Source organism: Shewanella phaeophyticola, from assembly GCF_025398315.1.
Lineage (GTDB): Bacteria > Pseudomonadota > Gammaproteobacteria > Enterobacterales > Shewanellaceae > Shewanella > Shewanella phaeophyticola.
The window spans coordinates 1,960,828-2,018,498 of sequence record NZ_JAODOQ010000001.1; the positions used below are offsets into that span (position 1 = coordinate 1,960,828).

49 protein-coding genes and 5 pseudogenes (2 of these 54 only partly in view) are annotated in these 57,671 nt (G+C 40.1%); 25 read left to right on the top strand and 29 right to left on the bottom strand.

What is annotated here, in order from left to right:
* From ttcA to ccoN, 11 genes and pseudogenes are all read right to left on the bottom strand, one after another.
* Positions 1 to 60, bottom strand: the beginning of a protein-coding gene (gene ttcA, locus N4T56_RS09130) for a tRNA 2-thiocytidine(32) synthetase TtcA (protein WP_261733000.1). It extends 837 nt beyond the left edge of the window; 60 of the gene's 897 nt are visible here — the first part of the coding sequence; the start codon lies at positions 58 to 60; the stop codon falls past the left edge of the window.
* Positions 61 to 196: 136 nt separating this feature from the next.
* Positions 197 to 1,126: a universal stress protein UspE gene (gene uspE / locus N4T56_RS09135; RefSeq protein WP_261733001.1), complete on the bottom strand. Its 930-nt coding sequence runs from the start codon at positions 1,124 to 1,126 to the stop codon at positions 197 to 199.
* A 107-nt stretch (positions 1,127 to 1,233) separates the two neighbouring features.
* Complete coding sequence (gene etrA / locus N4T56_RS09140; protein ID WP_261733002.1) at positions 1,234 to 1,986, bottom strand: electron transport transcriptional regulator EtrA; 753 nt, start codon at positions 1,984 to 1,986, stop codon at positions 1,234 to 1,236.
* A 55-nt stretch (positions 1,987 to 2,041) separates the two neighbouring features.
* Positions 2,042 to 2,731, bottom strand: coding sequence for a sulfite exporter TauE/SafE family protein (locus N4T56_RS09145; protein WP_261733003.1), 690 nt, complete (start codon positions 2,729 to 2,731; stop codon positions 2,042 to 2,044).
* 5 nt (positions 2,732 to 2,736) lie between these two features.
* Positions 2,737 to 2,925 (bottom strand): cbb3-type cytochrome oxidase assembly protein CcoS, encoded by a 189-nt coding sequence (ccoS, locus tag N4T56_RS09150; protein WP_238103747.1) that lies wholly within the window; start codon positions 2,923 to 2,925, stop codon positions 2,737 to 2,739.
* On the bottom strand, positions 2,922 to 5,315 hold the full coding sequence (locus N4T56_RS09155; protein WP_261733004.1) for a heavy metal translocating P-type ATPase: 2,394 nt from the start codon (positions 5,313 to 5,315) through the stop codon (positions 2,922 to 2,924). Before N4T56_RS09155 ends, ccoS begins: the two co-directional genes overlap by 4 nt.
* A gap of 3 nt (positions 5,316 to 5,318) precedes the next feature.
* A pseudogene (locus N4T56_RS09160) lies at positions 5,319 to 5,797 on the bottom strand (FixH family protein).
* 113 nt (positions 5,798 to 5,910) lie between these two features.
* Positions 5,911 to 6,881 (bottom strand): annotated as a pseudogene (gene ccoP, locus N4T56_RS09165) (cytochrome-c oxidase, cbb3-type subunit III).
* Positions 6,882 to 6,886: 5 nt separating this feature from the next.
* Complete coding sequence (locus tag N4T56_RS09170) at positions 6,887 to 7,063, bottom strand: cbb3-type cytochrome oxidase subunit 3 (RefSeq protein ID WP_188921498.1); 177 nt, start codon at positions 7,061 to 7,063, stop codon at positions 6,887 to 6,889.
* A gap of 9 nt (positions 7,064 to 7,072) precedes the next feature.
* Positions 7,073 to 7,700 (bottom strand): annotated as a pseudogene (gene ccoO, locus N4T56_RS09175) (cytochrome-c oxidase, cbb3-type subunit II).
* 12 nt (positions 7,701 to 7,712) lie between these two features.
* Positions 7,713 to 9,143: pseudogene (gene ccoN, locus N4T56_RS09180) on the bottom strand (cytochrome-c oxidase, cbb3-type subunit I).
* Positions 9,144 to 9,412: 269 nt separating this feature from the next.
* Between ccoN and N4T56_RS09185 the strand changes: the two are divergent.
* From N4T56_RS09185 to N4T56_RS09245, 13 genes are all read left to right on the top strand, one after another.
* Entirely contained in the window at positions 9,413 to 9,865 is a 453-nt protein-coding gene (locus tag N4T56_RS09185; RefSeq protein ID WP_261733005.1) for a hypothetical protein, read from the top strand.
* Positions 9,866 to 10,561: 696 nt separating this feature from the next.
* A complete protein-coding gene (locus N4T56_RS09190) occupies positions 10,562 to 11,860 on the top strand; it encodes a tyrosine-type recombinase/integrase (protein ID WP_261733006.1) in 1,299 nt (432 codons plus the stop codon).
* Positions 11,861 to 12,831: 971 nt separating this feature from the next.
* On the top strand, positions 12,832 to 13,311 hold the full coding sequence (locus N4T56_RS09195) for a TonB-dependent receptor plug domain-containing protein (RefSeq protein WP_261733007.1): 480 nt from the start codon (positions 12,832 to 12,834) through the stop codon (positions 13,309 to 13,311).
* Positions 13,274 to 14,869, top strand: coding sequence for a TonB-dependent receptor (locus tag N4T56_RS09200; protein ID WP_261733008.1), 1,596 nt, complete (start codon positions 13,274 to 13,276; stop codon positions 14,867 to 14,869). The genes N4T56_RS09195 and N4T56_RS09200 overlap by 38 nt, the downstream gene beginning before the upstream one ends.
* Positions 14,870 to 14,878: 9 nt before the next feature.
* Entirely contained in the window at positions 14,879 to 15,877 is a 999-nt protein-coding gene (locus tag N4T56_RS09205) for an ABC transporter substrate-binding protein (RefSeq protein WP_261733009.1), read from the top strand.
* Positions 15,868 to 16,914 (top strand): FecCD family ABC transporter permease, encoded by a 1,047-nt coding sequence (locus N4T56_RS09210; RefSeq protein WP_261733010.1) that lies wholly within the window; start codon positions 15,868 to 15,870, stop codon positions 16,912 to 16,914. The genes N4T56_RS09205 and N4T56_RS09210 overlap by 10 nt, the downstream gene beginning before the upstream one ends.
* Positions 16,914 to 18,104 carry an ATP-binding cassette domain-containing protein gene (locus N4T56_RS09215; protein WP_261733011.1) on the top strand — a complete coding sequence of 397 codons (1,191 nt, stop codon included), beginning with the start codon at positions 16,914 to 16,916 and terminating at the stop codon, positions 18,102 to 18,104. Before N4T56_RS09210 ends, N4T56_RS09215 begins: the two co-directional genes overlap by 1 nt.
* Before the next feature lie 216 nt (positions 18,105 to 18,320).
* The gene (locus N4T56_RS09220; protein ID WP_261733012.1) at positions 18,321 to 18,959 is read left to right on the top strand and encodes a hypothetical protein; all 639 of its coding nucleotides are present in this window, start codon (positions 18,321 to 18,323) and stop codon (positions 18,957 to 18,959) included.
* Positions 18,956 to 19,777: a hypothetical protein gene (locus N4T56_RS09225; protein ID WP_261733013.1), complete on the top strand. Its 822-nt coding sequence runs from the start codon at positions 18,956 to 18,958 to the stop codon at positions 19,775 to 19,777. The genes N4T56_RS09220 and N4T56_RS09225 overlap by 4 nt, the downstream gene beginning before the upstream one ends.
* A complete protein-coding gene (locus tag N4T56_RS09230) occupies positions 19,774 to 20,577 on the top strand; it encodes a DUF3450 domain-containing protein (RefSeq protein ID WP_261733014.1) in 804 nt (267 codons plus the stop codon). The genes N4T56_RS09225 and N4T56_RS09230 overlap by 4 nt, the downstream gene beginning before the upstream one ends.
* On the top strand, positions 20,577 to 22,016 hold the full coding sequence (locus N4T56_RS09235) for a MotA/TolQ/ExbB proton channel family protein (RefSeq protein WP_261733015.1): 1,440 nt from the start codon (positions 20,577 to 20,579) through the stop codon (positions 22,014 to 22,016). The genes N4T56_RS09230 and N4T56_RS09235 overlap by 1 nt, the downstream gene beginning before the upstream one ends.
* Positions 22,003 to 22,524, top strand: a complete 522-nt coding sequence (locus N4T56_RS09240) for a MotA/TolQ/ExbB proton channel family protein (protein ID WP_261733016.1) — start codon at positions 22,003 to 22,005, stop codon at positions 22,522 to 22,524. The genes N4T56_RS09235 and N4T56_RS09240 overlap by 14 nt, the downstream gene beginning before the upstream one ends.
* On the top strand, positions 22,514 to 22,915 hold the full coding sequence (locus N4T56_RS09245; protein ID WP_261733017.1) for an ExbD/TolR family protein: 402 nt from the start codon (positions 22,514 to 22,516) through the stop codon (positions 22,913 to 22,915). Before N4T56_RS09240 ends, N4T56_RS09245 begins: the two co-directional genes overlap by 11 nt.
* Before the next feature lie 103 nt (positions 22,916 to 23,018).
* On the opposite strand, the gene N4T56_RS09250 is transcribed toward N4T56_RS09245, so the two are convergent.
* Positions 23,019 to 23,240, bottom strand: coding sequence for a hypothetical protein (locus N4T56_RS09250; protein ID WP_261733018.1), 222 nt, complete (start codon positions 23,238 to 23,240; stop codon positions 23,019 to 23,021).
* A gap of 23 nt (positions 23,241 to 23,263) precedes the next feature.
* On the opposite strand from N4T56_RS09250, the gene N4T56_RS09255 reads away from it, so the two are divergent.
* On the top strand, positions 23,264 to 23,557 hold the full coding sequence (locus N4T56_RS09255) for an energy transducer TonB (RefSeq protein ID WP_261733019.1): 294 nt from the start codon (positions 23,264 to 23,266) through the stop codon (positions 23,555 to 23,557).
* Between the two features lie 6 nt (positions 23,558 to 23,563).
* Positions 23,564 to 24,763: a tetratricopeptide repeat protein gene (locus N4T56_RS09260; protein WP_261733020.1), complete on the top strand. Its 1,200-nt coding sequence runs from the start codon at positions 23,564 to 23,566 to the stop codon at positions 24,761 to 24,763.
* An 86-nt stretch (positions 24,764 to 24,849) separates the two neighbouring features.
* On the opposite strand, the gene N4T56_RS09265 is transcribed toward N4T56_RS09260, so the two are convergent.
* From N4T56_RS09265 to N4T56_RS09300, 8 genes are all read right to left on the bottom strand, one after another.
* Positions 24,850 to 26,949: a two-component system response regulator gene (locus N4T56_RS09265; RefSeq protein ID WP_261733021.1), complete on the bottom strand. Its 2,100-nt coding sequence runs from the start codon at positions 26,947 to 26,949 to the stop codon at positions 24,850 to 24,852.
* Positions 26,949 to 29,246, bottom strand: a complete 2,298-nt coding sequence (locus tag N4T56_RS09270; RefSeq protein ID WP_261733022.1) for an ATP-binding protein — start codon at positions 29,244 to 29,246, stop codon at positions 26,949 to 26,951. The genes N4T56_RS09265 and N4T56_RS09270 overlap by 1 nt, the downstream gene beginning before the upstream one ends.
* 44 nt (positions 29,247 to 29,290) lie before the next feature.
* On the bottom strand, positions 29,291 to 29,782 hold the full coding sequence (locus tag N4T56_RS09275; protein WP_261733023.1) for a YfiR family protein: 492 nt from the start codon (positions 29,780 to 29,782) through the stop codon (positions 29,291 to 29,293).
* Between the two features lie 50 nt (positions 29,783 to 29,832).
* Entirely contained in the window at positions 29,833 to 31,458 is a 1,626-nt protein-coding gene (locus N4T56_RS09280; protein WP_261733024.1) for a TonB-dependent receptor plug domain-containing protein, read from the bottom strand.
* Positions 31,406 to 31,870: a TonB-dependent receptor plug domain-containing protein gene (locus tag N4T56_RS09285; RefSeq protein WP_261733025.1), complete on the bottom strand. Its 465-nt coding sequence runs from the start codon at positions 31,868 to 31,870 to the stop codon at positions 31,406 to 31,408. The genes N4T56_RS09280 and N4T56_RS09285 overlap by 53 nt, the downstream gene beginning before the upstream one ends.
* Positions 31,871 to 32,113: 243 nt before the next feature.
* The gene (locus N4T56_RS09290) at positions 32,114 to 33,547 is read right to left on the bottom strand and encodes a LysM peptidoglycan-binding domain-containing protein (protein ID WP_261733026.1); all 1,434 of its coding nucleotides are present in this window, start codon (positions 33,545 to 33,547) and stop codon (positions 32,114 to 32,116) included.
* 138 nt (positions 33,548 to 33,685) lie between these two features.
* Positions 33,686 to 34,210 (bottom strand): MATE family efflux transporter, encoded by a 525-nt coding sequence (locus N4T56_RS09295; RefSeq protein WP_261733027.1) that lies wholly within the window; start codon positions 34,208 to 34,210, stop codon positions 33,686 to 33,688.
* Positions 34,138 to 35,049, bottom strand: a complete 912-nt coding sequence (locus N4T56_RS09300) for an MATE family efflux transporter (RefSeq protein WP_261733028.1) — start codon at positions 35,047 to 35,049, stop codon at positions 34,138 to 34,140. Before N4T56_RS09300 ends, N4T56_RS09295 begins: the two co-directional genes overlap by 73 nt.
* A 591-nt stretch (positions 35,050 to 35,640) precedes the next feature.
* On the opposite strand from N4T56_RS09300, the pseudogene N4T56_RS09305 reads away from it, so the two are divergent.
* The 3 genes and pseudogenes from N4T56_RS09305 to N4T56_RS09320 all read left to right on the top strand — a co-directional run bounded on the left by N4T56_RS09305 (position 35,641) and on the right by N4T56_RS09320 (position 39,105).
* A pseudogene (locus N4T56_RS09305) lies at positions 35,641 to 36,354 on the top strand (FadR/GntR family transcriptional regulator).
* 172 nt (positions 36,355 to 36,526) lie between these two features.
* On the top strand, positions 36,527 to 38,392 hold the full coding sequence (locus tag N4T56_RS09315; protein WP_261733030.1) for a putative nucleotidyltransferase substrate binding domain-containing protein: 1,866 nt from the start codon (positions 36,527 to 36,529) through the stop codon (positions 38,390 to 38,392).
* Positions 38,392 to 39,105, top strand: a complete 714-nt coding sequence (locus tag N4T56_RS09320; protein WP_261733031.1) for a 3'-5' exonuclease — start codon at positions 38,392 to 38,394, stop codon at positions 39,103 to 39,105. Before N4T56_RS09315 ends, N4T56_RS09320 begins: the two co-directional genes overlap by 1 nt.
* 146 nt (positions 39,106 to 39,251) lie before the next feature.
* On the opposite strand, the gene N4T56_RS09325 is transcribed toward N4T56_RS09320, so the two are convergent.
* The 5 genes from N4T56_RS09325 to N4T56_RS09345 all read right to left on the bottom strand — a co-directional run bounded on the left by N4T56_RS09325 (position 39,252) and on the right by N4T56_RS09345 (position 44,573).
* Positions 39,252 to 39,641 (bottom strand): hypothetical protein, encoded by a 390-nt coding sequence (locus N4T56_RS09325; protein ID WP_261733032.1) that lies wholly within the window; start codon positions 39,639 to 39,641, stop codon positions 39,252 to 39,254.
* A 40-nt stretch (positions 39,642 to 39,681) separates the two neighbouring features.
* A complete protein-coding gene (locus N4T56_RS09330; protein ID WP_261733033.1) occupies positions 39,682 to 40,080 on the bottom strand; it encodes a DUF1801 domain-containing protein in 399 nt (132 codons plus the stop codon).
* Positions 40,081 to 40,265: 185 nt separating this feature from the next.
* A complete protein-coding gene (locus N4T56_RS09335) occupies positions 40,266 to 42,416 on the bottom strand; it encodes a heparinase II/III domain-containing protein (RefSeq protein ID WP_261733034.1) in 2,151 nt (716 codons plus the stop codon).
* Positions 42,417 to 42,418: 2 nt separating this feature from the next.
* Positions 42,419 to 44,074 (bottom strand): heparinase II/III-family protein, encoded by a 1,656-nt coding sequence (locus N4T56_RS09340; protein ID WP_261733035.1) that lies wholly within the window; start codon positions 44,072 to 44,074, stop codon positions 42,419 to 42,421.
* Positions 43,998 to 44,573 carry an alginate lyase family protein gene (locus N4T56_RS09345; protein WP_261733036.1) on the bottom strand — a complete coding sequence of 192 codons (576 nt, stop codon included), beginning with the start codon at positions 44,571 to 44,573 and terminating at the stop codon, positions 43,998 to 44,000. Before N4T56_RS09345 ends, N4T56_RS09340 begins: the two co-directional genes overlap by 77 nt.
* A 305-nt stretch (positions 44,574 to 44,878) precedes the next feature.
* On the opposite strand from N4T56_RS09345, the gene N4T56_RS09350 reads away from it, so the two are divergent.
* The 5 genes from N4T56_RS09350 (at position 44,879) to N4T56_RS09370 (ending at position 48,675) form a co-directional block, all read left to right on the top strand.
* Positions 44,879 to 45,214 (top strand): cupin domain-containing protein, encoded by a 336-nt coding sequence (locus tag N4T56_RS09350; protein WP_261733037.1) that lies wholly within the window; start codon positions 44,879 to 44,881, stop codon positions 45,212 to 45,214.
* 26 nt (positions 45,215 to 45,240) lie between these two features.
* The gene (locus tag N4T56_RS09355; protein ID WP_261733038.1) at positions 45,241 to 46,173 is read left to right on the top strand and encodes a 2-dehydro-3-deoxygluconokinase; all 933 of its coding nucleotides are present in this window, start codon (positions 45,241 to 45,243) and stop codon (positions 46,171 to 46,173) included.
* 15 nt (positions 46,174 to 46,188) lie between these two features.
* A complete protein-coding gene (locus N4T56_RS09360; protein ID WP_261733039.1) occupies positions 46,189 to 46,815 on the top strand; it encodes a bifunctional 4-hydroxy-2-oxoglutarate aldolase/2-dehydro-3-deoxy-phosphogluconate aldolase in 627 nt (208 codons plus the stop codon).
* An 86-nt stretch (positions 46,816 to 46,901) separates the two neighbouring features.
* On the top strand, positions 46,902 to 47,765 hold the full coding sequence (locus N4T56_RS09365) for a sodium:solute symporter family transporter (RefSeq protein ID WP_261733040.1): 864 nt from the start codon (positions 46,902 to 46,904) through the stop codon (positions 47,763 to 47,765).
* A complete protein-coding gene (locus N4T56_RS09370; protein ID WP_261733041.1) occupies positions 47,758 to 48,675 on the top strand; it encodes a sodium:solute symporter family transporter in 918 nt (305 codons plus the stop codon). The genes N4T56_RS09365 and N4T56_RS09370 overlap by 8 nt, the downstream gene beginning before the upstream one ends.
* Positions 48,676 to 48,748: 73 nt before the next feature.
* Here N4T56_RS09370 and nrfD read toward each other — a convergent pair whose 3' ends face one another.
* From nrfD to N4T56_RS09390, 4 genes are all read right to left on the bottom strand, one after another.
* Positions 48,749 to 49,696: an NrfD/PsrC family molybdoenzyme membrane anchor subunit gene (nrfD, locus tag N4T56_RS09375; RefSeq protein ID WP_261733042.1), complete on the bottom strand. Its 948-nt coding sequence runs from the start codon at positions 49,694 to 49,696 to the stop codon at positions 48,749 to 48,751.
* Positions 49,693 to 50,265, bottom strand: a complete 573-nt coding sequence (locus tag N4T56_RS09380; protein ID WP_261733043.1) for a 4Fe-4S dicluster domain-containing protein — start codon at positions 50,263 to 50,265, stop codon at positions 49,693 to 49,695. Before N4T56_RS09380 ends, nrfD begins: the two co-directional genes overlap by 4 nt.
* 28 nt (positions 50,266 to 50,293) lie before the next feature.
* Entirely contained in the window at positions 50,294 to 52,576 is a 2,283-nt protein-coding gene (gene phsA, locus N4T56_RS09385; protein ID WP_261733044.1) for a thiosulfate reductase PhsA, read from the bottom strand.
* A gap of 198 nt (positions 52,577 to 52,774) precedes the next feature.
* A complete protein-coding gene (locus N4T56_RS09390) occupies positions 52,775 to 54,643 on the bottom strand; it encodes a sensor histidine kinase (protein WP_261733045.1) in 1,869 nt (622 codons plus the stop codon).
* Between the two features lie 161 nt (positions 54,644 to 54,804).
* Here N4T56_RS09390 and N4T56_RS09395 point away from each other — a divergent pair, with 161 nt between their 5' ends.
* Both N4T56_RS09395 and N4T56_RS09400 read left to right on the top strand, forming a co-directional pair.
* Positions 54,805 to 55,404 (top strand): response regulator transcription factor, encoded by a 600-nt coding sequence (locus tag N4T56_RS09395; RefSeq protein ID WP_261733046.1) that lies wholly within the window; start codon positions 54,805 to 54,807, stop codon positions 55,402 to 55,404.
* Positions 55,405 to 55,635: 231 nt separating this feature from the next.
* A protein-coding gene (locus N4T56_RS09400; protein ID WP_261733047.1) for a M13 family metallopeptidase crosses the window boundary here: on the top strand, positions 55,636 to 57,671 show its 5' portion. It continues 40 nt past the right edge of the window; only the first 2,036 of its 2,076 coding nucleotides appear in the window; the start codon lies at positions 55,636 to 55,638; its stop codon lies beyond the right edge, outside the window.

Genomic DNA, 57,671 nt, shown 5'->3' on the forward strand with positions numbered 1-57,671 from the left:
ATTGAAATCCGCAATCGCCGAACCCACTTCACGCCTTAAACGCTTTTGCAGTTTATTCATGCGAGTAATATTTTTTTAACGAGTGTTTCGACTTCAACGTCAGACATAAAAATGCGCCCAGTAACCAAGTGTTTCAGGGCGCGTATTATTCCAGTAATCGAGGGCAGGGTAAAGGGTTTACCTTACTCTATATCGACTATTCTTCTAAAGGTGATTTATATCCGTCAGGTTTAATCGCTAATAAGTCGCAATTAATACTATCGATGACATGTTCAGCCGTATTACCTATTAATGCAGCTGAAAATCCAGTGCGGCCGACAGTCCCAAGAATCACAAGCTCTGCGTCTAATTTACTGGCCAGCTCAGGAATAACATCTTCAGGTAAACCTTCTTCCACATGGCAATTCTCTAGCGGAATGTTATAAGCCTGAGCAAGATACTGCACGCGTTGCTCATGCTGCATTCTCACGGTATTGTTATAGATATTGGCATCAAAGTCAGGCAGTTCAATTGCTAAATTAACTGGCGTGCCAGGGTAACCATTAACGAGATGAACGTTAGCAGAGAACTTTTTCGCTAAATCGAGGGCATGAGAAATGATTTTGCCATTTAATGTTTGATGATCATCATCTTCGCTGACCACATTTACCGCACAAACAATTTTACCTGCTACCGGCCAATCATGTTCTTTAACCATTAATACTGGTACTGGCGATTTACGCATTAAATGCCAATCAGTAGGCGTGAATATTACGGCTTTAAGCTTGTCATGTTGATGAGTACTTTTAACGATTAAATCAAATTCGCCATTAATCGCAAAATTAATCACACTTTCAAAAGGACGGTTATGCCAAACCACTTCGGTGTTTATGGTGAGGTTTTTACTGCTAAACCCACTAATGGCACTCTCTAACCAAGCGATACGTTGATCAATAACCCCCTGGCGCATAGCTTCACGTTCTTGGCTAGACAGAATTGAAGTCATTTCATAAGAGAAATCGAAGATGGATAAAAATGCTGTGATTTCAGCATTACTTTTAGAGGCAAGTTCTACTGCACGTGCTAATGCAGGTTGATGATCAGTCGTTGGATTAATCACCACCAAAATCTTTTTATAATCCTTCATATAACCTCCAAAGCTGTTGAATTTATTTTATTTTATTTTATTTTAACTAAATATAGTATTACCGTTCCCTAATAAATAAACCATGAGGTAGATCATACAAATTAACTTTAAGTTGCGATACGAGAGCTGCCTGCCAATTGAGCAAGTGCGTTATGATCAACAATGCTGATGTACTTACCATTCACTTCAATTAACCCGCTTTTTTGAAAACGGCCCAGCAAACGGCTGATTGTTTCGACGGTAAGACCGAGATAGTTACCGATGTCGCCACGTGTCATGGTTAATCTAAATTCTTTGTTTGAAAAACCACGGCTGCCAAATCGCTTAGCAAGATTACTGATAAATGCAGCAAGACGTTCTTCCGCATTCTTTTTCGAAAGCAATAGAATCATCTCTTGATCGCTCATGATTTCACTGCTCATTAAGCGCATAATTTGTTGACGTAATTTGGGCATAGTACCGGCGAGGGTATCGAGAGTATCAAATGGGATTTCACATACCATTGATGTTTCGAGCGCTTGAGCAAAACTTTGATGCTGTTGAGCATGTATGCCATCAAACCCAATAACGTCGCCAGCAAGATGAAAACCAGTAATTTGTTCATCACCTTGCTCTGTAATGGTATAGCTTTTAATGATTCCTGAGCGGATTGCGTACAGTGATTTTAAACCATCACCTGATTTAAAGATGAGATCACCTTTTTGAATGGGCTTTTTACGTTCAATAATATTATCTAGTTTATCAAGCTCATCATTATTCAACGTAAAAGGAATACACAAAGATTCCATACTGCAATCGTGGCAATGAATTGCACAACCGCTGGTTGATGGTCGACGAGCTTTATTTAGATCTGAAGTCATACCCAATCTCAGTTGATGTAAACATTAATATAGTAAACCAAATTGCTATTACTAACTAGTTTAGCTGACTAAAAGCAATATAAAGTGTTTGTAAACCAAAGAGCACTAATAGTAAACCACTCAACAGTCTAACCGCTTTCATTTGTACCCAATTAGCGAGTGTTTTAGCCGCTACACCAGCTGCAAGTAAAGCAGGCAATGTGCCAAGGCCAAAGGCAAACATAATCAGGCCACCTTGAAGTGCGCTGCCAGAAGCAACTGACCATGTTAAGGTACTGTAAACTAAGCCGCAGGGTAACCACCCCCAAACCATTCCAGCCAAAAGTGCTTGTCGAGGATGCTTAATGGGTAACACTTTACGCGTTAAAGGTTGTAAATAGCGCCATAAAATTTTGCCCAATTTTTCAATATGGACAATACCAGACCAAATTTGCGCGATGTATAAACCAGTACATATCATCATGATGCCAGCAATAATACGCAATACTAATAAATAGGTATCTGCATCAAATAATTGACCTAGCGCTGATGCACTTGCACCTACAAACGCACCAGCAAGGGTATAACTTGTAATTCGGCCAAGGTTATAACTGAGCAAAAAGGTTAATTGGTTGGCTAATTGATTTGTACCACTGTTAGGTATATTGGCTGAAAATGCACCAATCAGGCCGCCGCACATCCCAAAACAATGGGCTGCGCCCATGAGCCCAACTAAAAAAGCCCCACCAACATTATATTCAATCATAACGATTACTCAGTTTTGGTTGGCTTTTTGTCAGCATTAGCAGATGGTGTTATTTGCTCATCATCGAATAAAATTGACACACTTTGACGGTCTAAATCGTCAAATTGTTCAGATTTAACCGCCCAAAAAAAGATAGCAACGGCAATGAGCACAAACAACATTGCTATAGGGATTAATACATAGATGATACTCATAGCTTTATCCTAAGTAGCCTTAAACTGTTAGACACAACAATCAGTGAGCTAACAGACATGCCAATAGCGGCAAGATAGGGAGCAATATGACTCGTTACCGCTAAAGGTAAAATAATCACGTTATAGGCAAACGCCCATAATAAATTTTGATGAATAATTCGTTGTGCTTGTTTAGCTACTGTAATCGCATCGTTAAAACGTGACAAGTGATCGCCAAGCAATATCAAGTCAGCACTGTTTTTTGCAATAGCACTGCCACTGCCCATCGCGACAGACAGGTTAGCTCCTGCTAAAACAGGCGCGTCATTAATACCATCACCAAACATAGCCACTTTTTTAGTTTGTTGTAATTGATTAATTAATGACAGTTTACCTTGAGGTGACAATCCAGCGTGAACATCTGTAATCCCTAAGGTATTGGCTAAATACTCTACATGACCAGAATTATCACCACTGGCAATACTTAATCCAATCTTAGCTCGAGTTAATTTGTCGACAGTGTGTTTACTGTCTACGCGTAATTGATCGAGCATTTCAATGGTTGCAACTAACTGATTGTCTATTGACATGTAAATCAACTGAGAATGTTGCACATTGTGATCAGATAACGAAGCCTGAGGTAATACAAATTCATGTTTACCTATCCTGACAAGTTGGTTGTCAACGGTAGCTGCAATGCCTAAACCAACGTGATGTTCCATTTCGGTCACGGTATATTGATTATTAAAGTAAGGTTTGAATGTTTGAGCAATTGGATGTAATGAACCTTGTTCAACAGCCGCCGCGAGCGCGAGAACGTTCTCAGGTTGATATCCCTTTGCTAACACAATTTCACCAATCGACAATTGCCCACAAGTTAAGGTGCCGGTTTTATCAAACACCACATGGTTAATTTGTGTGAGTTTTTCAAATACACCGGCTTTACGCGTAATGATACCTAATTGGGTAAAAATAGCCGTTGCACAGGTAACGGCAGTAGGTGTTGCTAATGCGAGGGCACAAGGGCAGGTCGCCACTAAAACCGATAAGGTCACCCAAAATGCATCTTCGGGCGATATAAATTGCCAAACAATATAAGTTACTAATGCTATCGATAAAATTGTTGCAGAAAAATACCTCGCCAGTCTGTCGGCAACCAATGCAATAGCAGGCTTATTATTAGACGCGAGCTCTTGTAAACGGATAATTTCAGCAACAAGTTGATCTTGCCCTAAAGCCGACACCTTAACTTGTAAAGGCTGTTCAACATTGATGGTACCAGCATAAACAGGGTCATTTAATTGTTTGGTTATTGGCATTTGCTCACCAGTGAGCATGGCTTCATTGGCACTCGATTGACCAGACACAACAACGGCATCTGCAGCAATGACCTCACCAGGTTTAACTAAAATCACATCACCAACACGAAGTTGTTTTGCTGCGATTTCAGTCGTTTGACCGTTTTGAATTAAGTGAGCTGTTAGCGGAATAAGTTTATGTAAATTACTCGAGTTAATAGAGGCTTTTTGTCGTGCAGTTTGCTCAAAATAACGCCCAAGCAATAAGAAAAAGGTAAACATAGATACCGATTCAAAGTACACCTCACCATTACCTTGTACCGTAGCAATACAACTGGCAATAAACGCGCCGCCAATGGCAATCGAAACCGACACATCCATATTGAGCTTGCCGCTGAGTAAACTTCGCAGCGCACTAAAATAAAATGGTTGTGCAGAATACAACACCACAGGGGCAGCAAAAATTAAACTGACCCAGCGGAAATAATCCCTAAATTCAACGTCTAAATCTGTAAAGTAACCAGTGTATAAAGCAAGTGCAAACATCATCACTTGCATGGTGGCAAAGCCGGCTAAACCTAAACGCAGTAAAAACTTACGGCTGTCAGCTTTAGACTGTTTTTCTTGTTCATCAACTTGATAGGGTGCCGCTTGATAACCAATTTGGCTTATAAGCTGCAAAATCTCACTTAAATGAATCGTTTTATTATCCCAGCTGACTAAAGCGCGCTGAGTCGTTGAGTTAACCTGGACATTATTGACACCGGCAACGGGTTTTAATTTGTGTTCAATTAACCAAGCACATGCCGCGCAGGTAATGCCGTCAATCGATAATGAGGTTGAATCAATATCACCTTGTTTATGAACAAAGTCTTGTTGAACTTCAGGCAAATCATACGCACTGTATTGCGTTAATTGTTCTGGCACTAATGCCGTTTGGCGATTACCGGGTTCACTGCGAAATTGATAATAACTACTTAAGCCCGCATCCATAATTGCTTGCGAAACGGCCTGGCAACCTGGGCAACACATAGGTTGTGGTTGCCCGTTGATGATTGTCGTGAATTGCGTTCCGGTCGTAACGGGTTCATTACAATGAAAACAGAGTGTCATGGATTAGTTCAGCCAATATTCAACGTCATCTTTAATATCGATACGTTGTTGAATACGCCATTTACCGTCAAAACCTTCAATACGCACTTCCCAAAGCCGCTAATAGCCTCCGTTAACGGAATGCGATAAACATAATTGGCATCTGCCGTGGCTTGTACATTGAAGTCTTTTTCTTCAATAGTAGGGTGATAAAACTTAACGTTTAATGCTGCACGATATTCTGGACCACCTTGTTGGGTGATCAATAGCGATTCGTCATTCACTTTAATTAAGAATTTCATGCCAATTTGTTGTGCGTATTTAATTTTACGCAGGTGCATATTGATGCCTTTGCCTTCTTTATAATATTCATCAGCCACTAATGAGTCAGAGTTATCTAACGCAATTTTTAATGTGGTCAAACTGGCTATCACTGCACACATTGGTAAAACGATTAAAAACCAAGGCCAAAACTGTTTATACCAAGGGAGTTGCTTCGACATAATACTTCCTAAAAACCAATAAAATTAACCGTGCTATTTTAACGCGTAACGGCTTAAGAATCACTTAAAAAAAGGCCTCGATTAAATCGAGGCCTTTTAATGAGTATTGTTAACTATTTGTTTGATAAGCTATAAACATAAGCTGCAATCACATGCACTTTCTCTTCACCGAGAATGTCTTTCCAAGCCGGCATAACACCCGCACGGCCATTAACAATCGATTCAGAAATCACGCCACGGCTTCCGCCATACAACCATACATTATCTGTTAGGTTAGGAGCACCCATGAACTTGTTACCTTTTGCATCCATACCATGACATGCAAAACAACCTTTCATAAATGAACCTTGACCTTGTGCAGCTAAGGCTTCGTCGTGCTCACGACCAGACAGTTTAACGACGTATTCAGCTAGACCTTCAATCTCGCTGTCTTCAATAGGTAAACCACCTTTAGGCGGCATCATACCGTTACGCCCGTTCATTAGCGTGGTTTTAATCGTGGCTAAATCGCCACCATATAACCAATCGCTATCTGTAAGGTTAGGGAAGCCTTTTGAGCCACGAGCATCAGAACCATGACACTGAGCGCAGTTTTGTAAAAACAAACGACCGCCCACTTTCAATGCTTCTTCGTCTTTTACTAACTCTTCTAACGGGGTAGCTAGATAAGCCGCAAAAATAGTGATCATATTTTTCGTCAGCTTGCGCGACTTCACGGTCATACTGTGACAGACGATTTTCAGCTTTAGCAGCTTCTAGTGCTGCCGCTGAGTCAGCTTTAAGCCCTTGTTCAGTACCAATACTTTGGTTAGAACTTGTCCAACCAAACAAACCTTTGTAATTACCAAGGCCTGGGTATAGAGCTAAATAGATCACACCGAATACGATAGTAAGGTAGAACATATAAGCCCACCACTTTGGCAGTGGGTTGTTTAGTTCTTCAATTCCATCAAACTCGTGAGTCCATTGATTTACCTTCTTCAACACCGGTGTAGTTTTTATTCACCACTTTTAGAAGGATAAAACAACCAACAATGACCACAATAGTCAGTACAGAAATCCAAATGCTCCAGAAGTTACTCATAATCATTACTTCTGCTCTCCTGAGTCTTTAGACATTTTTGCCAGTTCATCATCTGAAAATACTAAGTTAGCGGCTTCGTCAAATTTTGACTTGCTGTGCTTACTGTATGCCCAGTAAAAAATACCGACAAAAGTCACCATTACAATAATGGTTAAAATGCCTTGAAAAGTACCGTAATCCATTATTGCCTCCTACTTGAGTGCGTGACCCAAAGATTGCAAATACGCGATTAGTGCTTGTAATTCCGTTTTGCCTTCAACCGCTTTTTGAGCGCCAGCAATCTCTTCGTCGGTGTAAAGATCGCCACCTTTGTAACCGCCTTTGTGCAGATTACGTAGGATAGACATCTTCTCACCAGTTAATTCACCGTCTAGCGTGTTTTCAGCTAACCAAGGGAAAGCAGGCATGTTTGATTGTGGTACCACATCGCGTGGGTTGATTAAATGCACTTCATGCCATTTATCGCTGTAGCGACCACCCACACGAGCAAGATCTGGCTCCAGTACGCTTAGAACCCCATTGGAAAGGGTGATCCCAAACTGATTCACCGGCAACAGAGTAGTGACCATAACGTTCAGTTTCTGCACGTAATGGACGGATCATCTGGCTGTGACAGTTATAACAACCTTCACGCACATAGATATCACGACCTTCAATCTGCAGCGCAGTGTAAGGGATTAACCCTTCAACGGCTTGCGTGGTGTCTTTTTGGAAAATCAGCGGCGTAATTTGCACCAAACCACCAAAACTAATGGCAATCACAGTGAAAATAGCAAGCAGACCCACATTCTTTTCAATTAATTCATGATTAAATTTCATCGAATCTGCTCCTTAAGCTTCTGCTAACGCTGGTAATGATTCTTTAGGCGCTTTCACAGTGCGTAACACGTTATAAGCCATAATCAACATACCGGTTAAGAAGAAACACCCACCAAGAAAGCGGACAAAGTAGAATGGGTAAGATGCTTCTAAACTCTCAACAAAGCTGTACGTTAACGTACCGTCAGAGTTTACTGCACGCCACATAAGGCCTTGCATAACACCAGAAATCCACATACTTACGATGTATAAAACAGTACCGATAGTGGCCAACCAGAAGTGGACATTCACTAGCGAGGTACTATACATACGGCCATGGCCAAATAATACTGGCACTAGGTGATATAGCGAACCAATTGATACCATTGCAACCCAGCCTAGCGCGCCAGAGTGAACGTGACCAACAGTCCAGTCAGTGTAATGAGATAACGCATTTACCGTTTTGATTGCCATCATTGGTAGCCTTCGAAGGTAGACATACCATAGAAAGACAATGAAACAACTAAGAAACGCAACACTGGGTCAGTACGTAGCTTATGCCAGGCACCAGATAAAGTCATAATACCGTTAATCATACCGCCCCAAGATGGCGCGAATAAGATTAATGACATCACCATGCCTAAAGACTGAGTCCAGTCGGGTAGGGCAGTGTAATGTAAGTGGTGAGGATTAGCTCCAAATATATAACGCAATCAATGCCCAAAAGTGAACAATCGATAAACGATAAGAATAAACAGGACGTCCAGCTTGCTTAGGTACGAAGTAATACATCATCCCCAAGAAACCAGCAGTCAGTAAGAAGCCTACAGCATTATGACCGTACCACCACTGAACCATTGCATCGACCGCACCTGAGTACAGTGAATAAGACTTAAACAGACTTACAGGTACTGCCATTGAGTTAACAATGTGCAATACTGCAACAGTGATGATAAAGGCACCAAAGAACCAGTTAGCCACATAAATATGGGAAGTAGTTCGTTTAGCAATTGTGCCAAAGAAAACGATTGCATAGCTGACCCAAATTATCGTAATTGCGATATCAATTGGCCATTCTAATTCTGCATACTCTTTACCTTGGGTGTATCCCATTGGTAAAGTGATTGCAGCAGCAATAATAACTGCCTGCCAACCCCAAAACGTAAATGCGGCTAATTTAGGCGCAAATAGACGGATTTGACAGGTGCGTTGCACAACATAGTAGGATGTAGCGAAAAGGGCTGATGTTCCGAACGCGAAAATCACCGCATTGGTATGTAAAGGTCGTAAACGACTAAACGTTAACCAAGGTGTTTCAAAGTTCAGTTGTGGCCAGATTAACTGAGCCGCAATCAATACACCGACTGCCATACCAACGATTCCCCACAAAACTGTGGTGAGTGCGAATTGGCGAACAATAGTGTAGTTGTAATCAGCGCCTGTAGACTGGGAATGGTTCATCATAATGCTTCCACGGCTTATTACTTTTACTTTTAATATTTAGTAAAGCGAGCTTTACCAGTTAAGTTGACAAATGGTTACAAAACGAACCGTCATGGTTATTTTTACAACAGTTTGTCAAGGTGTTACCTCGTTTTTGTTGTCTCTATCACGAGGCGATGTAATGATACTTGAGCTGAGTCAAAAAAGATACTTAACAACATGACTCAAATTTGATTTAGATCAATATCTCCCAGTTAAAACGTTCAATATTTCACAAAAGGTTAATCGCAGTGCCTAAAATAATCAAAATGGTTTCAGTAGTATTTTTCTTAATGTTTTTAATGGCATGTGATAATAAAAAAATTGCCGAAAATTCCTCATTTCCAATCGACACCACGCTCTGCCAATTTTCTTCAGGCGAATGTTATAAAAAAGTTGCTGATTTAAGCGTAGGTTTAATGATCGATCCCGTGCACACACCAAGTGAAAAACCACTTAATCTTACGCTCAAATTTAGTCAATCGATCACTAATATTTCAGTGAGAGTAGAAGGGCGCGATATGTTTATGGGTGTAATCCCGGTGGCATTATCTGCTATAGAAAACAATCAAGCACACGGCACACTTATATTTGGCTCGTGCAGTAGTGATTACATGGTATGGCGGGTATTTGTCACTTTTGATTACCAGGGGCAACAGCGTACATTAATGTATGACTTTTTAGCTGATAACCCACAACGTTAAAAAGTGAAACAGTCTTAATTCTTTTACTATAAAGAGTAGAGCACAAGAGACATAAGCGACTATTGAGCAAAAGACAACACGTAGTGTTTGTCATATCAAGAGTAAATAACAGTGCTTATTACACTCTTTATGGTGCAAACAAGTTTAGTTTGATTTTAAAGAGTTAGGTAACGGTCTAATTTTTAACATTGTATTATGTCAATAGTCCACAATATCAATACCAAACAGACGTTAAAAGGTGAGTCATTTAGCTCACAAAAATAAACACAGCATTAAAATCTAATTGATAATCATTCTCAATTATGTATTATGAGATATAAGATACATTTGAAAGAGAAGGCGATATGTCTAGAGTCAATGTCACAATCGATACAGCTAAAGTGGCTCAATTAATAAAATCAGGTCACTTGTGTGCAGCAGATTTACAGTGTTTAGACAGAGACAGCAAACAAACCTTGTGGCAATTATGTCTATGGAGTTGCCAACATCGTGTGAATTGTCAAAATACTCAGTGCCAGCATCCGTGTAACGCAGATAAAAACCGACCAAACTCAACCAGCAAGCCAATTTCGATATTAAACTATGTAGAGTCATAAACGTCTAATCAATTGATGCCGATAAATAACGTTATCGGCATCAGTCATAAAACGCTATAATAGTCATTAAAACAATAACCTAAACTATATTGTATTCGCCATGACAACCGAACAATTGCCTCCAGTATTACCACTTTTTGACGCTGCAGAATATGTATTGCAAGGTAATCCGACTGTAAATCAATACATAACACGTATATCTATCAGTAAAGTAACAGACGCAGGCCTTATTATAGAGCATTGTGCCGACTGGTTATTTGAACAAAAACAATCAGAAAACAACTACAAAGCATACCGAAGCGAACTCACCACATTTTTACATTGGTGTTTTGACGTAGTCGCTTTATCGCCAATTGCCGTCACACGTAAAGACATTGCAAAGTACATTGATTATTGCCAATCGCCACCAAACCACTTAATCGGATATTTCAACGTTGCACAATTTAAACTCGACAAAGCCAGTGGTGAACGTCAGCCAAACCCACAATGGCGACCATTTATTGGTAAAAAACAACTCGGCAAATGCCTGCCATATCAATTAAGCGATAATGCACTTAAAACCAAAATAGCAATATTATCATCTTTTTATGGGTACTTAATTAGCGAAGAATACACTGAACGTAATCCAGCACAGCTTTGGTTAAAACACAGTAGATTTGCCATTAAGCGTAAATTCACCCTAGACGAAGACAATAATCACCACGCATTTACAGAGTTACAATGGTCTTATATTGTCAGTACTGTAAAGCAATTAGCACAAACGCAACCAGAGCAACATCAACGTAGTTTATTTTTAATTACACTATTATATAGCTGCTATTTGCGTATATCAGAGATCAGCGCGCGTGCAGGTTATGCACCCATGATGAGTCAGTTTCGGCAAGATCCGCATTCCAGAGTGTGGTATTTTCATGTGCCATATTCTAAAAGTGGCAAAGCACGTAACATTGCCATATCCAAAGTATTATTAACCAGCTTAATTGAATACCGTCGATATCTAGGGTTAAATGATTTACCAGGCATCAACGATCAACAGCCAATATTTGTTCGTCATAAAGCTGCTGCACACGGCCGAGAATCCGGAGTCATTAACGCCAACCTAGGCATTAGGCAAATACGAGACGAAATAGACAAGTTAATAAACCTGGCTGCCGACAACGCCGCAAAGGATGGTTTTGAACATGACAGTCAACTCATGAGAAAACTCACCGCACATAATATTCGTCACACAGGCATTACACACGATATCAACATCAACCGTCGGCCATTGTCACATGTACAAGCAGATGCAGGCCATGAAAGCATCGACACCACGTCACAGTATTTACACACCACACAAACAGAACGTCATCAAAGTGCGGCAAATAAACCCTTAAATCATCTTGCTGAGATTGAATAATTGGCTGGCATTAGTGGTAAAAAATAAAAGCGTGCAATGTCAGCACGATTTTAAATGCTGAATTGACCACTAAAATGCCTTATTGCTTTAAACATACAGTTAGTAGATAGCCCGAATCACTAACACAGTCTCACTAGCAATGTGAATATCATCCTATTGAACATAAATCCAGATATGCGCACAATGTATATTATGTTAAATACATTATTTATGTTTTGTTGGTTAATCACCTTTTTGTGTTGTTTCTCATACCTAGGGTCTGTTGATCTTTCAAGGTTATTTTTGCAGCGAATTGTTGGCCATTAATACAAGGCAGAGACTTTGAGGTGTAGTTATTCTACATAAAAAGTCGATAACGCAGTAAAAATGGCCAACAAACGCTGCCCGAAGGGTTCGGCTAAAAACGTTTTATTCTTTGTTGAATGATTCTTCGCAAATAAAGAGTTGCTTAGATGACTAGGCATCAATCCATCGCCCCGATTAACACGTTTTTAACTCGAACAAAATTCAACCAGCAAAGATCAACAGACCCTAGTGATGTAATTTTGAAATTGGTGAAACGAATGTTTTGTAATCACCAAAGCCAGAATTTTTCTAAGCTAGACAACTGAGCTTTTAACTCTGCCTCATGAGCATATCCTTGCTTATAGATTTTCTTCACTCTCTCAAACCATGCATAGACTAATTCATTCATTTCATTTTCAACTCACTTAATAACATCTTAAATTCTGACGGACAAATTGTCCAACTACCGCTAATTTCTTTTCCTTTAGATATGATTTTGCTGCATTAGTCGTAATTTCAATTTGTTTTTGTTGAGTTCAATCAACGCTATCGCAACAATACTGACATTTATGTCCAACTCGATTTCAAGGTTGACAAAAAAGACATAGATTACCTAAGTACTTCTAAATGAATAACAAAGTCATAACACGTTGGGTGGTCATTAAAGTAAATGGATGGAGATTAAAATGGCGATGATTAAAAAACACAAAGTTGCAATTGCAGTGTGCAGCCTCATGACATGTCAATTAGCAATTGCAGCAGATCAGAGTGATGTATTTTCTTTAGGTGAAATTGTTGTATCAGCACAGACAGGTGTTAGAGATATAACAATTCATAACACCATGACAGAAGACCAAATTGAACTTGTCGGTGCAAAAACGGCAGCTGATGCATTAGATTATATTCCCGGAGTTCATACAGCTCAGTCTAGCAAGGGTGAAAAATTCATAACCATTCAAGGGTTTGAACAAGATAAAATCTTAGTTCTTCTTGATGGTGTCCCCTATTACGAAACCAATTACGGTCAGTTAGATTTAAACCAAATTCCAGCAAGCATTATCGCCAAAATTGAAGTGACTAAAGGTGCATCATCGGTACTGTATGGCTTCAAATGGAATGGGTGGCGTTGTGAATATTGTTACCAAAAAAGGTCAAGATGGCATTAGTGGTGACCTTGAAGCATCATTAGGCCAAATGGGGCAAAATAATGAATCGGCCTCAATTAGTCTTGGTAAAAATGGTTTTAGCTTATTTGCAACCGTAAATCACCGTGGTCGTGACTCCATGAGAATGTCTAACGACTATGAACCTGTACTTTCAGACATAAAAGATAAGTATGGCGACTTACCGAAACAGATGATCGTAGAAGATGGCGACAAACGCGAAAATTCATCTTATGACTCCACAAATATCTGGGTACGTGGTGGGTATGCTAACGAAAATAGCGAAATTTTTGCCAGTGTGTTCAATCTTGATACCGAAAGAGACTTACCTTACAACACCCGTTATAACAAAGTTTTCAGCGACTTCAGTAGTTTTGCCAACATTTCTGAATATAAAGATACCGGGGTAGATTTAAGTGGTCTTCATCGTATTAATGATTCACTCACTCTACGCGCATTAGCCTATTATCATATCCATGATGACAGCTATGATTCTTATGATACACCTGAACAATACGTAAAATTGGCGGTAAGTAGTTATAGTGATTATACCGGTGGTGGAGCTGTTTTTGCCGATATGAACTTAACTGATTGGAATAACTTAAGCGTATCAGTTAACTATAAAAATGATGTCCATAAGAAAAAAAATGTCGCTTATGTTGACCCTGATGAATCTCACGGTTATGAACGTTCTCAATTAGATACTATTAGTTTTGCGGCCGAAGATACCATGACATTTGGAGCGTTCAATGTTGTTGCAGGGATTGCATGGCATAAACAAACTGTTGGTGAAGACAGCGGTATCGATGCAGACACAGATGATGATGATTCTGATACGTTTGATCCTAGCTTAGGTATGAGTTACACCTTTGATAACGCTGGGCTTGTTTATGGTTCAATCGCACAAAAAACTCGTTTCGCTACTTTTTCGGAAATGTATGATGATACCGGTGCTCGTCATGATCTAAAACCTGAACGCAATACCAGTTATACATTAGGTTGGAAAAATGATCTTGCTTATACTTGGTTAAACAACATCGATATTGGTCTATTTTATCATGATATTAGCGATAAAATTGTAGAAGTGTACATAACAGATCCAACCGATCCAGACTCGGAGCTTGAAGTTAATCAAAATGTGGGCACATCTAAGTTTTACGGTATCGAATTAAGCACGCTAAGCCAGTTATCAGAAAATATCAGTTTATCATTCGATTACAGTTATACTCACGCTCGCAATGAAAGTGAAGATCGTGAGTCTGACTACTTCCGTGATATCCCTAAAGATTCATTTACCGCGATGTTAAATTGGCATCAACCCACGTTAGACATTAATAGTAATTTACGTGTTCGTTACCGTACGGATATTTTAATTGATGTTGATTCAGATGAATGGGAAAGCGATACATTAACCATCGATATGGGCGTTAAGAAAGCATTTACACCGCAATTTTCTGCATATGTAAACCTCAATAACGTTTTAGATGAGTCGCACTACGAAGGATACGGCCAACCAAATGAAGGTCGTTCTTATGAAGTCGGCGTTAAATATCGTTTTTAAGGATAACGAATGTCTAACATACTATTAAGTATTGTAGCCATTCTACTTTGTGGACTTTCAAGTGTATCGGCAACGCCGATACACTTGATTGATCAACAAGGCCGTGAAGTGGTATTACAAAAACCTGCAGAGCGAATAGTCTCAACCTTTACCCCAGCTAATTTATTTTCCTTAAGTTTAGGACTTGCAGATAAATTAGTAGGAATTGGTGGCATGACTAAAAACTCACCGTTTATCAATAAGCAGCAAGGCAATCGTGAACCTTCGGTTGTTGGTAGTCGTTCAGCTGGCACCAGTTTAGAAACCATCATTGCGTTAAATCCAGACTTAGTTTTAGTCTATGGCAAAAAAGACGGTTATCGATTAGCAGACCGATTAACTTCATTAGGTATCGCCTGTTTAATCATTCAGCCTGAAACATTTGAGGATGCCGAAAACGTCATTGATTTACTCGCCAAAGCAACAGGTACTCAAGTTAAAGCTGCGCAAATTGCCGCTGAAAACCTGAGGTTAAAAAACATTATCAACACGGGTTTGGCAGATTTACCCGCAGCACAGCGTTTACGGGCTTATTATGTTAACCGTTCAGATTTGTACCGAACAGCAAGTGAAGAAATGTTTCAACACCAATTAATGACGACCTCTGGTGTCAACAATGTCGCTAAAGATGTTCCAGGGTTTTACCCTAAAGTGAATGTTGAGCAGTTATTAATCTGGCAACCACAGTTATTAATTAGAGAATCAAATGATTCATCCAAAGTCGATGAGCAATTAGTACAATCGTTGGTGGCACCGCTAACCCAATTGCCACAAATAATGTTACCCGAAGGCAGCTTTTGGAATATGCCCTCGCCTATGGCAATGGCTGGTGCGCTTTACATTGCCGTAAACGCATATCCAGAACAATTTAAAGAGGTAAACGCTGAAGCTGAAATAGCGCGTTTTTATCACGTTGCTTTTGGCGATGAGTGTTTATCGCCATTACAAAGTCAGCCTAAATGCCAGTAATGACAAAACACCATTTATTGCCTATTCAATGGGCGGCATTGGCAACCATCATCCTTTTAGTTGGGTTGTATGCTGGACGATTTGCCATTAATCCAAGTGATTTATTAAGCGCCATGCAAAAGTTGCCTTCGGTACTCATTGATTTAATGATGACGGGGCAAGTTTCTGAGGAGTTAACCCAGCAAGAACGGATCATTTTACTGATTCGTTTGCCACGGTTACTCACCGCATTAATTGTGGGTGCCGGCCTTGCTGTTTCTGGTGCTGTGTATCAAGGCGTATTTAGAAACCCGTTAGTGTCACCTGATATTCTAGGGGTGGCATCGGGTTGTATGTTTGGTGCCGCTATGGGCCTTATTCTACCTGGTAGTAGTTGGTTCACCGTACAGTTACTCGCTTTTGTTTGTGGATTATCAGCCGCTTGCGTTGCGATGTTTATGGCCAGAAAATTTGGCAGTAATAGCATATTGTTGATGTTAATGACCGGTATTATTATCGGGTCAATATTTGGTTCAGGCTTAACCATGCTAAAAGCACTCGCCGATCCTTATGGTGAATTACCCGCAATTGTCTTTTGGTTAATGGGCTCCTTGTCTGCCAGTAGTTGGAGTACTGTAGCGCAACTGGCTGTACCGGTCGTTATTGGATATACGCTAATTCACTCGCTACGTTATCGGTTAAATGTTCTCTGCTTGGGTGATCAGCAAAGCCGCAGTTTAGGCATAGAACCTGCAAAATTACGCTTAGTATTAATCATTATTAGCTCATTTATTGTGGCATCTTGCGTGGCAACCGTTGGACAAGTTGCATGGATTGGCTTAGTCGTTCCGCATATGGTGCGCACCTTTGCTGGGGCGAATAATATGCGTGTGATTCCCCTTTCCACCGCAATTGGCGCTATTTTTCTACTGCTAGCTGACAGTGTTGCAAGATCAAGTTTCACTATGGAAATTCCGATTGGGATTGTCACCTCTTTAGTTGGCGCCCCTTTGTTTGCTTTCTTATTATTCCGGTTCCGCCAAGGAGGCACTTACTAATGCTCAAGGTATTTGATATTCGCTTTGCTATTGGCGACAAACTTTTATTAGACAATGTCAGTTTTGAGTTAAAGCCCGGTGAGTTTTTAGCGATTTTAGGTGCAAATGGTGCGGGTAAAACGACCTTAATGAACTGTTTATGCGGTTTAACGCCCCCAAGTAATGGCTCTATATTGTTAAACCAACGCCCATTAAGTGATATGTCTCGTGCAGACATCGCAATGCAACTGGCATTGGTGCCTCAGCAACAAGAAACGGCATTTGCTTTTACCGCTTTAGAAATGGTGGTGATGGGGCGAACCCCCTTTATTTCCACTTTTGAATCGCCATCTGAACAAGATGTGATTGATGCAAACAACATCATGCAATTATTAGATATTGGCGGGCTGGCTGAAAGTGATTACAACCGCTTGTCCGGTGGCGAGCGCCAGTTAGTTTTATTAGCCAGAGCATTATTTCAAAGTAACCGTTTACTGCTTCTTGACGAACCGACAAACCACCTTGATTTTCGTCATCGTTATCAAGTGTTATCTCAAGTTAAACGCAGTTGTATTGAATTAAATACTGCCGTTATCGCCATTTTACATGATCCCAATTTGGCTCAACTTTACGCGGATAAAGTGCTGCTGTTAGAAGATGGCAAAGTGCTTAATTATGGTGAGCGTGATGTGGTGATGACCAGTGAAAATATTAGTCGCCTTTATGGCATCCCTGCCACTAGTTACCAAGTCGCTCAGACAGAGTTTTTTATTCCACAAAATGTATTAGGGCAAGCCCCTAGCAAGGTGTTGATTATTACTGGCGATAGTGGCAGCGGCAAAACAACACTGTTAACCGAATTGATTCAGCAATGTCACAAAGACGACATTCCTCTGGCGGGAATACTCTGCCCTGGCGAGATGAAAGACGGCCAAAGGTTCAGTAGCGACATTGTCGATATTGCAACAAATGAACGATGTTTGTTTGGGCATCGTACAGGCGTACTGGATAAAAAAACCAAGACTCGATTTTCTTTTACAGAGCAGGGAATGGCGTTAGGGATTAAGGCATTATCGCCAAATGACATCCACATAAAAACGGTTTGTATTATAGATGAAATAGGCTACAATGGAGCTAAACGGACAAGGATTTGGTCACCAAATAGCGCCATTATTAGCCATGGCCGGAAGCCGTCATATTTGGGTCGTTAGGCTCCAATTTAGTTAGCCAAGTTTGCCGGCATTGGTCTTTACATAACCCTCAAATTGTCAATATTAACGACACTGATGTACTGAAAAAACTAATACGATTTGCGAAGAATAATCAACACTATACCGAAACCTAATGACAAGTGTTAACAAGAGCATAATGACATGAGTGAGACAAGTTTAAGGTCTATTGAGACCGCGAGTAAAATGAGATTATCGGTGCGATTAGCTAATGTTGCTTTGCTTGGTTTAGCAATATTTATATTAACCCTCATTAATACCAATAGTCTGCTGTTTCCTGCTAGCAGTGAAATGGTTTATTTAGTCGCCACAGCCTTGGTATGTATGCTGTCACTGGTTTTCTTAAGTTTACAAAACCGTGCACAAATTAATTATGTGTTTACCTTATGTGCGATATCACTTGCAATGCTGATGTACAGTCAAATGCTTACCCCACCTAAAGACAGTAGCGCCATGCTGACTTCGATTTGGGCACAATTATTTTTCTTATCGCGGCCATTAGCCTTGGGTTTAGCCATTGCCGGATGTTTGGGGTATTTAATACAAGCTTTACGCAGTGACGCCAATTTAGAGAGTCATAGTCATCTGTTGAGTTTATTTGCTGGGACAGCCTATTTAGGCGGTGAAATTGCGGGAAGTTTTTGGCACTTTATCGGCTGGGGACGCAGTTGGAGCTGGAGTGGTCACTTTTTCTTATCAGCATTAACTTACCTGTTGTTTATTTTAGTATTTCATATTCCTAAAGCGTGGTTTTCCAATGCTAATGCACTTTGTATGGCAAAGGCTGCGGTATTGGGCTTTATAAGCCTGTTGATGTTGGGATATCGATTACTATGAAGATGAACTGGTTATTTTCAATTCGCTTAGCATTTGTCTTATTAATCGTTGTTTCTCTATGGTTTGCTGCAGGCATGGCCGTTAGTGAGCATGAAGCATCAAGGCAAGTGTTTAAGTTATTAAATGATTTACCTATGTCTCAATGGTTAGCTCCTTTATCAACTGCCCCAGTGGTTGCGGTTTGGCTTATTGGGTTAGTCGGATTAATGGTGCTATTAGGTGTGAATACCGCTTTGTGTTCTTGGCGCGATTTATGGCCTACTTGGCGTCGTAAACGTTGGCATAGCCCACGCATAATGATGCTACCCATACATGTACTCACTCTATTGGTTTTTTTATTTCATGGCATCGATTTGGTGTTCATTCATGGACACGATAGCGCGGTACTGCATCAAGGCCAAAGCTTCTCCAGTGGTCAATATCAAATACAACTTACTAATGTGGATTATCAAAATGATATCTCACTCATTAAAGAAGATGGAACAGGCAAAAGCCCTGCCGGAAGAATTACTCGCCGCAACGTAGAACAATTTGATCCACGTAAAAATAAAGCTCATTTTATTGTTGATGATGGACATAAAAAAGTCACTGGTGACGCCGAATTTATGCGTCAATTTAGAGTGGATGATTTATATCTCACCGTGACCGATTTTAGTGTCCCTTATCAAAAGGATAATCTTGGTGTCCATGTCAAAGTAGTTGCCGTTCATAACCCGTTAGTAAACTACTTTTTTGCTTGTTATGGATTATTGCTATTAAGCCTATTCATTCAAGGATTTGTGTTTTGGCGCCGCTCATACAAAAAAGGAACTCGATGATGACAAGTCGAATGACACTAAATGCTGTATTCCCCTGTTGCTTATTATTACTTAGCAATATAACAATGGCGAGTGACACTAAACAGGTAAACGAACAGCTTGCCGTTGATGCTTTAGCCGAGCAATGGGCAAAGAAAATACAACAACCCATACAGCAATCGGTTCAATTAGGGCAAGAAGCTGCTGACTGGCAACAACAAAAAATGCATGCTTTATCTGAGCAACAACAAAGTTTAGGCGAACTCTATTGGACTGAATACCAACTGCAAAAAAAACAAAATAATTTACGATCGCTGCAACTAGAAATCGCTCAGTTACAACAAGATATTGATACGATTAATGTGCTAAAGCAACAACTTGAACCTCAACTAGAGGTTTGGTATGCCATGTTAGAGCAACAAGTATTTTCTGATTTGCCATTTGATTTTGATGAACGTAAACGACGCTTAGCCTTTTTACGTAGTGCAATGGATAAAAGTGAATTGCCATTAGCAGAACGCTTTAGACGCTTATTGGAAGTCATCAGTATTGAAGTGGCTTACGGATACGGCCAGCAAGTAAACCAAGATGTGATCGTAATAGATGAAAAACCGGTGCAAGTTAACTTGTTACGTTTAGGTCGCTTAGCTTGGTTTTACATGACCCCAGATGAACAACAATTTGGCTGGTTTGATCGCAAAACTCGCCAGTGGAATAGCATACCAATCAATGAACAAGGCGATTTAAGATTGGCAATGGCGATTACCATGAACAAGCAAATTGCTGAAATCGTCAATGTACCATTAGGAGTGCAAAGATAATGAAAGCAATATTGATTATTCTACTCCTTTGCCTCTCAACCTTAATCTGTGCGCCAAATGCTGTGGCATTAGAAAAAGATGAAATCATACCGCAAAGTGATAAATACAGCCAAATTGATCAAGCTGTGGACACTCATGCAAAAGCGCTCAATCAACAAAATCAGCAGTGGCGTGGCCGACTTAAACAGGAAATATCTGACGTAAAAAGTAATCAACAAGATTTAGACCAGCGCTTAAGTGATAAAAAACAAAAGCTGGCGGCTATCAATCAAAAAATAGCCGCATTAAACGTGCAAAAAAATACCTTAACCAATGATTATCAAAGTATTGTTGATGATATGAAGCTAGTCCAAGGAGCATATCAAAAAACGATCCGCAGCCTATCGCAACAATGGCAACAAAGTCCGACTCAGCTAATAGAGCCACAAAGACGGCAATCATTGGAAAAAGCCCAATCCCATCTTGGCTTTCCAAACTTAGCCCGCTTAAATGAATTAGTCACTTATGCTGTTGATGATATGAGAATGACCGCTGAAGTCACAAAAACTAATACGCCTATTAGCTTTGAAGATGGCCACATAAGTGACGAAAACCTCAGCGTTATTGGTGGGTTAATGGCGGTTAGTGACACTAAAACACCCAAATTCATTGTGTTTACCGATAAATTACCCACGGCAATTACCCCCAACAATTCGACAATCAGTCACAACATCAATCAGTGGTTAACAAATCAAACGCAATTACTGCCGCTCGATTTAAGCCAAGGTCGGATGTTGCCAAGTTTGGCTGATAAACAAACCATTATAGATTGGGTAAAAAAGGGCGGCGAAGTACTGTGGCCTATCCTAATATTAGCTTTGATTGGTTTACTTATGGCTCTATGGCGAGCCATTGTATTGTTTAGGTGGCGGCGCTTAGCTCATCTAGCCAACGAAGATCTTTCAGTCAATGAAGATAAAGATAACGTAGTCAATACCAATTTAAGCTTGATAAAACATAAATTGCTGAAGGCATCGCGCACTCCCGCAGCATCGGTACTCGCAAACGCTATGGTCATAGATTCAAGTGTTGAATCGATGGATCTTAGACTGAAACAACTCATGTTGAAACAAATGTCAAAGTTTGAACGAGGTTTAGGTTTTATCGCATTATTGGCTGCTATGGCACCTATGCTTGGGTTGCTAGGTACGGTATCGGGTATGATTGAAACCTTCCAATCGCTCACCGAATTTGGTAATAGCGATCCTAAATTATTATCACAAGGTATCAGTAAAGCATTAATCACCACTCAAGCAGGTTTACTGGTTGCACTACCGTTATTATTACTGCATTACCCATTAAAACGCCGCGCACAAGCCCTTAGCTTGAATATGGAACAACAAGCGGCGTTATTACTTGCCCTGTTTATTGAGTCTGGTGATAAACATGACAATCAATAGCATCATTTATTCAATTAGCCAATTTGAGCATTCACTGCTCGCGTTTATTGACGTAGGCGGAATCGTCATGTGGCCACTTTTTGGTTGTTGTTTGTGGATGTTATGGCTGGCAAGTCAAATTGTATTTAAGTCATATGATTTAGCTTATACCCGCACGACAACGCAAACTTGTCCTGACTGGCTTAATCATCGACTTGACTCAATTGCATTAAGACAAGCTTATCAACAACAACATTTTGATCTTCAAGGCGTAAAACTGTTATCTATGATTGCGCCGCTATTAGGATTACTAGGCACAGTTAGCGGAATGATCGCCATGTTTACTGCGGGTGCAGACTACGGTTTTCATGATCCAGCGGTGATCTCTGCGGGAATATCCATGGCAATGGTCACCACTCAAACAGGCCTTTTTATTGGGTTAAGTGGGGCATTATTGGCGTTTTTCTGGCAAAGAAAACTGAACAAAATTCAACGTATTGATCTTGTAAGAGGTTACCATGCTGAGTGATCGCTTTAAGCAAGATAAAGATCCTGAAATCAATATGACTCCCATGCTTGATGTGGTATTCATCTTGCTCATTTTCTTTATTGTATCGACCAATTTTGTGCAGCAATCTGCCGTTGAAATACACCGTCCCTATGCCAGTACAGCTACTCGAGTTGAGGGTAGCCCTATCATAGTGACACTAGATACCACAGGCAGGGTGTACTTCGAATCTAAAGAAATCGATATCTATTATTTACCCGGTAAATTACAACAAATTGTCAGCCAAACACCCAAAATAAAATTATTGATTGTTGCGGATACTAATTGTCCAACAGGGGTGACAATAAAAGTACTCGATATAGCCAAAAAAGCCGGAATAAGCTTTAGTTCTGTTGCATCCGAGAGTGACTAATGAAACAAAAGCCACATTATAAAATAGCGATGGTGAGTGTCCGATTATTATTATCAATTGGACTCACCATTTTGCTGTGCTTTTATCTGCCCAACGCTTTAAATCACAAACCTTCGCAACGATTAATTAATAGCAAGCCTGCTACTTTGGCAATGACTTTACCTGAAGTCGAACAGCCCAAATCACCGAAAATAGAAACGGTGGAATTAACCCATACCACGGCAAAAGTCGCTCCGCCACTCACCATGAATTTACCCATTATGGCTAATGTCTCAGACACGCCAATACAGCAACCCATTTTTACCGCGCCGTCAATGGACAGCACTCCCCTGCCCAGCCTTGAGCACTATGATGATGGGCATAAAAGATGTTGATCAACCGCCTGAATTACTAAAATATATTCAACCACAAATGCCCATTGCTGGACGAAAATACAAAAATGGCGGCAAAGTACTATTACGGTTGATAGTTGAGGCGAATGGCTTGGTAAGCCAAGTGAATGTGGTAGAGTCAAATCCTGCAAAAGTATTTGATGATTCTGCCATTCAAGCCGCACGAAAATGGCGCTTTAAACCGGCAATATTATCGGGCGAGGCCGTTAAGGTTTTTGTTGATGTCCCCATTAACTTTAAGGTCAATTAACTTAAAATGAAGCACCTATCCCTTGTCGCCTTTATATTGTTGTTACTAGTTGGTATTAACGCACAATCTCGCGAGCTCAGTCATTTTGAGTCGAACAAGCTTTATAAAGTGAATCAATTACTCGAAAAAGAAAATTATGCTGCAGCGTTGCGGTTAATTCAGCCGTTATTTGAACAACAAAAACCCCACCCAACCGTGTTTAAATATGGCTGCAAACTCTTGACTGACACTGAAGATCAAACAGAAGCATTAAGCTGTTGGACACGAGGATATAAGCTTTATCCTAATGATAGTAATTTAGCCATCAACTTAGCGGATTCATTGTTAAAATCTAATCAGTATCAGATGGTTATAGATGTACTAACCCCGTTATTAGTATCAAATAGTGATCAATCTTTACTAGTGCAAGCTCGTTACATTATCGGTTATGCGTATTATCAGTTAGCACAATACCAAGCGGTTATTGATATGCTATTAATCTCGCCAGTAAAGCAACATTGGTGGCCACTGATTAGTTATAGTCAATTAGCTTTAGAAGATTGGCAAGGGGCTAAAAATAGTGCGCAGCAGTGGCTAAAAAGTACGCCAGATAATCTAGCCGCTTGGCAAATTTTAGCCCAAAGTGAAATGGGATTAGAGAATCCAATAGCAGCAGCTGTCGCAATGGATATAGCACGGCTGGTTAATGGTGAAAAAACACCCGTAAATGTTAGCTTATTAGGTAATCTGAAAGCCTATAATTTTGCCGCCGAATGTTTATCTCAATCAAAACAAAATCAGCAAGTCTTTACCGCACAAGAGTATACATGTGCCCAGTATGCTTGGCTTTCAGGCCAGTATCAGCAGGCATTAGACTTTATGCAATCATTTGTCATTGATAGCAATTTGAGTACTGTCTTATACGACGATTTTTATTTACTTAAAGGACAATTATTTGCGGTACTCAAACAAAACGACAAAGCAATCAACTCATGGAAAAAAGTAGGACAACAAGCATTAGCAATTGGCACCGCAACAGAAATCAAATACGCCCGACAAAAACGAAATCAACAACAAGGACAAGCCTTATTATTAATGGGGCAACATTACTGGTTAGCCCAGCAATGGCCAGAAGCCAAAGCCTGTTATCGTAAGCTAGCACAAACACCAGGGTTCGAACCTATCGCAAATGCTTATATTCAAAATTTAATTGGATTTGGTCTATAAGTAAAATAGGTAATTATCTTATTCGAGGTAACATTAATAATTTATGATTGGTCAGATTCTAATAAGGCAAGACTGGGCACTAAAATTTATTCTTCCCATAATTGTTTTGCAGGCAATGCTTTGCTGTACAGGTATCCTTGTATGTCATCGCAGCCGAGGCTTTTGAGTATTTCAAGCTGTTCGGTGTGTTCAACCCCTTCAGCAATGGTACTCAGCTCTAAGTTAATTGCTAATTGGATAATAGTTCGCGCTATGGCGGCGTCTTTTTGATTAGTCACAATCTCATCAACAAACGATTTATCTATTTTTAAGGTATCTATTGGGAAGTTTCTTAAATAATTTAATGACGAGTAACCGGTACCGAAATCATCAATGGCGAGTTTAACGCCTAAGTCTTTTAATTTGATTATTAATGTGATCGCGTCATCAACATTTCGGATAATTGCAGATTCGGTAATTTCTAACTCAAGTAAATATGGTGAAACCTGAGTGTGTTCTATAGCAAACTTCACATAGTCATAAATGTTTTCATCATTAAATTGTAAGGCAGATAGATTGACCGCCATGCGCTTAAAATCAATGTGTTTATCTTGCAACATTTTGGCTTGTGTACAGGCTTCAACTAACACCCACTTACCTATCTCAATAATTAAGCCACTGCTTTCTGCTACGGCCATAAAATCAATTGGAGACAAGATACCTTTTGTTGGGTGATTCCAACGTAGTAGTGCTTCGTAGCCAACAGTTTGTGAGGTAACTGAATTAAACTGAGGCTGATAATACAACTCTAATTGGCCGCCTTGTTGTATTGCTTCACGTAGCTCGGCTTCTGTTTTAAGTCGTGCCATAAGTGATTGATGTTTTTCATGTGAGAACAATTGGTAGCTATTTTTACCATTGTTTTTAACTTCATACATGGCGGTGTCCGCATGTTGAAGTAATATATCCGCCGTAGTGCCATCATCTGGGTAAAATGAAATACCGATACTCGCTGAAATAAAGGTTTTATGTCCTTGAATAAAATATGGTTTCGACAGTGAATCAATTATTCGCTGCGCAATGATGGCTACACTGTCGAAATCAGAGAGATCAGATAAGATTAGCGTAAACTCATCACCACCGAGCCGAGCGATATGTTGTTCATTAAACATCGCTCGCTCCCCTACCGCTAAGGGGTCTGATGCCCTTATAGAATCTTTTATCCGCTGTGCTGCCTGGCACAATAACTCATCGCCAGCTTTATGACCTAATGTGTCATTTATTTTCTTGAAATAGTCTAAGTCTATGAATAAAAGCGCCAATTTTGTGGTGTGACGTTGTGCATTTGCAATGGCTAGGTCTAATTGCATTAAAAATTTACGGCGATTAGGTAAATCAGTTAATGTGTCATAAAAGGCGTAATAGCTTATTTCTTGTTCTGTTTTTTTTCGTGTGGTGATGTCGTGTAAGGTACCATTGAGCTTAGGCTCACCGAAATCAAATGTGATATCAGTGACGTCATGAACGGTTATCACCTCTCCAGATGTGTTTAACACTCGGTATTCAATATCGTAAGGTTCTTTGGTTTGTAGGGCATTTAATACTGTCGTTCTTACAAACTCTCTGTCTTCTGGGTGAACAACCTCGATAAGATATTCCATTGTCATTTCAACTTGCTGTGGTGTAATCCCCACCATGCGATAAACTTCATCAGAACAATCTAATGATTCTGTTTTAAAGTCCCATTCCCAAGAGCCTAGATGAGCAATGCTTTGTGCTTTAGCAAGCTTATTTTTGCTTTTCGTTAATTCTTTTATGGTTTTATTCGCTTTAAGAACATATTGGATCCGATGGCTGAGCAGTGGCCATTTTACCGGTTTTGTCATAAAATCTGTTGCACCCACATCAAATGCTTTTTGGATGTCTTGGGGTTGATCTAATGCCGTAACCATAATAATGGCTACGTTTTCACCTTCTGGTAACGCACGAATAATTGAGCAGCATTCAAAACCATCCATATTGTCCATTGACACATCAAGCAAAATGAGTTCAGGAGAATAACGCTTAAACTGAGCGATGGCTTCTTTGCCATTAGTCGCTTCGATAATTGATGCTTCAGACGATGTTAATGCTTTACGCATCAGGATGCGCATCACCGGATCATCATCCACTAACAATATTACCTCGCGAGCTGAAGATAATGCCATTACGAGAGTTCCTCTAGCTTATGCAATAAAGCTTGTTTACTTCGCTCAAATACACTCATTACTGTATCAGTAATATCGCCAAGCACATTTAATTGTTCGTTACGAGCAGAGCGTTCAATTTGGCTGGCTATACTTTGCATTTTCATTGCGCCCAAATTTGCTGAGCTAGACTTTAGTGAGTGGGCAGCTTTAAATACGTTATCGGCATCATTATGAGCCATGCCGACAATAATTTGGTTAATCAACTCGGGCGCCGTTTGCAAATATATCTCGACAATATTTTGTACAAGTTCCTTAGCGTCATCAGGTGAAATCTCAATAATATCGTTCAACGAGCCATCAGAGAATATCGGTGGTTCATCAATATTTTCATTTTGGCTTAGGGTTATTGATTGAGGTCCATCAAATAACCATTTATTAAAACATTCTGTTAGATTTTGACGTGTAAAGGGTTTGAGAAGTGTATCTTTAGCGCCAGCCTCCCTAAAACGTCGCTTAACATTGGGTTGTATGTCTGCGGTAAGCGCGATGATTGGGGTGGAATGGTTAATGCTGGTTGTACTCAAATGACTTATCGTTTGAGTCGCATCTATACCATCAACTACTGGCATATGGTAATCCATAAAGATCACATCAAATTTTTTTTCGCTTGCAGCTGCAATGGCTTCCATTCCATTTGAGACTATTTCACATGTATGCCCCAATGATTCGAGTAAACGCTTAACAACCATTTGGTTAATCACATTGTCTTCAGCAACTAATACTGACGCTTTACGATATTCTGCTGTATGTTGTTCAAGTTTCACGACGTCTTGAAGGTCATTCTGAACAATACAATTATTTTGTATCAACGGAATGCTAAACCAAAAAGTACTGCCAATATTTGGTGTGCTTTCTACCCCATAGCGGCCATTCATTAATGCAATAAGTTGTTGGCAAATGGCCAAACCTAATCCGGTTCCACCATACTCGCGGGTAATTGAATTATCTGCTTGTGTAAAAGGCGTAAAAATAGATTCTAATTTATTAGCGGCGATCCCCATACCGGTATCTTTAACCGTAAACGTAATAAAGGTGTCGGAGCCTTCAATATGTTGTTGGACTTTAACCTTAACCCCACCTTGGCGAGTAAATTTAAGTGCATTTGATACTAGATTATTAAGAATTTGCCTAATTCTTACAGAGTCACCTATAAAGACATTTTGGGACAATGGCTGAATATCGAGATCAAAAATGAGATGCTTCTTTTCTGCAACCGCTTGATGTGATTTACACGTTACACTCACAAGTTCGTATAAATTGAACTCATGAATATCTAAATCTACCTTGTTGGCATCAATTTTTGAAAAATCTAATACTTCATTTAACAATAACAATAAGGTTTGCGCTGATTCATTAATCAAATGTACGGTATTGGACACATCTTGTTCGAGTTCAAATGAACTCAGTAAATCTGAAAATCCAATAATACCATTCAGGGGAGTTCTGATTTCATGGCTCATTACCGCTAAAAAATCAGACTTCGCCAAATTAGCTTTTTTAGCGATTTCCAAGGTCTGCTGTAATTCAAATGTACGTTCGTTAACCCGATTTTCAAGTTCGTGATTAATGGTTTCGAGTTGCTGACCTCGGGCGTCAACCTCGGCTATCATCACGTTAAAACTGTCGGCTAACTTAGAAAACTCGTCATTTGATTTAATATGAACACGTTGCGAGTAATCTTTTTTATTTGATATTTGTTCTATAACCGCCAACAAGGTATTGAGAGGCTTAGTAAAGAAAGATTGTAACCACAACATAACTAATACACTAGCCATGAAAGCAGACACACCTGTTGAAAAAACTAACAGTAAATATTCGTCCAGTTGTTTTGACAAGGTATTCATATTGTCGGTGATATACAACACCCCTAAAAACTCCCCTTCTGAAACTAATGGGGTGTAAGAATGTACACCTACAGTATCAAGTCTAAGGTGTTTTTGTTTTAATGAAGGTAAGTTGTTTATTGCGTCTAATTGCGGTGTATCACTACTATTTTTGCCTTGATAAACCGCAAATACCTCACCCAACCCATCATAAATAACTGCATGAACAATATCCGGCTGAGCAACCAATGCTGACAAGGTTTTTTCTGCTGATAAAGGATCATTAAAAATCACTGCAGCAAGACTATTACTGGCTACGATATCACTCAATACGGTCAGGTTTTGCTGGGCTTTTTGTTGAGTAATTTCATACTGTTTATTAATTAAAGAGGTTGAAATTATGGTAATAACAATGAGAGAAATCAACAGCATTGAAAATATCAATTTTGTTTTAATCGAAAAAAAATTTTTTATTTTCATCGTTTAACCTCAACAGCTAATTTCAACACTTGTGAGCTAATGGTTAAGCCCGACTTTTCTAACACCTGCTGATTCACTTTGAAATATAAACGTTGATCTTGTTCAATAATTTCAATCATCCCACCTTGTGCAGTAAAGCCCGAAATATCAGAAACCGTTAAAATGGCTCTATCGTCAACGGCTAAAAATAAACGGCGGGTTAATTCACGGTAATTGCTATCAATAAATATAGCATCACATTGAGCGACTTGATTGGTTTCTGTTAACTCTTTTGGCGCGATTAATTGATTGCCGATTTTCTTTTTTGAAAGTGCCATAAAACTGTCTCGGTATTGTTTACCAAAATAGCATATGTTCCAAGCCGACTTCTGTTCTGTACGTGTTTGCGGCCATTGTGTGAATTTTACAAAGTTATAGGTAAAAGCCGCCTTTAATTCAAAAGCGTCTTCTGCCATAGATGAACCTGAATACAGGACAAATACAGTCATTAATCCATAAATGAATTGCCTATAGATCGTCATAGTTTTCATCGATCAACTTAAAAATTAATGCTAGCTTTAACAAAATAACTATAGCCAACACGATAAGGCAGCAAAATGCTTTCGGCTTCATATTCTAGGTGAGCGGGATAAAATAAGTTTTTACCGTAAGCCGATAACATAATATCAGGCGACACAGCCCAATTTAGCGCAATATCAACCCCTTTATAACTATCGATGGTTTTGTAACGAGTTCCTTCACCCGTGAGCGATTCTGTACTGTCAATAAAGCGCCAAACGAAATTAACCCCCAGCGTAGTCAATGGTTGCCAATCAATAATGCTTGATACCATTTGTTCAGGGGCTTTAGTGTTTTGACCAAGCACATCGTCGAATTCATTGTGAATATAGCTGTAGTTAATGCGTAATTGCAGCAAATCAGTAACAGTCCACATTGACGATAACTCTACACCATAGTTATATCCATCATACTGGTTTTCAAAATAGGTATATTGGCTAACATAATCAGGATATGTACTAAAGTCGGTAGTCCCTTCTGATGTACTACGTAATTTGTCATAATCGTTAAAGAAGATCGCGGTATCAAAAGACAGAGAATTCATTGGCATGAAGCGATAACCCATTTCATATGAAATAATCTCTTCAGATTCATAATCATCATTTCCTACCACAAAGACTTTAATCGTTGGTGATACATCCGATGGCGGAATATTTAATGCATTAACTATTAAGTTAGTTTCAACTCGAGACGGCGTTCTAATCGCACGGGCAATTGAAGTCCATACACTGTTTTTAGTATCAACTTGCCACATCAAACGGATATTGGGTTGAACTTCAAACCCGGTATAATCATTGTGTTCAAATCTTGATGCTAATGTTAACCATAGTGCATCATCCATTAAGGCTATTTCGTCGCTTACAAATGCACTCCATAAATGCGTTTGTGTTGAACCGGGCTCTGAGCTGGTTAAAATTGACATTGAAGTTAAATTATCGCTTATATATCGATAACCTAAGCCCCAAACGATATTATGATCTTGACCAACAATGAGCTGATGCTGAAAATCAATATCAACAGTATTGGTGCGTAAATGATATAACTCTTCGTCTCTGTCAGCAAAATCGTAATAGGTTTGTAGAGTATATTCAGAGTTTGCCGATAACGCTTTAGTGTATCGAGATAATAAATTGAAACCTTCGGTTTCTAACTCTTCTGAATAAAATGTTCTATATTGCGGTTCATCCATTGAAGCTATATTTGATGCTTGATTCATTTTGCTGGTGTAATAGTCGCTGCTTAACGTCAAACTAGTGTCATTTTCAAGTTGGATATCAACCCTGCCACCAAATTGTAAATGGCGCCAATCATTACTTTTATCAACAATAGATGAAGCATCAACAAGTGAACTGTCGAGATCTTTTGAATTATGCTCTAATGAATCACGACGATTGCCTTTAATATACATTCTGGTGCTAGCATTATCTGTTAGCTTAGTGCCATATCTTGCGCCGATAAACCCTTGCTCATAATCACCCGCCCCGAGTTCTGCATAGCCGCCTAAGGTATCTGCACTGTGTTTAGTGATAATATTAATGACACCATTTACGGCATTAGCCCCCCATAATGCTGCACTTGGTGCATCTAATAACTTCAATGCGGTCAATATCGGCCATTAACGTATCTTGAACTTCCCAATACACTCCTGAAAATGCAGGAGAATAAAGTGTTCGACCGTCCATCATGACTAAAAGCTTATTGTTATAACGTCCATTAAAGCCACGACTACTGACGGCCACTTTTTGAGCATCAATTTGAGCAACATGCAAGCCTGGTACGTCACGAAGAGCTTGAGGTATGGAGGTTGCACCAGAATGGCGAATTGCTTCGTTGGTTATCACATAAATAGCGGCGGGAGAATTAGATAAAGGCTGTTTTTGCTTTGAAACCGATGTAACTTCAACATTCATCAATTCTTGTAAACTAAGGTCTAGTGAATTGGACTCTTGTGCCATTACAGTAAAACTGGCACATAAAACCGCTAACGCTGTGTAAGGAAATACATTGATTTTCAACATTGCAGTGATGCCCTCATAAAATTAACTGTCATGTAAAAATTTATGAACAAACTTATACATTTATACAATTAATTTACACTAACAAACAATAAAAGTATGCCGTAGGGTATGATTTTTATTAATTTAAAAGAAAATATTCTTTAAATATATTGTTGAAATGTTAGAACTGTGAGCTCAGTAAGATAATTCAAAGCAATCAACCTACGTTACGATTGCCATTTGTAACTTAGGTTGCGTTCCTCATTACAGGCGCATTTGCAAGCTTTTATTTTGTTCGTTTTGATAAAACTTGAGTATTTTACCTACTGTGAGTTTGTCTCTATCAGTCATATTATTCCAACTAATAATTTGCTCAACGCTTACCTTGTAAGATCTAGCGATACTCCATAAGGTATCGCCGTATTGAACAGTATGCAAAGCTTGAGGAGTGACACTGGAAGCTGCAGTGATTAACTGCGGTTGAACTGATGTATTTTCAGTCTTTTTGCGAATTATTTTCTTCGCCGTAGATTGCGAACCAGCAAATTCTACATCTAAAATTTCCTTCGATGCCGTATGCGGCATATATAAAAATTGACCCGCTGTAATTTTATCTCCATCAATATTATTCATGGCTTTAATTTTATCGACATTGGTTTGATGACGTTGTGCGATAACCGTAATATTATCACCGTGTTGAATTTGATATTTGTACCATTTTATCCGTTCGTTAACGTCAGTATTGGCTAACGCCAGCTTAAACTTATGGGCTTTACTCACAGGTATCACCAACTGATGCGGCTCTTGTGGTGATGTGGTCCAGCGGTTAAAACCAGGATTTAATTTTTGTAAACGTGTAACAGGTATTTTCGCCAGCTTTGCCGCAACAGCTAAATCAATTTGGCTACCAACATCAATCACTTCAATACAAGGTATATTGGGTATAGGTTTCAGATTAATACCGTATGCTTGCGCATTTTTTATTACATCGGCAATGGCCAGTAATTGAGGCACATATTGCTTGGTTTCTGTTGGTAAATTTAACGCCCAAAAATCAGTGCTTAAGCCACGTTCTTGGTTGTACTTAATCGCCTGATTTAGTTGACCTTCACCGGCATTATAGGCTGCTAAGGCATAAAGCCAGTTGTTGGTTTTTTGATATAAATACTCAAGCATGTCTAAGGCTGCAGAGGTTGCTGCGGGCACATCTTTACGGCCGTCATACCACCAATTCATATTTAAGCCAAAATGGCTGGCCATAGGCAACGTAAATTGCCACAAACCCGAAGCGTCAGCTTTTGAATATGCCAAAGGGTTAAACGAACTTTCAACAATGGGTAACAAGGCGATTTCTATCGGTAAATCTCGATGTTCAAACTCTTCAACAATTAAATATAAAAACGGTCTAGCGCGCTGCGATATTTTTTCAAGATGCTCAGGGTGTTGAATAAACCAGTCACGGTATTTGTTCACCAAAAATTCATCAGGTATGGGCATATTCATTTGCATACGGATCCGCTCCCAAACATCATCAGCTTGCTTACTTTGCAGTCTGACCAATGCTCTCGGGACGTTAATCGATTTTGAGTTGACTTTGTTGTTTACTAACTGTGTTGCTTGGACATCACTTAAAGGGGCAGTTTGGCATCCTGTTAACAACATAACACTGACAGCAATAAAAATGATGGTTGATTTCAATTCAAGTTAACCCTTAGCTATCACACAGGTAAATCGTTTATATACTAATATTTCGCATTGTAATTGAGTTATAAAACGCTTTCCATCGCTTTGTTTACCCCAAATAAAGTCAATCAATTGGGCGCGATACAACCTTAATTAAATCAATTTATCAGCTTGTGTATGGTCAAACTCTTTTAAGGTTTTTCTTGCTAAATATCTAAACGGTAATGCTTTTACTGCTTCTTCAAATGGCATGACAGCAAAAGCCCAAAAAATAGATGCGTCAAAATATAAAATAAGCACCCCACAAAGCGGAATAGAGATTAGCCATTGGCCAGTAAAATTAATTTTGAAAACCGCTGTCGTTTTGCCTAATGCACGCAATATATGACCATGGACTGTGTTATAACCCCGTATAAACGGCAACAATATATAGAGCGGAGCAATGGTGGTGAGGGCTAAATAGGTTTCGGGATCTAATCCAGGATAAATGTCTGCAATAACAAAACTTAACCCCCAAAATAATCCACAAGAACACACAGATAACACCACCGCCATAATAATACTAATATCAACATCGGCTGTTAAATTGTCGAGTTTTTTAGACCCTATAGCCTGGCTAATTGTAATGGCAGAGGCATGAGCCCATGAAGTAATAAACTGTGTCCCCCCCTTATCCACGGCATTAAAACAGTGATCGCAGCATAGGCATTAATTGAAAGTTGTGAATACAATAATTGATAAATTGTCGCGCCAATCGATAACATCGTTACGTTTGCCGCCACAGGAAAGATCTCAATAAAGTGTAATTTCATGTTGTTTACAAACACACTAAATTGACTGGTAAAACTCAGTGTTAATTCAGCTTTGTATTTTAAACAGGCTGAAAGAAATACCATTCGTAAACTAATCGCTATGACACTGCCTATTGCAGCACCAATGACCCCGAGGCCTTGCCACTCGTTAAATCCGTGGATTAATAAATATGACGCAATGGCATTGATGGGTAACTCAATCAAATAGCTTTTAAATGGTGTTTTACTGCTGCCTATCGCGTTAAACATGGCGGTGATCACTTGAGTGATTGCGGTGAATAACACAAGGTATTTGGCAATGTCTAGGTAAGCGCCAATTTCAATATATAAGGTTTTATTGTCGGTTAGCCAGCGTATTAAGTCTGTATCAAACCAGGACAGTAACAACCAAAAGCCCATCGCGACACTGAGATTAATTAACATACCTGACCAATAAGCATTGGACAGTTTAGATGGGCTACCAGATCCAACCGCGCGACTCATGACCAATTGGGTACCATTAGCCAACGCCATTTGAATCCCAAGAATAAACGATACTATGGTTGTCGCAATCCCCATTGCGGCTAATGATACTTCACCTAGTGGGCTCACCAGCAAAGTATCAATCATTAACATAGATTGCATCAACAACGCATTAAGGGCTAATGGCCAACCTAAGGCGATGTTTTTTCTTATATAATTATTTGATATAAATTTATATAACACTGTTTATCCTGGATAACATCATATAAAAAAATGGCTTTTACTCGGTACAAGCGTAACGACAATCGGTGAGCAATAAATGACAGACCTAATTTGTATAATGTAGGCTGAATAATTTAATGCCGACAACCCACTCAATAGTCTATTAATCAATAACTTTAATAGAGAATGTCAATGAAAAGGTATTGAGCACTTAGGGGGCGCTAACGTTATGTAGGGGAACATCAATCACAATAATCTGATTTAGGAACATACAAAGCGACAACAAAACATTAAATCATACAATACGATGTATTAATGGTATCAAATGCCGGTTTACCTGTCGATAAAACAGTCTACTATTTGACTGCGGAAATAATCCATCAACTTTCTACATTCATCACATAAAAGCTTATGTTAGGTGATGGTACCTTACTTAACATGACGATTTATATGAATGTCGTTCATATATTATTGTTACTGCAATCGCTAATAAATTGTATTTTTATAGACAAAACAATCAAAACCATATTTCTATGTTCCCTGTGTTTGGTGATGCCCATGATTAAGTGTATAGTTGTACTTAAATAGTATTAATACAAAGTTGAGAGTGTTATGGAAGGTGGTTTCGAGTCTATTGCAGGTTCAAAACGTAGCTTACATGTGCAAGTTGCTCGTGAAATTGCAAGAAAGATCTTGTCAGGTCAATTACCACAAAATTCAATCATTCCAAATGAACTTGAATTATGTGAGCAGTTTGGTGTCAGCCGTACAGCACTGCGTGAAGCCGTTAAGCTATTAACGTCTAAAGGTTTATTAAAGTCTCGACCGAAAGTGGGCACTAAAGTTGTTGAGCGTGCTTACTGGAACTTCTTAGATTCACAATTGATTGAATGGATGGATGGTATTTCGGACAATGACGAATTTTGTTCGCAATTTCTTGGTTTACGTAATGCTATTGAACCAGAAGCCTGTGCCCTCGCCGCGCGTAATGCCACCGTTGAACAACGAATGAAACTGTCTAAAATATTTGAACAAATGTGCGACATCGCAAAAGCTGATGTATTTGATCAAGCAAAGTGAATCTCGGTTGATACCCAATTTCATAGTTTAATTTTCAACTCTACAGGCAATGTATTTTATCTGCCATTTGGTAATATTTTAACGACTATGTTTGCTAATTTTATACATCATTCATCCACAGATGGCAGCACCTGTATTGAAGAGCATCGTCAAATTTACAGTGCCATTATGGCGGGTAATAGTGACAAAGCACGTTTAGCCTCGTCGACGCATTTACAAGCAGTTAAAAGCAAATTACCAATATAATTAATATTTAAAAAACATATTGTCACCTTATTATTTAGTATCGGTATGTTTTTATCAATTTGCCCAGCGGCGAGTACATTAATTGTAACTAATCAATCAAACACATCACTGTGATAGCCTGCTAATTATAACGTTAGGATAGATTGACAATTAACCTATCAAGAGACTTTTTATGCCACAGTCACTTTTACCTAATATTTCGCTTTTTATTAGCCAAATCGATCCTTTTGATAAAATTGAAACTGAAAAATTAAGAGAGCTCTGTACTCATGTAAAAATTAGCTATCTCGCAAAAGGCGAAACAGTAGATTTAGCTGAAAATGACAAAGAAACCTCGTTATACATTGTTCGCACAGGGTCAATGGAACAACGTAAAACCAATGGTGTATTAAGAGCGCGTTTAGAGCCAGAAGATTTATTTGGTTTTACTTTTCTTAATGCCGCCGTTGGTGATGATGAAGGTTATTACGCCACCGCAATTGAAAACACCCTGCTTTATTTAATCCCACACTCTGCATTACAGACCTTGTTCAAACAATCGCCACATATTGCTGAGCATTTTGCCTCGCAAGCACAGGTTCGTTTAAAGTCAGCACTTGATGTCGTTTGGTCCAATAAAGAAAAAGGCCTATTTTTACGCCGTGTGGGTGATATTGCCACAGGGCGAATAGCCATTGTGACTGCAGATATGAGCATTCAACAAGTCGCTCATGAAATGCGTAATGTACTGCGAACCTCCTGCGCGGTCATTTATAAAGACAACCACATTGTAGGTCTTATTACCGACAGAGACATGACCAAGCGTGTCATTGCCGACGGAGTTGACGCAAACAGCCCAATTGAAGATGTGATGACGTTATCGCCATATATTATCAAGCCAGACGATTTAGTATTACATGCCGCGTCATTGATGATGCAGCATAACATTCGTAATCTACCTGTTGTAAAAGACAATAAAGTCATTGGACTGCTTACCACTACACACCTGGTTCAAAACCACCGAATGCAAGCCATATTCTTGATTGATAAGATCAAATATGCTGGTAGCACTTCGGTATTAGCCAGTTTTACCCCTGAGCGACAAGCCATTTTTGAAGCGTTGGTTGAAGGAAAAGTCGCCCCAGAAACGATTGGTAAAGTGATGACCATGATTATGGACGCATATACCAAACGGTTAATTCAAATTGCTATTGATAAATTAGGCCCACCGCCCTGTGATTTTGCATGGATAGTGGCCGGCTCTCATGCACGCAACGAAGTGCATATGTTATCGGATCAAGATAGCGCTATCGTGCTGGCAGATAATGCCACAGACAATGACAAAATCTACTTTAAACATTTAGCTAATCTGGTCACTCATGGTTTAGCAAGCTGTCATTACCCTCTTTGTTCAGGTCACTACATGGGCTCCACATCCAAATGGTGTCAGCCGGTATCGATTTGGAAAGCGTATTATAAAAAGTGGGTAGCAAACCCAGAATACGAATGTTTACTCAATATCAGTGTTTTCCTTGAAATTCGTACCATATTTGGCAATGCCGATTTTGAAACAGAACTGCGCGATGCCTTACATCAAAACATTAACAGTAATCGAGAATTTTTAAGTTCACTGGTTAAAGACGCAATCAATACTAATCCGCCATTGGGGATTTTTAATAAATTGGTTTTGGAAAAGTCTGGTGAAAACAAAAAAACACTAGATGTTAAAAAATACGCCATTAACTTAATCATCGACCTTGCTCGAATTTACGGGCTAGCAGTTGAATGTGATTTGTCAGCAACCGATGAGCGTTTTAAAGCCGCTAACGAAAAAGGCATACTCAGTGATGACTCGTTTAAAAATATCATCGGCGCGTACAAATTCATTTTATCGTTTAGGTTTAATCATCAATTAGTGGCGTTAAAACAAGGCGAAGAGCCCAATAACAACATTAATCCTGACCATTTTGGTAGCTTTGAGCGTAAACATCTAAAAGATGCGTTTAGAATTATTGCTGACTTACAAGAGGCGGCAAAAGTCAGGTTTGGGAGTCGTTAATGAAATCAATTATTCATTATTTTCATCCCTTAATGCGTATCATGCGCGAACGCCAGCAATTTTTGCTCAAGCAAAACATTCCCGACTTTATTAATGACAATTTACTGGAAACACTGCCTACCCTAAATGACACAGCAGAATCGTTCGACTACCTGGTGCTCGACTTTGAAACCACAGGACTAGATGTCGACAATGATTTAATCTTATCGATTGGTTGGGTTGAAATCATTAACTCGCACATTGATTTAGCATCATGCAAACATCACTACATCAATTCAAAATCACAAATTAAGCCCGTTACGGCTGTAATTAATCACATTACCCCACAAATGCTTGACGAAGGCGAGTCTATCCATGAGGCAATCAAAGCATTATTTACCGCCTCTAAAGGAAAAATTTTAGTGGCACACGGCTGCTTAGTTGAAGCGCATTTTCTACAAAAATACCTGGAGCGAAATTTTAATCTTTCGGCATTACCACTGCTGTGGGTTGACACCTTAAGTATTGAAAAGCACATGGCGGTTGCGGTTAACAATCCTGACTTAGACCTGACTCTTGCCAGCACTCGTGAACGCTATAATTTACCGGAGTACAATAGCCACAATGCATTAGCTGACGCGGTATCGACCGCTGAGTTATTGTTAGCCCAACAAAAAAAGTTGCAACCTCATCATAAAATTCGCTTTGGTCAATTGTATAAAATGAGTCAGTAAAGATACCTATGAAGCAACGTAGTTCAACAATGCAGGCATTGGCTAAGCGTAATTAATGTAAATGGTAACCAGTAGGTACGAGCGAAATAAATTCTTTATTTTATGAGTCATCCGCTCTTTATTGGTGATGTTCACCGCGATAAAAACTACAAGACCCGAAACGACACTAGCGTTGTCTCATAGGGGATCATATCGCAACATTGATTAACATCTGACTTCATCTGATTTAACATCAAATCATGAGTGATAAAATCATCGCTTGGTGACTCAATGGCTTTTATATCATCTGCTTGTAATTCAAATGCGCGTTGTAAACGTCCTAAAAAACTGTGGTGTTGTGCACTAGTATGCTTAATGTCTTTATCGAGCTGAATGTCGATATCCCACTCAGCAAATGCCATTTGAATTTTTTGTTCAAAATGATGTTGCATCAACACCTTATTTCCACCTGCGTTAGCTAAATTGTCAGCATTAAACTCATGGGTTATCACCAGTTCAAATTGAGCAAGTATGTGTAACACGTCAACAGTAGTCATCAGGTTATCCTATTCATTTATCTGTTTAGCGTTTGTATTTTTAACTCGCTGTACATTGATATTTTTGCTGCATGTGTTTAACCGATAGCGCAACAATTTGCGTTAATACACTAAGATTTACATCCGATAGTTTACTGATATACAGACACGATTTACCCAATTTGTGCTTACCAAGCTGAGCCAGTAAATCGTGATACTCATCAAACCCAGGCATGATATAAACGACCGTATTTTGTTTGCGCGGCGAGAAAGCAATAACTGCGGAGTCACCCTCACGACCACTGTCATATTGATAATGATAGTGACCAAAACCAATAATACTGCCCATTAAAAAGGGCTGATAACCCGTTATACGCTCAAGCAGTGATAGCAAATTATGCGCATCTTGCTGACGAGCTTTATTATCTATCTTTGATATAAACAGCTGAATATCATTCATTTCAAAATCCTTTTACAGCTAATAATGTAATGATTTCCGATTTATCGGAAAATATTTGAGCCCGTATAACAATCAACGGTCAGAAGACAATTGCATACCCAGCAAGTGGCGAATCAATGTGTAAACGCCAACAAAAAAGGTTGAACATCATGCTCAACCTTTTTAGGCGAACAAAGCATTTGGCTTTAGATTAACGCAAAAGCGCCCTGCCATTGATAAGTTTGACCATTAAACTCAACACTATGCAGACCTTCTAGGGCATCACCACAGAGGTTTGAAATCGCGATGGTGTAACAGTTACCACTCGTGGTACTGATGTTAATCACGGTAGCACTGTCATTGTGGCCAACCACGTCCACCTTGTTAACCAGGCCGCGCGCGCCAACAGAGGCTTCGATCGACTCATTAAAATAGCCATGTGTTTCTAATACTGAGGCAAATACATGATTTTGACCAGATTGGCGTAAAATAAACGCCGGTTCGCTGCGAAGATTAAAGTCTGGGTCATTCGCGCCGGTACGTGCAAAGATCACTTTACTGTCTGGTGCCGCACTCGACACTAAACTGTAATAGCTATTGCCGTGCAGCCAGCTGAGTAAGCTGCTACCGCTGACATTACCTGAGCCAACATTCCATAAATGTTGGTAACCGTTGTCGGCGCCCAATGGCTTTAACCTTGACTCGGTTTGATAATCAAAGTCAGTGCGGATTATTTGCCCAGAATAATGCACAGGTAAATCGTATTGATGTGGTTGATCTGCCGTAATACGGTAAACATCAATCACTAACGGTTTTTCAAATTCTGCGAGCTCAGCAATAATAATGCTACGCTGCATGTCTGTGCCATCGTAATAACCTGATATACGGCCGCTCATCCCTTGTAAACTTGAGTCATCTGCCTTAAAAAAGTGTTTTTGGCCAAACTTAGATTCAGCTAGGGCGGTATCAAAATTGTTTTGCGTTTTTTGGTCAACAGTCACCGTATTATGGGCAACGGTTTGCTTACAATAAGATTTGTTTTCAGGAATGTAACGCCCACCAAATTTAGGCTCAACATTTACCCAACGGCCAAAACCATAGTCGTGTAATACTTCTTGGCCTCGGTTAAACACACTTAAATGCAGGCCGTCGTAATGGCCGTGGTCAAGCGCAGAATGGTATTGATGATCGCTACCATGTTGGCCAAACCAGATCAGTGCCATGGTATCGTCATTTTTAGCATCGCGATGACGCAAAATGCCCACGCCACCCTTTTCACCTTCTGGCTCGTCTGTTACAAACAAGCTGCCCCAGCTAAAAGGTTTAATGTTATGGGTGTTTTTCACGGCGTTAGATAAGGTTAACCCAGAAATATGTACCCACACATCTTGTTGATGATTAGCCATACTCAATAGGGTGTCATTTTGCTCATAACGGTGATAGCACACGCTGGTGGCCATGATCACACCTTCATCATTAATACTGATGGTTTTAGATGAGTCATTTAACGCAGGCAAGGTACCGTCAGGAAACGCCGTCGACATTACCGCATAAGAGGTGGTTTTAATCACTGAGTTGTTAAATTGGTAAATGCCAATTTCGGGTTGGCGACGCTCAATGGCTTCGGCAAATAAATATATCGGCCGTAGCGAAAAGCGGTGATAATACGGCTCTTCCATGTAATAGCCGTCTGGCGAAAACAATTGATCTAGCTGCGCTAAAAATCCGCCACTAACTTTATCTAACTTAAGTCCATACAGTGCTTTGTCCACTGATGCTTGATCGTTTATCGCATAACCACAAATACCCACAGCAGCCACTGCCCACAAGCCATGATTATGAATAATATCAAAATCATGCGCATAGGTAACAACAAACATCTCAATCATTTGTTTAAGTAAGTTGTCTTCAATATGACGTTTTTGAGATTCATCTAAGGTGTGATAAATACAGCTATACGCGCACGAGGCATAGAGCATCCACATGTTTTCATTGAGTGTTTGGTGAAACAACTTACCTGGTGGATTACTGTCACGGCTGACATTACTTTCCAATGTTGGATACACAGTGGCATAAGCAGTTAACATATCCACAATGTAATTGCGGTATTTATCTTCTTGAGTAATTAAAAATAACCGGCCAGCTAAATCCATGTGAATGTAATTTTGCTTATGGCGGTTATGTTCGTAACCGCCACCTTCACCATGACCAGGCACTTCAATACCAACAGATGTTATATAGTCGTCAGTTTGTGCGATGTCACGGGTTAACGCTTTACCTAGTAGTGTTTGGCTGTTGAGCGACAGTCTTAGCTGAGCGGCTTCATCAAAATTTAACAGTAAAGGTTGGTAACTCATGTTTATTTCTCCTGCTTAATGGCAGTAATATCGACAGCGTAAGAGCCAGTCCATTGATAGTTTATCTGATTAAAAGTCACACTGTGTTGACTTGTTGCTGTGGTTAATTGATTACAAACCATAAGAATAATAAGCGAGTTACTGGTGAATATTTGCACCACCGAACCGACATCGTTGTGACCTAATACTTTGATGGAAGACACTTTACCGCGAGCGTTTACCGACTGCTCAAACTCTTCATTAAAATATCCGTGAGTTTCAAGCGCTGATGCTAACAAGGTTGTTTTACCTGCAGTGCGATAAATAAATGCCGGTTCGCTACGTAAATTGAAACTTGGGTCATTGGCACCTGTGCGAGTAAAAAACACTTCACTTGAGTCATTACTGCTGGTGCCAAGCCATGTGTAATAGGTGTTGTTTTGTAACCAACTGACTAAAGCGGTCTCACTCGGTTTACCGCTGGCGATATTCCACAAATGTTGGTAGCCATTGTCAGCACCTAACGTAGACACTTCTTGATGGCTTTGATAATCAAAATTGGTGCGAACAATTTGCCCTTGATATTGATGAGAATAGTCATATTGATGCTCACTCTCGCCCGCTACACGATATAAATCGATTAATAGAGGCGATTCAAGCTCATCTAGCGCCAACATAAACACGCTACGTTGCATCGATAAACCATCATAATGTTGGTTCGCAAAAGCACTCATGCCGCTATTCACATCGCTGTCGACACTAAAAAAGTGTGGCATGCCGTGTACACTGTCGGCTCGGGCGACGTCAAAGTTGTTTTGGCACTTTCCATCAACGGTAACAGCATTATGTGCAATCGTTTGCCGTGCATAAGATTTGTTTTCGTCAAGATAACGGCCGCCAAATTTTGGCTCAACATTAACCCAACGGGCAAAACCATATTCACGCAGTACTTCCTGACCACGGTTGAAGAAACTGATCCCTAAGGTGTCAAAATTACCGTGCCCCATACCGTGCTGGCCATAATTCATCACCAGTTGCGACACATCACCTTTTTTATCCTGCATGCGGATAAAACCTTGTGCGCCATGGGTACCATCAGAGCCTTCGTTTAACTCTACACTTGGCCAAAATGGCATGCCAACACTGGCCTTTTGTTCTGCTTGTTCAAGTGCACGCGACAACACTAATCCACATGGATGCATCCAAACTCTGTCTTGAATTTTAGCCATGCCTAATAAGTTATCGTCAACACCATAATGTTTGCTATACACACTCACCGCCACTTGTACGCCCATGTCAGTAATCGACATAGTTCGTGACGCATCATTGAGTGCAGGAAATTCACCATTAGGATACGCAGTCGACAATAACGCGTTCACTGTATTACCAATCACTTTGTCTTTGTAGTTGTATATATCTACTTCAGGCATATGGCGATTGAGCACTTCAGCAAATAAACAGGTTGGACGTATGGCGTAGCGATGATAATAAGGCTCTTCCATGTAATAACCAGATGGTGCAAACAATTGCGAAATTTGCGCAAGAAAACCACCGCTGTCATTACGCTCGATGCCGTAAACCGCCATATTTAAATATTCTCGCTTACCGATTGCTAAGCCACAAATGCCTACCGCAGCAACGGCTACAAATACCGTGATTATGGATACGGTCAAAGTCATGGGCATATTTAACCGTAAACATCTCTAACATAGGCTCAAAGAGTTGGTTTTTAATGTGCTCTTGCTGCGCATCAGTCATCACCTCGGCCACACATGAATAAGCCAAACTGGTATACAGTAACCAGCAATGTTCATTCAAAATTTGATGAAATAAACGTCCTGTGGGATTAGTGTTTTTTTGCACATGAAAATCGAAGGTTAAATATTTATCTGCATACTCTTCTAATAAACTAATCACAAAATCCGCATATTGCTGTTGGCGTGTGATTTGAAATAAACGACCTGCTAAATTCATATAAGTGTAGTTTTGCTTATGACGATTATGCTCGTAACCACCCGCTTCACCGTGACCAGGTACATCTATAGTCAATGCCATAAAGTCTTCTAGGTCTTTAGTGTGTGCAGTAATGGTTTTACCCATCAAGCTAGTTCGTCCCAACTCTTTTGCAAGCTCAGCGACTTCTTCTTGCGTCAGTAAAATGGGGGAAGTTTTGGTCATAATCTTTACCCTATGGCTAGTCGTAATCTTTCTAATAATGCTCAAAATCTGTATTACAATATTGTCATACAAATCCACGCATTAACAATGCTTTTTGATATATTTGTAGTCAAAAATGTCAATCAATTGAAAATAATTGTCTTTTCACAAAAATAAATAATACAACAAACCATTGTTTGTTAACGTATAAAAATCGTTATTACCGATATTTGTAACATTGGTAAGATCTAATTGTATTACAATATGTATTTAATGTTTATTATTTGTATAATAATGACCATATTGAATGCTGTAGGAGAAAGCGCATGAACACATTTTTTAAAGCTGATGACCACCCATGGGAAGTGTTAGGTGATGGCATTAAACGTAAAATAGTTGGTTATACCGACGAGCTCATGGCCGTACATTTAAATTTTGACAAAGGCGCGATTGGTTATCCTCACTCACATGAAATCCATGATCAAATAGGCTATGTCATTAGCGGTAGTTTCGAAGCAGAAGTTGATGGCCAAAAACAAGTACTCAAAGCTGGCGATGCTTATATTGCCCGTAAACACCTTATGCACGGCGCGGTGGCATTAGAACAAGACAGTATCTTACTGGATATGTTCTCTCCTGTTCGTCAAGACTTTTTAAAGTAATACCAGAATAATTATAAGGTAACAGCATGAAACCATTGAAAATAGCAATTATTGGCGAATGTATGGTTGAGCTACAAAAAAAGATGATCGGACTGAAACAATCGTTTGGTGGCGATACCTTAAACACGGCTTTATATCTATCTCGTTTAACTCATAACACCTACATCACCACAAGCTATGTTACTGCGCTAGGTCGTGACCCTTTCAGTGAGCAAATGTTAGCGGCTTGGCAAGCTGAAGGAATTGATACTAGTTTGGTGTTGCAGTTAGACCACAAAATGCCTGGCTTGTATTACATCGAAACCGACAACAGCGGTGAGCGTAGTTTTCATTATTGGCGTAACGACTCAGCAGCTAAATATTTGTTTGACCAACCTCAATCTGCCGAACTTTGTGAGCACCTGCTCAGTTACGATTATCTGTTAATTACTGGTATTACCCTGGCAATATTAACTGAGTCAGGCAGAAGCACATTATTTTCGTTACTCAGTGAATTTAAGCGCCGTGGCGGTAAAGTGATTTTTGATAATAATTACCGCCCCAAATTGTGGTCAAACCCACAACAAACAATGGATGAATACGCTAAAGCATTAGCCTTAACAGATATTGCCATACTCACCTTTGATGACGAAATCCAATTGTACGGTGATACAGAAGTTACACAATGCATTAGCCGTACACAAACAGCAGGCGTAACAGAACTCATCATTAAACGAGGTGCTGAAGATTGTATCGTGATTGATAACAATGACACTCATTATGTTGCCGCCACACTGATTTCAAACATTATTGACACCACCGCAGCTGGCGATTCATTTAATGCCGGCTTTTTAGCTAAACGTTTACATCAAGGCAGCGCGGCAGAGTCTGCAGCAGCAGGCCACTGTATGGCCAGTACCGTGATTCAATATCCTGGCGCAATTATTCCAGCTGTCGCGATGCCAGATATTCCACTTTAAGGACTAAAAAACAACATGACCACAATGAACGAATTATTAGCTAAGCATAAATTAATCCCGGTAATTGCCATCAACAAGACTTCGGATGCTGTGCCATTAGCACAAGTATTAATAGACAATGGTATGCCAAGTGCTGAAGTGACTTTTAGAACAGAATGTGCAGCCGATGCCATTAGAGCCATGCGTGGTGCATTTCCGAGTATGTTTATTGGTGCAGGTACTATTTTAACCACCGAACAAGCCGATCAAGCAATCGACGCTGGGGTCGACTTTATCGTCAGTCCAGGATTTAACCCTCGTGTTGTTCAGCATTGTCTAGATAAAGGTATGCCGATTATTCCAGGTGTAAATAATCCAAGTTTGGTTGAACAAGCCATGGAGATGGGATTAAAAACATTAAAGTTTTTTCCTGCTGAGCCCTCTGGTGGCGTTAACATGCTCAAAGCATTGACGGCCGTTTATCCCGTTAAGTTTATGCCTACCGGTGGTGTTAACCCTGACAATATTGACACTTATCTCAACATACCTGCAGTCCTTGCATGTGGTGGTACCTGGATGGTTCCCACTTCATTGATTGATTCAGGGCAATGGGATGAAATTGGCCGTTTAGTCAGTGTCGCCGTCACAAATATTAATCAATAAAAGACATCATATGACCCAGAGAAGGTCATTTTTCGCGGTTAACATTGTTAACACAAACATAGAGTTATTATTATCGAGGCTAAATCATGACTATTGATATGCTTGTCGTACTTGCCTATTTTTTCTTCTTAATTGCCATTGGGTGGATGTTTAGAAAATTCACTACATCTACCAGTGATTACTTTAGAGGTGGCGGCAAAATGTTGTGGTGGATGGTTAGAGCCACCGCATTCATGACTCAGTTTAGCGCATGGACCTTTACCGGTGCTGCGGGTCGGGCTTTTTCTGATGGGTTTGTCGTTGTTGTGTTGTTTTTAGCCAATGCCTTTGGCTATTTAATGAATTATCTCTACTTCGCACCTAGGTTTAGACAACTTAGAGTCGTCACCGCGATTGAAGCGATCCGCCAACGTTTTGGTAAAACATCAGAGCAGTTTTTTACCTGGGCGGGCATGCCTGACTCATTAATTTCTGCAGGTATATGGCTTAATGGTTTAGCGATTTTTGTATCGGCTGTGTTTGATATCCCAATGGAAACCACCATCATAGTGACCGGTACAGTACTGGTTATTATGTCTGTCACGGGTGGGTCTTGGGCGGTTGTCGCCTCTGATTTCATGCAAATGATTGTCATTATGGCCGTGACCATTACCTGTGCAATAGCAGCTTATTTTTATGGTGGTGGAATCGGCAATATCATCGACAAATTCCACGGTAACTTTATGTTGGGCAATGACTTAAATTACGTCAGCATATTTGTACTCTGGGTAGTGTTTATTTTTGTTAAGCAATTTGGCGTAATGAACAACAGCATTAATGCTTATCGTTATTTATGTGCCAAAGACAGTGAAAATGCCAAAAAGGCCGCTGCCCTCGCCTGCATATTAATGGTTGTTGTGCCCATTAATTTGGTTTTTACCGCCTTGGTATGTAAGCGCATTTATGCCTGAATTTGCCTTACAATATGCTTCAATGGGCGACAAGGCAGGCGATGCAGCCTATTTAGCCTTTGTACAAGAAGTGATGCCAGCCGGTATGGTCGGCTTGTTAATGTCGGCCATGTTTGCCGCCACCATGTCGTCAATGGACTCAGGCTTAAACCGTAATGCAGGCATCTTTGTCTGTAACTTCTATTCACCGATATTACGCGAACATGCCTCGCAAAAAGAGTTAGTCACCGTGAGTAAAATCACCACTGTCATCATGGGCGTTATCATGATTTTGATTGGCTTGTTTATCAACTCTCTTAGTCACTTAAGCTTGTTCGATATTGTATTAAACGTTGGAGCATTAATCGGCTTCCCGATGTTAATTCCGGTATTACTTGGCATGTGGATCCGTAACACACCAGACTGGTCTGGTTGGACAACCTTAATTGTGGGTGGTTTTGTGTCTTACGTCTTTGGTATTGCGCTAACAGCTGGACAATTTGAAGCGATATTAGGTTTAGAAACGCCACTTACCGATCGTGAATGGTCTGACTTAAAGATTGGCCTAAGCTTAGCGGCACACGTTATCTTTACTGGTGGTTTCTTCTTTACGACCATGCTGTTTTATAAAGGCTTAACCCCTGAACGAGAAAAAGAAGTCGACCAACTGTTTATTAACTGGAATACCCCAGTTATAGCAGACAGTGAAGATCAGCAAACCCTAGACACTAAACAGCGTTCAATGCTCGGTAACCTCATTACCGTTGCAGGTTTTGGTGTGTTGATTATGGCGTTAATCCCTAATGAACCTACAGGTCGATTAATGTTCTTACTTTGTGGTTCGATTGTGTTAATTGTTGGTGTTTTACTGGTTTATGCTGCACGTTCTGGCAATGGAAGCGTTAAAAAATCTGTGGTACAAAACGCGTAGATGACTTTGGCATAGCATCATATAAAAAGGCCTTATAGAAATATAAGGCCTTTGCATTTGAATGACATAATTTTCAGCGGTTAACTAATATAAGTTTGGCCGCGTAAATAATGAAATGCCGTAGTGCTAACACGCCGGTTAAGCTGCAACATGCAACGGTTAACATCATTGCCTTTGTATGACGTGCCTTTGATGGCAAGAACATTGATAGGATTGGAATACAAAAACCAATACCAACCACACCATACCAAAATACACTCGCCCAAATATCCTGTGTTAACGACGCTAACGCTTGTGCCGCTGCTCCGCCGGTAAAATACAATGAGGTAAATAGCATCACCAAAAACATCATTTCGGTAATGATGACCGGTAAATCTAGGCCATGTAATTGACTCACATCATCGTCATGTGATGTGCTGTTAAAGCAGGTTAAAGCTACAATTAAGTTACCTGCAGCACCAGCAGACAAACCAGATGCTAAAAACAAGGCTGGTAAAATAGCCGTATTTAACATTGGGTATGCATTCATTGCCGAAATTAAGAAACCAGTATAAGCGCCCACGCCCACAGCCAAGACAAACAATAGAATTTCAATCATTGTTCTAAATGGCATTAGCATGTGACTAATTGGCACTAAAAAGCCTAACTTCCACTTAGGCAGCTCATCACGCAATACAATCAATGAATAAGCAATGCCTAAAGGTGAGTAAGCCAGTAATGCCGCCACACCTATCGCCATAACAGAATCAAAATTGTAATTAATCAAAATCAACCAAAAGTGAAAGGGTTTGGTTAAATCAAATACTAAACAGGCTAAACCTAACGTTATTGCCACGGGTCCAATAATGGCCGAGGCTTTTAAAATCGCACTTTCAATCTGTTTATCTTTGCTATACCAACGCATACCAATACCAATCAGTACGCTACCTGCCGATAACCCAGCCATAAATAAGTAAACCGCAATTATCCAGTTCCACACAACAGGATCGTATTGCGCCATATCGCCCCAGATATTGTTCATGATTGAATCCCTCCACGTTTAGTCGGAACACGGTAAACCCTAGGTTTGGTACCTAAATGGGTTTTATCTTGATAGGTTATTTTAGTATTGAGTAACTTAGCCACTTCGCTAGTACTGTCGTTAGCATCGCCAAAATACAATGCATCAGTTGGACACACCGTGACACATGCTGGTTGCTCACCTCTTGCTAAACGGGTGTCTTTACAGAAATTACACTTATCAGCCGCTTTGGTTATTGGGTTTATAAAGCGGACTTTATAAGGACACGCCGCCACACAATACATACAGCCGATACACTTATCGTTATGGATTGACACTAAGCCATTTTCATCTATGTAGGCTGCACCTGTTGGACACACAGTGACACAGGGAGCATCTTCACATTGCTGACACGACACTCTATGGTATTTAAAATGTAAATCAGGTGCTTCACCAAAAGGACCTTCAACTCGTACTTGTAAGCGAGTGACCCCTTCAGGCACATCATTTTCACTTCGACAGGCTACATTACACGCTTGGCAGCCGATGCATTTGTTTTCGTCATGCACCATGACATATCGTTTATTCATAGGAGACTCCAAATCAATTAATTACCGGCTAAATTTTTGCCAACTTAACGCCTGTTGTGTGTAAGTTCATGCCACAAATGGGCGCGACGACATTAGGTAACAGATTGCCACAATGGATACCCTTACCCGTTGCACGAACCAGCTCTTTGTTTTTTGAACCAAAGCCCATGTAAGCAAATACGGTGTCTTGACGAATACCCGGCGTGACTAATGCTGTGCCCTCTTCGCTGCCGACGCTGCTGGTTAATTGAACGGCATCACCACTGTGAATATTTAAACGACCTGCGGTAATGGGATGGATCCAAATAGCATTACTGGACATTAAGTTAGACAGTAATGGAACGTTGTGGGTTGCCCCATTGGTATGGACTGCGACTTTACCTTGGATAAAATACAGTTCGTCAGCTTGTTTAAGCTGCACAGGGCGATGCTTAATCACACCTCTGCCAGGCGCCATGTCTTCAACTTGCGCTGAAGTAAGTTCTATTTTCCCACTGGGAGTCTTAAACTTCATTGCTGTAGCAAAAGTGCCGTCATGATCTACGTGTCTTGCATTTGCATAGGCATCAACAAACTCTTTAACCATACTCGGTTCACGTAGCATTAAAGGCTTACCATAACTGACGTAGCCTAGTTTTTTGATGTGTTTTAATAAATTGTGATCACGATTAACTTGCATTAGTTGCAAGGTTTCAATGTTTTCCCATGGGTAATATTGCTCTAAGCCTAATGCCTCCCCGAGATCTTTAAATATTTGCCAACTTGGACGTGTTTCACCAATCGTTTCCACTGCACGTTGACGCACATAATATGCTGGATTTTTTCCTGATTTATCGAAAATTTCTTCATCACGTTCAAGATAAGTAGACTCAGGCAAAATGATGTCGGCATAGGCGGCCGTTTCACTAATATACAAATCACAACAAACCACTAACTCAAGCGCCTTAAGAGATTGCTCCACTTTGGATCGATCTGTCAGCGTCTGCATAGGATTGGTACGGCTCATTATCCATGCTTTTAATTGATAGGGTTTAGCGTCTAAAGAGGCGTCGATAATACTTTGATATATTCCACCTGAAGACCACATTAATTTAAATTGTTTATCTACTTGATCAATGCGTTTAGCGGTAATTTGGGGCATATCTTTAACACCCGGTTTCGCTAATTCTGGAGCCACTTGCTCGCCAGCTAACTTGTTATAGCTTGATGCCTTCTTGCCCATGTAAATGCCACCTTTGCGTTCAATATTTCCTATTAAAATATTGGCAGCATAAATAGCACGACGCATATCAAATTCTTCGGGGGTGAACGTTGCACGATGACCAAAATCGACCACGGCATGAGGTGCATGGCTTGCATACTCGTGAGCAATTCGACGAATTGCTGAAGCTGACACATCAGAAACTGACTCTGCCCATTCAGGGGTATATTGTTTCACCTCTGCAGCAAACTCATCAAAACCCACTACAAACTGTTCAATAAACAGCTTGTCATAGAGGTTGTCATTTATCAGTACATGACAAATAGCTAATGCAACAGACACATCAGTACCAGGGCGGATGGCATGCCATTCATCGGCTTTATCTGCGACAACAGAAAAGCGAGGTTCAAATACAACTAACTTAGCCCCTTTATCCATCTGTGCTTGCATCATGCCTCTGGTTTCAGACATGTTAATGCCTTCATAAATATTATGACCAAAGTTAATAATGTATTTAGAGTTACCTAAATCTCGCTTCATTTTGGTGCCGAACATGGCTTTTGCCGCTATCACATAGCCACCGGGACACGTTGAAGCATGCGTAAATGTATTTGGCGTACCCAACGCTTTAGCTAAATGAAATACATGACCGTCTAATGAGCCAGATTTAGATGAAAATGCGATTGATTCTGCACCGTGTTGTTGTTTAATTGCAGTCAATTTTTGTGCAATGAATTGATACGCTTCATCCCAACTAATTTCAGCCCATTTACCCTCACCGCGCTCTCCAACACGTTTTAATGGCTTAACTAAACGCTGTGGATCATAAAGCAAGCTGTGACCAGCACCGCCTCGAGCACACACTTTGCCGCCAAATGATTTAGCTTCTTTATTGCCGCTAATAAATACATTTTTACCCTCCACTATACGTGCCTTGATCGGGCAACGGGTGGAACACATTTCACAAATACTGGCCACTTCAGAAGACACCCCTTTTAGAGGTTGTTTTTCTATTGCAGCAAGTGAACCTGGTAAAATACTCGCAAGCGCACAAGTCGCGCCACTGGCACCTGCACCTTGTAAAAAATGACGCCGATTTAACTGGATCATGATTGCCCCCTTCACCTTGGCGAAACATAACGCTATTACGGTTAACGTAGATTTAATGGCGCTTAATGAATCAACATCACACTAAGCGTCATCCCTAAGCGCATTGTTAAACCTTATTGAAATCATGGGTATTGTGGTAAACCACAATGAAGGAAATCATTTGATAAACATCACGGTTTAAGTGCTCAAAACACAAAATTAGATGTATTTAGGATCACTAAGATAAGATATTTCGGGAATGCTAACGGGGATATCGATTAACACCCTGCAACCAGATTTTGTCGGTGCGTCTGGGTCTTCGGCACAAGTTGATAAGTTGAGGTCACCGCCAAATTGCATAATGACATCTTTGCAAATAGCAAGTCCAAGCCCTAAGCCATTTGGTTTAGTCGTAAAAAATGTCGATTTAAAATCTTCATTAACACAGCTCAAACCAATGCCATTGTCATAAAATTTTAACTGTAAATGACCATTTACCACCCTTAGGTCAATTAAGATTTGCTTAGAACTTAGCTGCGCACAGCTTGTGTCAGTCAGTGCATCAATGGCATTTTTTAATATGTTTATTACGACCTGACAAAAACCCACTTTATCGCCTTTTAATTTCAGTTCACTGCAGTGGAATTTGCTTGTCACTTCAATCTTGTTCGTTTCAAAATCATGAGCTAATAATTCTATGCACAGGGAAATTTGTTCACACACATCAAAATCAATGCTTTGTGTGTCTTTTCGTTGCAGTAACGTTCTTATTCGATGGACAATTTCACCTGCACGGTTTGATTGGCGCAATATTTTACCGAGTAATTTGTATTGCGTTGAGTCTTCACCATAGTGTTTAGCCTGTTCAATCATACCGCCTTCGCTGTATTGAGTAATGGCCGCAATGGGTTGATTAAGCTCATGGGCTAAACCTGCGCCTATCTCGCCTAAAATGGCCGCACTTTGTAAACGTTCTAATTGCAATGCTTTGGTTTTTAACTGACGCTCAGCAGCCAGCAAATTATCACTCTTTTTCATAAAACGGTATTCAAGCCACACATGATACATTGTTGCTAACATAAACAATCCGATGAAACCAAAACCCCATTTTTGATTTAATTTCATCCATTGCCAAACTTGCAAATAAAGAGGTTCATTCGTAGCGTATAACTCTAACTCTTTATACAGTTTGATGACTTGAAATTGACTTATTGGAGCTGCCCAGCCACGATTTTGCCCAATGACGGAAATAGGATCAGTTTCACTAATAGCAAACAAAGCACGAGTAATGTTTGTTCTAACTTTTAACGGAACATCGTCAGAAGAGGCAAAAGACCAATTAGGGTATAACGGAGTACTTACTGCACAATCATAACCTTCTGGAGTGATATCATTGATTACGCGATAATTCTCAGCATTGATGTAACCTTGTTCTACCATTTGTTCAAATGTACAAAATGGCGTAATGGCAATATCAGCCGTTTTATCTCGCACCTGGTAAATTATCGGCTCAAGTGGAAAACCAAGAAAAGACACATTATCGAAAAAGTTTTGGGTAGGATAACCCATAGAGTGGATTAACCCCATCGCAGCTTGATAGCCGCCAAGTGCGTTAGGATCGCTCGCAACAGCAGTTTGACCAGCTAAGTCTTCAATAGACTTGATTGGACTATCTTGCCTAACAATAATGGTGGCACCAATAGCAAAGGTATTACCGCCATGTTTATCACTTTTCATGGTGGCGAGCCACGAAATTGGGAAATCTCCGCTCATATTAAAATAATGACCAGGATTGGTGACCACAAATTGCACCTGGCCATTAATTAACTGTTGATTCATATTAGTAAAATCAAGCGGAACAACTTCAAAACTAGCAGAAGGCACTATTGAGGTAAGGTAATCCATCAGCGGTTGCCAACGCGCTATACTTTTGGCCACGCCATAATTAGCCAGCACCGCCACACGATAATGTACAACATCGTTATCTTGTACGATGGTCGTTCGATTTAATGTCGGTTTTGCAACAACAGTCGATAACAGCGTCAATGAAGTTAACAAAATCAATAGTAATGTGATAACTAGACGCATTTATGGCTCATCACTGTTTACAGGAAATAAGAAACAATTAAATGTATTTTAAAACACTATTTAAGCTAATAAAGTTGCATGTCGCACAAAAAACAAGTAAAAATTTGCTCAATAGTGAGTAATGATTAAACTAGTAGCAACCATTCAAGCTTGTGATTAATATGCCAAATATTCAACGCCTCTACATGGTCGATGACGACTTAGCCATCCTTGATTCAATGCAATTTATGTTGTTGCAATACGGTTATGACTTACAGATATTTGAGAGTGCCGAAGACTTTTTAGAAAAGATAGACATATCGCTTGCAGCTTGTTTAATTGTAGACAGTAATATGCCAGATATTACTGGACAGCAATTGCAGCAAAAACTGGTTACAGCCCAAAGCCCAATTGGCATAATATTTCTCACCGGTCATGGCGATCTGCCCATGGCCGTTAATGCGTTTAGGCAAGGCGCATGTGATTTTTTTCAAAAACCGGTCAAAGGTACCGAGCTGGTTAAAGCAATAGACAAAGCATTGGCAACCAGTGCATACGAGTTTGAAACGATTGAATTAAAAAAGCGCTATAACACACTCACAGAAAGAGAAAATCAAGTTTTACATCTGTTAATTGAGGGTAAAACCAACAAACAGATGGCAGATTCCCTTTTTGTTTCACTACGCACCATAGAAGTTCACCGAGCCAACATTATTAAAAAGTTGCAAGTACACAATGCTGCTGAACTTGCTAAATTTAGCCCTTTACTTGCACAATCATAGTACCGCACATTATCGCGGCTATTTACTACTGTTTATTCAAATCTCATGCACCAAAGGCTTGTCTTTATTTGTATCAAGAGCCCAAAACCTCGCACAAATTCTGCATTTAAGTTTGTATTCATAAAGTTTTGCTTATATTTACTCACAATTACAACATTGACAATTTTTGTCAGTCTTAGATTATGGTAATGCAAACAACCATTGGATTATAAAGAAGGAAAAACGATTACAATGAAAAAGTCCTTGATCTCTATCGCGTTAACCAGCGCCTTATTAACGGCCTGTGCCAACGACAACCCCAATACCACAACAGAAGTGACCGCCCCCGTTGCGGAGCCAGCCTCAGATAAAGCTGAATTAGGTAGTTTTGGTGTCGACTTAACTGCACGTAATGAAGCGGTTAAACCTGGTGATGACTTCTTTATGTATTCAAGTGGTAATTGGTACGACAATTTTGAAATGCCTGCAGATAAAACCCGTTATGGCGCATTTACCGCCTTAGCCGAGCGTAGTGAAGTACAAGTTAAAGCCATTATTGATGATATTGCCAGCCGCAAAAATTTATCTGCTGATGAGCAACTGATTGCTGATTTTTATCATGCCTATATGGACACCGACACCATTAATAAGCAAGGCATCAGTGCGATTCAACCTACACTCGATCAAATCTCAGCCATCAACAATACCGATGAGTTAACAGGCGTATTCGGCCAAGCATGGCTCACGGGTGCATCATCTCCTATCGGTGGTGGTATGTGGTTTAACCGTATTGACCCTGATCAATATGAATTAACCATTGGCGCTGGTGGTTTAGGCTTGCCAGACCGTTCATATTATTTAGAAGACACTGAGCGTTTTATTTCTATCCGTGAAGCTTATGTCGAACACATTGCGAAAATGCTGCAATTTGCAGGCATACAAGATGGTAAGCAACGCGCTAAAGCGATATTAGCCTTAGAAACTCAAATTGCTGAAGGCCAGTGGCCACGAGAAAAACGTCGTAACCGTGACTTAACCTTAAACCAAATTAACCGCAGCGATTTAGCTAAAACCTATCCTGGATTTAACTGGGATATATTCTTTGAGCAAATGGGTTATAAAGTTCCGCAACTCAACATTGCTCAACCAGAACCGGTTAAAGCAATGATCAACCTGGTTAATACCGGCTCGCTTGATGTATGGAAAGATTACCTCACCTTCCACACCATTACTAATAACGCAGAATTACTGTCTGAAGACATCTTTAACACCAGCTTTGCGTTTTTTGGTAAAACGTTAAACGGTCAAGAAGAGCCTCGCCCGCGTTGGAAGCGTGCGGTTGAGCAAATGTCAGGCACTCAATCACTGGGGTTTGCGATTGGTAAAGTCTACGTTAAGCGCTATTTCCCTGAGTCATCTAAGCATCAAATGGCTGAGTTAGTTGAAAATCTTCGTACCGCATTAGGCCAACGTATTGATGGTTTAGATTGGATGGGCGAAGAAACTAAAGTGAATGCTCACGCTAAACTTGCCGCTTTTACTCCTAAAATTGGTTACCCAGATGTATGGCAAGAATACGATGGTTTACACCTTAAAAAGGATGATTTGCAGGGCAATATCAAGCAACTTCGTCAATTCTTCCGCAATGACAGTATCGCCAAAGAGCTTGAAAAAACAGATCGTAACCGTTGGGGCATGACACCACAGTACGTTAATGCGTATTACAACAGCTCATTTAATGAAATTGTCTTCCCGGCAGCCATTTTACAACCGCCATTTTTTGACCCAAATGCCGATCCAGCAGTCAATTACGGCAGCATTGGCGCGGTAATTGGTCATGAAATGGGACACGGTTTTGATGACCAAGGATCAAAGTCTGATGCCAATGGTATTCAGCGTAACTGGTGGACCGATGCTGACCGAGCCGCGTTTGAAGCGAAAGCCGATATGCTTGCGCAGCAATACAGTCAGTACGAACCCATCCCAGAAAACTTTGTGAATGGCCGTAACAGCCTTGGCGAAAACATTGGAGATGTGGGTGGTTTATCGATGGCCTACCACGCTTATAAGTTAAGCCTTAATGGCAAAGAAGCCCCCATCATCGACGGCACCACTGGCGATCAACGCTTCTTTTTAGCATGGGCACAGGTATGGAAAGAAAAACGCACTGAACAAAGCATGCTAAGTCAATTACGCGCAGGGACTCATGCTCCAGGTCGTTACCGTGCACTTGCACCACGTAATCACGATGCCTGGTACAAAGCGTTTGATGTAAAGCCCGGTGATAA

Bases quoted from the DNA above. Each gene is read 5' to 3' on its own strand.
- N4T56_RS09155 (WP_261733004.1), bottom strand. From the start codon at position 5,315: ATGACACTCTGTTTTCATTGTAATGAACCCGTTACGACCGGAACGCAA.
- N4T56_RS09170 (WP_188921498.1), bottom strand. From the start codon at position 7,063: ATGGATTACGGTACTTTTCAAGGCATTTTAACCATTATTGTAATGGTG.
- etrA (WP_261733002.1), bottom strand. From the start codon at position 1,986: ATGACTTCAGATCTAAATAAAGCTCGTCGACCATCAACCAGCGGTTGT.
- N4T56_RS09225 (WP_261733013.1), top strand. From the start codon at position 18,956: ATGAAGATGAACTGGTTATTTTCAATTCGCTTAGCATTTGTCTTATTA.
- N4T56_RS09255 (WP_261733019.1), top strand. From the start codon at position 23,264: ATGATGATGGGCATAAAAGATGTTGATCAACCGCCTGAATTACTAAAA.
- N4T56_RS09270 (WP_261733022.1), bottom strand. From the start codon at position 29,246: ATGCTGTTGATTTCTCTCATTGTTATTACCATAATTTCAACCTCTTTA.
- N4T56_RS09210 (WP_261733010.1), top strand. From the start codon at position 15,868: ATGCCAGTAATGACAAAACACCATTTATTGCCTATTCAATGGGCGGCA.
- N4T56_RS09335 (WP_261733034.1), bottom strand. From the start codon at position 42,416: ATGAGTTACCAACCTTTACTGTTAAATTTTGATGAAGCCGCTCAGCTA.
- N4T56_RS09395 (WP_261733046.1), top strand. From the start codon at position 54,805: ATGCCAAATATTCAACGCCTCTACATGGTCGATGACGACTTAGCCATC.
- N4T56_RS09345 (WP_261733036.1), bottom strand. From the start codon at position 44,573: ATGACCAAAACTTCCCCCATTTTACTGACGCAAGAAGAAGTCGCTGAG.
- N4T56_RS09240 (WP_261733016.1), top strand. From the start codon at position 22,003: ATGACAATCAATAGCATCATTTATTCAATTAGCCAATTTGAGCATTCA.
- N4T56_RS09265 (WP_261733021.1), bottom strand. From the start codon at position 26,949: ATGGCATTATCTTCAGCTCGCGAGGTAATATTGTTAGTGGATGATGAT.
- N4T56_RS09145 (WP_261733003.1), bottom strand. From the start codon at position 2,731: ATGATTGAATATAATGTTGGTGGGGCTTTTTTAGTTGGGCTCATGGGC.
- N4T56_RS09325 (WP_261733032.1), bottom strand. From the start codon at position 39,641: ATGACTACTGTTGACGTGTTACACATACTTGCTCAATTTGAACTGGTG.
- N4T56_RS09235 (WP_261733015.1), top strand. From the start codon at position 20,577: ATGAAAGCAATATTGATTATTCTACTCCTTTGCCTCTCAACCTTAATC.
- N4T56_RS09350 (WP_261733037.1), top strand. From the start codon at position 44,879: ATGAACACATTTTTTAAAGCTGATGACCACCCATGGGAAGTGTTAGGT.
- phsA (WP_261733044.1), bottom strand. From the start codon at position 52,576: ATGATCCAGTTAAATCGGCGTCATTTTTTACAAGGTGCAGGTGCCAGT.
- N4T56_RS09260 (WP_261733020.1), top strand. From the start codon at position 23,564: ATGAAGCACCTATCCCTTGTCGCCTTTATATTGTTGTTACTAGTTGGT.
- N4T56_RS09195 (WP_261733007.1), top strand. From the start codon at position 12,832: ATGGCGATGATTAAAAAACACAAAGTTGCAATTGCAGTGTGCAGCCTC.
- N4T56_RS09245 (WP_261733017.1), top strand. From the start codon at position 22,514: ATGCTGAGTGATCGCTTTAAGCAAGATAAAGATCCTGAAATCAATATG.
- N4T56_RS09230 (WP_261733014.1), top strand. From the start codon at position 19,774: ATGATGACAAGTCGAATGACACTAAATGCTGTATTCCCCTGTTGCTTA.
- ccoS (WP_238103747.1), bottom strand. From the start codon at position 2,925: ATGAGTATCATCTATGTATTAATCCCTATAGCAATGTTGTTTGTGCTC.
- N4T56_RS09190 (WP_261733006.1), top strand. From the start codon at position 10,562: ATGACAACCGAACAATTGCCTCCAGTATTACCACTTTTTGACGCTGCA.
- N4T56_RS09390 (WP_261733045.1), bottom strand. From the start codon at position 54,643: ATGCGTCTAGTTATCACATTACTATTGATTTTGTTAACTTCATTGACG.
- N4T56_RS09215 (WP_261733011.1), top strand. From the start codon at position 16,914: ATGCTCAAGGTATTTGATATTCGCTTTGCTATTGGCGACAAACTTTTA.
- N4T56_RS09205 (WP_261733009.1), top strand. From the start codon at position 14,879: ATGTCTAACATACTATTAAGTATTGTAGCCATTCTACTTTGTGGACTT.
- N4T56_RS09285 (WP_261733025.1), bottom strand. From the start codon at position 31,870: ATGTTGAAAATCAATGTATTTCCTTACACAGCGTTAGCGGTTTTATGT.
- N4T56_RS09315 (WP_261733030.1), top strand. From the start codon at position 36,527: ATGCCACAGTCACTTTTACCTAATATTTCGCTTTTTATTAGCCAAATC.
- N4T56_RS09380 (WP_261733043.1), bottom strand. From the start codon at position 50,265: ATGAATAAACGATATGTCATGGTGCATGACGAAAACAAATGCATCGGC.
- N4T56_RS09275 (WP_261733023.1), bottom strand. From the start codon at position 29,782: ATGACTGTATTTGTCCTGTATTCAGGTTCATCTATGGCAGAAGACGCT.
- N4T56_RS09330 (WP_261733033.1), bottom strand. From the start codon at position 40,080: ATGAATGATATTCAGCTGTTTATATCAAAGATAGATAATAAAGCTCGT.
- uspE (WP_261733001.1), bottom strand. From the start codon at position 1,126: ATGAAGGATTATAAAAAGATTTTGGTGGTGATTAATCCAACGACTGAT.
- N4T56_RS09340 (WP_261733035.1), bottom strand. From the start codon at position 44,074: ATGACTTTGACCGTATCCATAATCACGGTATTTGTAGCCGTTGCTGCG.
- nrfD (WP_261733042.1), bottom strand. From the start codon at position 49,696: ATGAACAATATCTGGGGCGATATGGCGCAATACGATCCTGTTGTGTGG.
- N4T56_RS09355 (WP_261733038.1), top strand. From the start codon at position 45,241: ATGAAACCATTGAAAATAGCAATTATTGGCGAATGTATGGTTGAGCTA.
- N4T56_RS09320 (WP_261733031.1), top strand. From the start codon at position 38,392: ATGAAATCAATTATTCATTATTTTCATCCCTTAATGCGTATCATGCGC.
- N4T56_RS09360 (WP_261733039.1), top strand. From the start codon at position 46,189: ATGACCACAATGAACGAATTATTAGCTAAGCATAAATTAATCCCGGTA.
- N4T56_RS09365 (WP_261733040.1), top strand. From the start codon at position 46,902: ATGACTATTGATATGCTTGTCGTACTTGCCTATTTTTTCTTCTTAATT.
- N4T56_RS09370 (WP_261733041.1), top strand. From the start codon at position 47,758: ATGCCTGAATTTGCCTTACAATATGCTTCAATGGGCGACAAGGCAGGC.